This window comes from Streptosporangium sp. NPDC053982 (assembly GCF_055585205.1).
The window spans coordinates 1-56,415 of sequence record NZ_JBVJKQ010000027.1 but is presented as its reverse complement, the minus strand read 5'-3'; the positions used below and the strand labels follow the sequence as shown (position 1 = coordinate 56,415).

50 protein-coding genes (1 of these 50 only partly in view) are annotated in these 56,415 nt (G+C 72.0%); 23 read left to right on the top strand and 27 right to left on the bottom strand.

Annotated features, from left to right (window positions below):
* A protein-coding gene (locus ACZ6W9_RS35475) for a hypothetical protein (protein WP_362935875.1) crosses the window boundary here: on the bottom strand, positions 1-58 show its start. Its footprint begins 326 nt before the window's first position; only the first 58 of its 384 coding nucleotides appear in the window; it begins with the start codon at positions 56-58; its stop codon lies off the left edge, out of view.
* A 629-nt stretch (positions 59-687) separates the two neighbouring features.
* Between ACZ6W9_RS35475 and ACZ6W9_RS35470 the strand changes: the two genes are divergently transcribed.
* The 3 genes from ACZ6W9_RS35470 (at position 688) to ACZ6W9_RS35460 (ending at position 2,961) form a co-directional block, all read left to right on the top strand.
* Positions 688-1,401 carry an ANTAR domain-containing protein gene (locus ACZ6W9_RS35470; protein ID WP_389970296.1) on the top strand — a complete coding sequence of 238 codons (714 nt, stop codon included), beginning with the start codon at positions 688-690 and terminating at the stop codon, positions 1,399-1,401.
* Between the two features lie 55 nt (positions 1,402-1,456).
* Positions 1,457-2,551, top strand: coding sequence for a quinone-dependent dihydroorotate dehydrogenase (locus ACZ6W9_RS35465; RefSeq protein WP_470121679.1), 1,095 nt, complete (start codon positions 1,457-1,459; stop codon positions 2,549-2,551).
* Positions 2,552-2,757: 206 nt separating this feature from the next.
* Positions 2,758-2,961, top strand: a complete 204-nt coding sequence (locus ACZ6W9_RS35460; RefSeq protein ID WP_389970291.1) for a heavy-metal-associated domain-containing protein — start codon at positions 2,758-2,760, stop codon at positions 2,959-2,961.
* Here ACZ6W9_RS35460 and ACZ6W9_RS35455 read toward each other — a convergent pair.
* The 6 genes from ACZ6W9_RS35455 to ACZ6W9_RS35430 all read right to left on the bottom strand — a co-directional run bounded on the left by ACZ6W9_RS35455 (position 2,943) and on the right by ACZ6W9_RS35430 (position 8,977).
* Entirely contained in the window at positions 2,943-4,601 is a 1,659-nt protein-coding gene (locus tag ACZ6W9_RS35455; RefSeq protein WP_389970288.1) for a beta-N-acetylhexosaminidase, read from the bottom strand. The genes ACZ6W9_RS35460 and ACZ6W9_RS35455 overlap by 19 nt on opposite strands.
* Positions 4,602-4,658: 57 nt before the next feature.
* Complete coding sequence (locus ACZ6W9_RS35450) at positions 4,659-5,537, bottom strand: N-acetylmuramoyl-L-alanine amidase (protein ID WP_470121688.1); 879 nt, start codon at positions 5,535-5,537, stop codon at positions 4,659-4,661.
* Positions 5,538-5,599: 62 nt separating this feature from the next.
* Positions 5,600-5,848, bottom strand: a complete 249-nt coding sequence (locus ACZ6W9_RS35445; protein WP_179822413.1) for a hypothetical protein — start codon at positions 5,846-5,848, stop codon at positions 5,600-5,602.
* Positions 5,849-5,973: 125 nt separating this feature from the next.
* On the bottom strand, positions 5,974-6,921 hold the full coding sequence (locus ACZ6W9_RS35440) for a LacI family DNA-binding transcriptional regulator (protein ID WP_389970284.1): 948 nt from the start codon (positions 6,919-6,921) through the stop codon (positions 5,974-5,976).
* A gap of 675 nt (positions 6,922-7,596) precedes the next feature.
* Entirely contained in the window at positions 7,597-7,800 is a 204-nt protein-coding gene (gene bldC / locus ACZ6W9_RS35435) for a developmental transcriptional regulator BldC (protein ID WP_013133571.1), read from the bottom strand.
* Positions 7,801-8,119: 319 nt separating this feature from the next.
* Positions 8,120-8,977: a DUF8083 family protein gene (locus ACZ6W9_RS35430; protein ID WP_389970281.1), complete on the bottom strand. Its 858-nt coding sequence runs from the start codon at positions 8,975-8,977 to the stop codon at positions 8,120-8,122.
* 208 nt (positions 8,978-9,185) lie between these two features.
* Here ACZ6W9_RS35430 and ACZ6W9_RS35425 point away from each other — a divergent pair, with 208 nt between their 5' ends.
* Positions 9,186-10,289, top strand: a complete 1,104-nt coding sequence (locus ACZ6W9_RS35425; protein WP_362935899.1) for a Leu/Phe/Val dehydrogenase — start codon at positions 9,186-9,188, stop codon at positions 10,287-10,289.
* A gap of 150 nt (positions 10,290-10,439) precedes the next feature.
* On the top strand, positions 10,440-10,667 hold the full coding sequence (locus ACZ6W9_RS35420) for a DUF3073 domain-containing protein (protein ID WP_362935902.1): 228 nt from the start codon (positions 10,440-10,442) through the stop codon (positions 10,665-10,667).
* 134 nt (positions 10,668-10,801) lie between these two features.
* On the opposite strand, the gene purM is transcribed toward ACZ6W9_RS35420, so the two are convergent.
* Both purM and purF read right to left on the bottom strand, forming a co-directional pair.
* Positions 10,802-11,827, bottom strand: a complete 1,026-nt coding sequence (gene purM / locus ACZ6W9_RS35415) for a phosphoribosylformylglycinamidine cyclo-ligase (protein WP_389970278.1) — start codon at positions 11,825-11,827, stop codon at positions 10,802-10,804.
* Positions 11,824-13,260, bottom strand: a complete 1,437-nt coding sequence (gene purF, locus ACZ6W9_RS35410) for an amidophosphoribosyltransferase (RefSeq protein WP_389970275.1) — start codon at positions 13,258-13,260, stop codon at positions 11,824-11,826. Before purF ends, purM begins: the two co-directional genes overlap by 4 nt.
* A gap of 958 nt (positions 13,261-14,218) precedes the next feature.
* Here purF and ACZ6W9_RS35405 point away from each other — a divergent pair.
* Positions 14,219-14,830: a DUF4190 domain-containing protein gene (locus tag ACZ6W9_RS35405; protein WP_470121674.1), complete on the top strand. Its 612-nt coding sequence runs from the start codon at positions 14,219-14,221 to the stop codon at positions 14,828-14,830.
* Positions 14,831-15,037: 207 nt separating this feature from the next.
* Here ACZ6W9_RS35405 and ACZ6W9_RS35400 read toward each other — a convergent pair whose 3' ends face one another.
* From ACZ6W9_RS35400 to ACZ6W9_RS35390, 3 genes are all read right to left on the bottom strand, one after another.
* A complete protein-coding gene (locus ACZ6W9_RS35400) occupies positions 15,038-15,484 on the bottom strand; it encodes a sterol carrier family protein (RefSeq protein WP_362935914.1) in 447 nt (148 codons plus the stop codon).
* Positions 15,485-15,644: 160 nt separating this feature from the next.
* Positions 15,645-16,331, bottom strand: coding sequence for a response regulator transcription factor (locus ACZ6W9_RS35395; protein WP_362935917.1), 687 nt, complete (start codon positions 16,329-16,331; stop codon positions 15,645-15,647).
* 154 nt (positions 16,332-16,485) lie between these two features.
* The gene (locus ACZ6W9_RS35390) at positions 16,486-17,529 is read right to left on the bottom strand and encodes a sensor histidine kinase (RefSeq protein ID WP_470121672.1); all 1,044 of its coding nucleotides are present in this window, start codon (positions 17,527-17,529) and stop codon (positions 16,486-16,488) included.
* 208 nt (positions 17,530-17,737) lie between these two features.
* On the opposite strand from ACZ6W9_RS35390, the gene ACZ6W9_RS35385 reads away from it, so the two are divergent.
* From ACZ6W9_RS35385 to ACZ6W9_RS35375, 3 genes are all read left to right on the top strand, one after another.
* Complete coding sequence (locus ACZ6W9_RS35385) at positions 17,738-18,466, top strand: ABC transporter ATP-binding protein (RefSeq protein WP_362935923.1); 729 nt, start codon at positions 17,738-17,740, stop codon at positions 18,464-18,466.
* Entirely contained in the window at positions 18,463-19,224 is a 762-nt protein-coding gene (locus ACZ6W9_RS35380; protein WP_389970260.1) for an ABC transporter permease, read from the top strand. Before ACZ6W9_RS35385 ends, ACZ6W9_RS35380 begins: the two co-directional genes overlap by 4 nt.
* A gap of 110 nt (positions 19,225-19,334) precedes the next feature.
* Complete coding sequence (locus ACZ6W9_RS35375) at positions 19,335-20,132, top strand: ABC transporter permease (protein ID WP_389970257.1); 798 nt, start codon at positions 19,335-19,337, stop codon at positions 20,130-20,132.
* Positions 20,133-20,336: 204 nt separating this feature from the next.
* Here the strand turns inward: ACZ6W9_RS35375 and ACZ6W9_RS35370 are convergent, their stop codons facing one another.
* A complete protein-coding gene (locus ACZ6W9_RS35370) occupies positions 20,337-20,984 on the bottom strand; it encodes a hypothetical protein (protein WP_389970255.1) in 648 nt (215 codons plus the stop codon).
* 568 nt (positions 20,985-21,552) lie between these two features.
* Positions 21,553-23,151, bottom strand: a complete 1,599-nt coding sequence (locus ACZ6W9_RS35365) for a DHA2 family efflux MFS transporter permease subunit (RefSeq protein WP_470121669.1) — start codon at positions 23,149-23,151, stop codon at positions 21,553-21,555.
* An 82-nt stretch (positions 23,152-23,233) separates the two neighbouring features.
* Here ACZ6W9_RS35365 and ACZ6W9_RS35360 point away from each other — a divergent pair, with 82 nt between their 5' ends.
* Positions 23,234-23,893 carry a TetR/AcrR family transcriptional regulator gene (locus ACZ6W9_RS35360; protein WP_389970359.1) on the top strand — a complete coding sequence of 220 codons (660 nt, stop codon included), beginning with the start codon at positions 23,234-23,236 and terminating at the stop codon, positions 23,891-23,893.
* On the opposite strand, the gene ACZ6W9_RS35355 is transcribed toward ACZ6W9_RS35360, so the two are convergent.
* The gene (locus ACZ6W9_RS35355; RefSeq protein ID WP_389970249.1) at positions 23,824-25,500 is read right to left on the bottom strand and encodes an MFS transporter; all 1,677 of its coding nucleotides are present in this window, start codon (positions 25,498-25,500) and stop codon (positions 23,824-23,826) included. The two genes, ACZ6W9_RS35360 and ACZ6W9_RS35355, sit on opposite strands and share 70 nt — an antisense overlap.
* Positions 25,501-25,687: 187 nt before the next feature.
* On the opposite strand from ACZ6W9_RS35355, the gene ACZ6W9_RS35350 reads away from it, so the two are divergent.
* Together ACZ6W9_RS35350 and lpdA are read left to right on the top strand one after the other, a co-directional pair.
* Positions 25,688-26,773 (top strand): hypothetical protein, encoded by a 1,086-nt coding sequence (locus tag ACZ6W9_RS35350; RefSeq protein ID WP_470121667.1) that lies wholly within the window; start codon positions 25,688-25,690, stop codon positions 26,771-26,773.
* A gap of 364 nt (positions 26,774-27,137) precedes the next feature.
* On the top strand, positions 27,138-28,538 hold the full coding sequence (gene lpdA, locus ACZ6W9_RS35345; protein ID WP_362935944.1) for a dihydrolipoyl dehydrogenase: 1,401 nt from the start codon (positions 27,138-27,140) through the stop codon (positions 28,536-28,538).
* A 207-nt stretch (positions 28,539-28,745) separates the two neighbouring features.
* Here the strand turns inward: lpdA and purL are convergent, their stop codons facing one another.
* From purL to purS, 4 genes are all read right to left on the bottom strand, one after another.
* Positions 28,746-30,932, bottom strand: a complete 2,187-nt coding sequence (purL, locus tag ACZ6W9_RS35340; RefSeq protein ID WP_470121686.1) for a phosphoribosylformylglycinamidine synthase subunit PurL — start codon at positions 30,930-30,932, stop codon at positions 28,746-28,748.
* A 92-nt stretch (positions 30,933-31,024) separates the two neighbouring features.
* Positions 31,025-31,708 (bottom strand): phosphoribosylformylglycinamidine synthase subunit PurQ, encoded by a 684-nt coding sequence (purQ, locus tag ACZ6W9_RS35335; protein WP_362935947.1) that lies wholly within the window; start codon positions 31,706-31,708, stop codon positions 31,025-31,027.
* A gap of 218 nt (positions 31,709-31,926) precedes the next feature.
* Positions 31,927-32,367, bottom strand: coding sequence for an ATP-binding protein (locus ACZ6W9_RS35330; RefSeq protein ID WP_470121664.1), 441 nt, complete (start codon positions 32,365-32,367; stop codon positions 31,927-31,929).
* A 270-nt stretch (positions 32,368-32,637) separates the two neighbouring features.
* Entirely contained in the window at positions 32,638-32,892 is a 255-nt protein-coding gene (purS, locus tag ACZ6W9_RS35325; protein ID WP_362935953.1) for a phosphoribosylformylglycinamidine synthase subunit PurS, read from the bottom strand.
* 320 nt (positions 32,893-33,212) lie between these two features.
* Here purS and pdhA point away from each other — a divergent pair, with 320 nt between their 5' ends.
* Genes pdhA through ACZ6W9_RS35310 form a run of 3 tightly spaced genes read left to right on the top strand, consistent with a single transcriptional unit; the run spans position 33,213 to position 36,826 of the window.
* The gene (gene pdhA, locus ACZ6W9_RS35320) at positions 33,213-34,316 is read left to right on the top strand and encodes a pyruvate dehydrogenase (acetyl-transferring) E1 component subunit alpha (RefSeq protein ID WP_389970238.1); all 1,104 of its coding nucleotides are present in this window, start codon (positions 33,213-33,215) and stop codon (positions 34,314-34,316) included.
* The gene (locus ACZ6W9_RS35315) at positions 34,313-35,296 is read left to right on the top strand and encodes an alpha-ketoacid dehydrogenase subunit beta (RefSeq protein WP_389970235.1); all 984 of its coding nucleotides are present in this window, start codon (positions 34,313-34,315) and stop codon (positions 35,294-35,296) included. Before pdhA ends, ACZ6W9_RS35315 begins: the two co-directional genes overlap by 4 nt.
* Positions 35,297-35,308: 12 nt before the next feature.
* Positions 35,309-36,826 carry a dihydrolipoamide acetyltransferase family protein gene (locus tag ACZ6W9_RS35310; RefSeq protein WP_470121661.1) on the top strand — a complete coding sequence of 506 codons (1,518 nt, stop codon included), beginning with the start codon at positions 35,309-35,311 and terminating at the stop codon, positions 36,824-36,826.
* Between the two features lie 248 nt (positions 36,827-37,074).
* Here the strand turns inward: ACZ6W9_RS35310 and ACZ6W9_RS35305 are convergent, their stop codons facing one another.
* A complete protein-coding gene (locus ACZ6W9_RS35305; RefSeq protein ID WP_362935966.1) occupies positions 37,075-37,350 on the bottom strand; it encodes a hypothetical protein in 276 nt (91 codons plus the stop codon).
* A 281-nt stretch (positions 37,351-37,631) separates the two neighbouring features.
* Here ACZ6W9_RS35305 and ACZ6W9_RS35300 point away from each other — a divergent pair, with 281 nt between their 5' ends.
* Entirely contained in the window at positions 37,632-37,925 is a 294-nt protein-coding gene (locus tag ACZ6W9_RS35300; protein ID WP_389970230.1) for a Dabb family protein, read from the top strand.
* A 64-nt stretch (positions 37,926-37,989) separates the two neighbouring features.
* On the opposite strand, the gene ACZ6W9_RS35295 is transcribed toward ACZ6W9_RS35300, so the two are convergent.
* Positions 37,990-38,214 (bottom strand): DUF6458 family protein, encoded by a 225-nt coding sequence (locus ACZ6W9_RS35295; RefSeq protein ID WP_179822481.1) that lies wholly within the window; start codon positions 38,212-38,214, stop codon positions 37,990-37,992.
* Positions 38,215-38,632: 418 nt separating this feature from the next.
* Complete coding sequence (locus ACZ6W9_RS35290; protein ID WP_470121658.1) at positions 38,633-40,456, bottom strand: acyl-CoA dehydrogenase; 1,824 nt, start codon at positions 40,454-40,456, stop codon at positions 38,633-38,635.
* A gap of 140 nt (positions 40,457-40,596) precedes the next feature.
* Here ACZ6W9_RS35290 and ACZ6W9_RS35285 point away from each other — a divergent pair, with 140 nt between their 5' ends.
* The 4 genes from ACZ6W9_RS35285 to ACZ6W9_RS35270 all read left to right on the top strand — a co-directional run bounded on the left by ACZ6W9_RS35285 (position 40,597) and on the right by ACZ6W9_RS35270 (position 44,114).
* Positions 40,597-41,979, top strand: coding sequence for an Nramp family divalent metal transporter (locus tag ACZ6W9_RS35285; protein WP_470121656.1), 1,383 nt, complete (start codon positions 40,597-40,599; stop codon positions 41,977-41,979).
* Between the two features lie 99 nt (positions 41,980-42,078).
* Positions 42,079-42,963 (top strand): class I SAM-dependent methyltransferase, encoded by an 885-nt coding sequence (locus ACZ6W9_RS35280; RefSeq protein ID WP_389970224.1) that lies wholly within the window; start codon positions 42,079-42,081, stop codon positions 42,961-42,963.
* Between the two features lie 58 nt (positions 42,964-43,021).
* Positions 43,022-43,390, top strand: a complete 369-nt coding sequence (locus ACZ6W9_RS35275; protein ID WP_389970222.1) for a VOC family protein — start codon at positions 43,022-43,024, stop codon at positions 43,388-43,390.
* Positions 43,391-43,625: 235 nt separating this feature from the next.
* Complete coding sequence (locus tag ACZ6W9_RS35270; protein ID WP_389970218.1) at positions 43,626-44,114, top strand: SRPBCC family protein; 489 nt, start codon at positions 43,626-43,628, stop codon at positions 44,112-44,114.
* A 15-nt stretch (positions 44,115-44,129) separates the two neighbouring features.
* Here the strand turns inward: ACZ6W9_RS35270 and ACZ6W9_RS35265 are convergent, their stop codons facing one another.
* Entirely contained in the window at positions 44,130-44,603 is a 474-nt protein-coding gene (locus ACZ6W9_RS35265; RefSeq protein ID WP_470121653.1) for a hypothetical protein, read from the bottom strand.
* 206 nt (positions 44,604-44,809) lie between these two features.
* On the opposite strand from ACZ6W9_RS35265, the gene ACZ6W9_RS35260 reads away from it, so the two are divergent.
* The gene (locus ACZ6W9_RS35260) at positions 44,810-45,259 is read left to right on the top strand and encodes a GNAT family N-acetyltransferase (protein WP_470121651.1); all 450 of its coding nucleotides are present in this window, start codon (positions 44,810-44,812) and stop codon (positions 45,257-45,259) included.
* A gap of 49 nt (positions 45,260-45,308) precedes the next feature.
* Positions 45,309-46,127: an alpha/beta hydrolase gene (locus ACZ6W9_RS35255; RefSeq protein ID WP_470121649.1), complete on the top strand. Its 819-nt coding sequence runs from the start codon at positions 45,309-45,311 to the stop codon at positions 46,125-46,127.
* Here the strand turns inward: ACZ6W9_RS35255 and ACZ6W9_RS35250 are convergent.
* Complete coding sequence (locus ACZ6W9_RS35250; protein ID WP_470121647.1) at positions 46,108-48,138, bottom strand: molybdopterin-containing oxidoreductase family protein; 2,031 nt, start codon at positions 48,136-48,138, stop codon at positions 46,108-46,110. The genes ACZ6W9_RS35255 and ACZ6W9_RS35250 overlap by 20 nt on opposite strands.
* 64 nt (positions 48,139-48,202) lie before the next feature.
* Positions 48,203-49,756 (bottom strand): M28 family metallopeptidase, encoded by a 1,554-nt coding sequence (locus tag ACZ6W9_RS35245; protein WP_389970203.1) that lies wholly within the window; start codon positions 49,754-49,756, stop codon positions 48,203-48,205.
* Between the two features lie 486 nt (positions 49,757-50,242).
* Here ACZ6W9_RS35245 and ACZ6W9_RS35240 point away from each other — a divergent pair, with 486 nt between their 5' ends.
* Complete coding sequence (locus ACZ6W9_RS35240; RefSeq protein ID WP_389970201.1) at positions 50,243-52,669, top strand: lysylphosphatidylglycerol synthase transmembrane domain-containing protein; 2,427 nt, start codon at positions 50,243-50,245, stop codon at positions 52,667-52,669.
* A gap of 182 nt (positions 52,670-52,851) precedes the next feature.
* Here ACZ6W9_RS35240 and mgrA read toward each other — a convergent pair whose 3' ends face one another.
* Both mgrA and ACZ6W9_RS35230 read right to left on the bottom strand, forming a co-directional pair.
* On the bottom strand, positions 52,852-53,880 hold the full coding sequence (gene mgrA / locus ACZ6W9_RS35235; RefSeq protein WP_389970198.1) for an L-glyceraldehyde 3-phosphate reductase: 1,029 nt from the start codon (positions 53,878-53,880) through the stop codon (positions 52,852-52,854).
* The gene (locus tag ACZ6W9_RS35230) at positions 53,877-55,937 is read right to left on the bottom strand and encodes a S9 family peptidase (protein WP_389970195.1); all 2,061 of its coding nucleotides are present in this window, start codon (positions 55,935-55,937) and stop codon (positions 53,877-53,879) included. The genes mgrA and ACZ6W9_RS35230 overlap by 4 nt, the downstream gene beginning before the upstream one ends.
* Between the last annotated feature and the right edge of the window lie 478 nt (positions 55,938-56,415).

The window sequence follows — 56,415 nt, the reverse complement described above, 5'->3', positions numbered from 1 at the left end:
TGACACGGGCCAGGGTGCGCCGGCGGTGGACTGCTACGGAACGCGACAGAGTGCTCATATGCCTCACTCTGCCGCCTTCCACTTGCCGATCACTTAAAACCCTGTTGACGGCGATTGCGGAACGTGCCAAGCGGTGCCGGGAGACGTGCCGGATCGTGCCCTGGGACGCGGCGGGTCGGCCGCGCCGGGCGCCGGACGGTGGCCCGCCTTGGGCGATTGGCCCAAGGCACCCGACGGCACTAGTCTTTGCCGCAGATCATTCCGCCTTGCGTCCGCGGAGCTGCCTCGGCTCGGAGGAAGCTTTTCCCATGGCTCAAGGTGATGGACCATCCCGGCCCGTCGGCTACGACCCGGACCCCCGGCGCGGAGTTCCCCGCGCCGGCGCGCGCGGGCGGCACGTCGACCGGCCGCCGGGAACCCGGCGGCCGGGCCACCCGTGACCGAACCCCCGCACCCGGGTCGCCCCGGTCGCCGGCTCCGGACTCGAACCCGTACCCGGACTCGGACCGCCCCGGCTCCCGAGACCGGACCGGCGGTGAACGGCGGCCCGTGAGATCCCGGGCAGGAGAGCGTCCCATTGGACTCGGGGTGACCGCCCCAAAGATAATAACCGTTATTTCTCCTATTTCTGGGCAGTTATAACGCTCACGTCAAGTAGGTAGGCCGACGCTGAAAGGCGCCACACATATGACCCATGTCGATCCGGACTCACTGGTCGCGAGTCTCAGACGCCTCCAGACGGCCTCGTCCGCCCAGGGGAAGGGCATCATCCACCAGCTGGAGCGGGCCGTGGACGTTGTGGACACCCTCTTCGGCTACTCGGGCGCCGGCCTGATGTTCGCCGAGGAGGGCGGCAAACTGCGCTACCTGGTCGCCACCGACGACCGGGGACGCAGCCTCGAAGGCGCGCAGCTTCACCTCGGCCAGGGCCCGTGCGTGTCCGCCTACGCGGAGGACACCGCGGTCACCTCGACCGACGTCCGTTCGGACCGGCGCTGGCCGAAGCTCGCCGACCTGCTCCACCCGGAGGTGCGGGCGGTCGCCGGGGTCCCGGTGCGGCTCGGCGGCGACCCCGTGGGCACCCTGAACGTCTACCAGGCCGAGCCGTACGAGTGGGACGAATCGGATGTCCAGGCCCTCTACGCCTACGCCGACGTGATCGAGCAGCTTCTCAGCGCCGCGATGGCCGCCGAGGAGAAGAGCGCCCTGGCCGAGCAGCTCCAGTACGCCCTGGACTACCGGGTCGTCATCGAGCGGGCCATCGGCTACCTGATGGGGAAGCACGACCTCACCGCGGCCCAGGCGTTCACCGGCCTGCGCAAGCGGGCCAGGGACAGCCGCCGCCGGGTGGCCGACCTCGCGGCCGAGGTACTGGGCGAGGAGGCGGGCGAGCCGAGGTGAACGGGCGGCCCGCGGCGAGCCGTACCGCTCGCCGGGGGCACTAATCTGATCGGTGATGTATCGATTCGTGTTCACGCAGGTCCTCAGCCGCTTCGACCCGGAGGATGTGCACCATCTGACGGTCCGCGCGCTCCACCTCCTGTCGGCGACGCCCGTGGCCAAGCGGCTCGTCCACCGGCGGCTCGCCCCCCGTGACCCCGCCCTGCGCGTACGGGCGTTCGGCGTGCACTTCCCCGGGCCGTTCGGGCTGGCGGCGGGCTTCGACAAGGACGCCGGGTGCGTGGAGGCCATGTCCGCGCTCGGCTTCGGTCACGTCGAGGTGGGCACGATCACCGCGCACGCCCAGCCGGGCAACGCCAGGCCCCGCCTGTTCCGCGTCCCCCGGGCCCGGGGCATCGTCAACCGGATGGGCTTCAACAACGCCGGGGCGGACGCGGCGGCCCGGGCGCTGAGCCGGCCCCGGGGGGTCCCGGCCGTCGTGGGCGTCAACATCGGCAAGACCAAGGTCGTCCCCGAGGCCGAGGCCGTCCAGGACTACGTCGCCGGCGCCCGGAAGCTCGCCCCGCCGGCCGACTACCTCGTCGTCAACGTCAGCTCCCCGAACACCCCCGGCCTGCGCAGCCTCCAGGCCGTCGAGCTCCTGCGTCCGCTGCTCGCGGCGGTCAAGGAGGTTGCCGACGCCACCCCCCGCCGCACCCCGCTGCTGGTCAAGATCGCTCCGGACCTGACCGACGACGAGATCGACGCGATCGCCGACCTCGCCCTCGACCTCGGCCTCGACGGCATCATCGCCACCAACACCACGATCCGCCGCGACCTGGACGCCGGGCGGAACGGCCGGGCCGACGAGCACTGGGACGAGACCGGCGGGCTGTCCGGCCGCCCGTTGAAGGACCGCTCGCTCGCGGTCCTGCGCAGGCTGCGTGCCCGGGTCGGCGACCGCCTGACGCTCGTCTCGGTGGGCGGCGTGGAGGACGCCGACGACGTCTGGGAGCGCCTGCTCGCCGGGGCCACCCTCGTCCAGGGCTACAGCGCGCTGATCTACGAGGGGCCGCTGTGGGCCCACCGGATCAACCGCGAGCTGTCCCGCCGGCTGCGCCGCCGCGGCGTCACCGACCTGCGCGAGATCATCGGCCTCACGGCGGACTGAGGCCGTACGGGGCGGACCGGGAGCCATGCCGGACCGAGGGCCCACGGCGGACCGGGGGCCCATACCGGGTCGAGGCCGTACGGCGGGCTGAGGCGTACGGCGGATCAGGGTCGTATCGCGCGAATCGGGTATCGCGCCACCTGGACCGCGGCGCGCCGGTCCGGGCGGATACCCTCACCGGAGGAAAACGAGGGTTGGAGGCGCCGATGAGCGTGATCACGTATACCGTCACCGGGATGACCTGCGGACACTGCGTCAGCTCGGTCAAGGAGGAGGTCGGCGCGGTCCCCGGGGTCACCGGGGTCGAGGTCGACCTGGGAAGCGGCCGGGTCGAGGTCTCCGGCGACTCCCCCGACGACGCGGCGATCCGCGCCGCGATCAAGGAAGCCGGCTACGAGGTCGCCGGCTGACCCATGCTGGGCCGGGTGGAGTCGGCGAGGTGGGTCATCTCCTCCAGCCGCCGCATGACCTCCTCCACCTTGACGGCCCGCGGCCGGTGACGGCGGTGGCCCGCGCCGCCCAGCTGCCAGGGGCGCGGCCCGGACGGCGGACGATACTCGACGCCCAGCGCGTCCAGACGCTCCAGGTGGCCGGTGAGCCGTCCGGGGAGGTCGGCGCCGGCCGCGCCGGACCAGGTGACCTCGGCCAGCGCGCAGCCGCGGGGCCAGGCGCGGTAGTCCACCGCCCGCCCGTCGGGCAGCCGCTCGCTCCACAGCTGGAACTGCGCCCCCAGCACGTGCCCGCGCTGCCCGGCCGTCCACGAGGCGGGCGCGGGGTCGAAGGCCGCCACGTCCGCCACGGTGATCGCGTCACCGATGGCGATCGGCTCGTCCTCCGAGGCGGACTCGGCGTAGTCGAAGTACAGCGGGAAGACCGGCGTCTGCACCACGTCGTGGCCCGCCTCGGCGGCGCGCCGGGCCACCCCCGTCCCGCGCCAGGGCATCACGATCGTGTCGGGCCGCAGCGCGCCGCTGACGAACGCCTCGTCCCAGACGACCGCCCGGCTGCCCCGGCCCGCCAGGTCGTCGGCCAGCCGCCGCAGGAACCAGGCGTGCAGGTCGCTCGGCCGGGCGAGCCCCAGCTCCTCGCGGAACGCGGTGATGGCCGGGGAGGCGGCCCAGTCGTCGAGCACGCACTCGTCGCCGCCGATGTGCACGTAGGGCGTCTCGCCCAGCGCGCCGAGCAGCTCGTCGAACACGGCGGTCAGGAACTCGATCGTCTCCGGCAATGGGGACAGGATCGCGGGGGAGATGCCCCAGCGGTCCAGCACGGCGAAGGGCTCGGGCTCCCCGCCGTCGGCGGCCCGCGCGCCGAGCGAGGGGTAGGCGGCGAGGATCGCCGAGGCGTGGCCGGGCACGTCGATCTCCGGCACGACCGTCACGGCCCTGGCCCTGGCGTAGGCGGCGATCTCCGCGAGGTCGGCGAGCGTGTAGTGACCGCCGTGCGGCACCTCGTCGAAGGCGTCCTCCTCGCCGCGGAGGCTGGTGATCGTGCGGGGCCGGTGCGAGCCGATCTCGTGCAGCCGGGGCGCGACGCGGCTCTCGGTCCGCCAGCCCTGGTCGTCGGCCAGGTGCAGGTGGAGCCGGTTCAGCTTGTGCGCCGCCATGAGGTCGACCATCCGCAGCACCTCGCGCTTGGGCAGGAAGTGCCGCGCCACGTCCAGGTGGACCCCGCGCCAGGAGAACGCGGGCGCGTCCTCGACCCGGCCGCACGGCACCGTCCAGGAGCCGCGGGCCGTCGCGGCGCGGAACGCCTCGGCGCCGAGCGCCTGCCGCAGGGTCTGGCCCGCGTAGAACGCGCCGGCCGGGCCGCCGGCCGCGACCCGGACGCCCTCGGGCGTCACCTCCAGCGTGTAGGCCTCCTCGCCCAGCGCCGGGTCCTCCGTCATCGTGACCGGTCCGTGCCCGGCGGGACGCAGGTCCAGTGCGGGCAGCGCCCGCCGCAGGGCGTCCACCGGCCCGGCGGGGCCCGTGACGCCCGCCCCGGCGGGGAGGTCGAAGGACCCGCCGGCCGGATCGAAGCGGACAGGACGCGGCAGAAGGTCAGTCATGCCTTCAGATCATGCCAACTCCGGCCGGACCACGCACCCCCGGGATCGCGCCGCGCGTCACCTCAGGTAGGTCTGCAGCCCGGCGGCCAGCGCGGCGGCGGCCCGCTGCCGGAACTCGGGGCTCTTCAGCTTGGCGGCGTCACCGGCGTTGCGCATGTTGCCGGTCTCGATGAAGACCTTCGGGACCGTGGAGAGGTTCAGCCCGCCCAGGTCGCTGCGGAAGCTCAGCGCCTTGGAGCCGATGTAGGTGGAGTACGGGACGCCGGTGCCCGAGCGGTAGGCGTTCCTGATGTCGAGGCCGAGCCGCCGGGAGTCGGCCACCACCGGGTCGACCGGTCCGCCGATCTTCTTCGGGATGATCACGTGGAAGCCGTGGTCGGCCGGGCCCGCGCCGTCGGCGTGGATGGAGATCGCCGCGTCGGCCTTCGCCTTGTTGCCGATCGCGGCCCGCTCGGTGATGCAGGGGCCCACGCCGTCGTTGCCGTGCCGGGTGAGCTTCACCGTCGCGCCCCGGCTTTCGAGGATCTTCGCCAGCCGCCGGGAGACGTCCCAGGTGAAGGCGGCCTCGCTGTAGCCGCTGTCGGTGGCGGTGCCGGTGGTGTCGCACGCCTTGCGCTGGGTCAGGACGTCGACCTGCTTGTTGATCTTCGCTGGGTACTTGTAGTTCATCCCGTTGTGGCCCGGGTCGATGACCACGGTCTTGCCGCTCAGCGGCTTCGCCGGGGTGCTCCCGGCCGCCGGCGGGGTGGTCCGCGCAGCGGTCGCCGGGGTCGTCTCCGTCGCGGGGCCGCTCGGGGCCGCCGCCGGATTCGCCGCGCGGGGCGCGGGCTCCGCGTCGCGCGCCGGGCCCGCGGCGGCGGCGCCGCCACCGCACGCGGCGGCGCTCAGGCCGCAGGCGACGAGAACCGTCGCCAGTGCTTTGCTGGTCACGCTCATCCCCCTCGAAGGAGTCGTCAACCACCCAACTTACGTGGCTCGGAGCGTGACCGGCGCCACCGTCACCAGACGTGGTCGCCCATCTCCTGCTTGGTGAGGAGCGAGGCGAGCTCCCGGGCGTCCTCGGCGTCCAGCCCGAGGACCACGCGCGGGCGCCCCCACGGGTGGTCGATCGAATGGGCCACATAACTCGCCACGGACTCGGCGCCGACGTCCCCGGCGCGGCCTCGGGCGGCCCTCCAGTGTGCCCACGCCCGCTCCAGCTCGGCGGCCGCGCGCTGGGCGCATGAAACCAGTTCTGGATCACGCATCGTCAACCCCCTCCTGTCATCCAGGAGTGAACACCGGTGGCTTGCCGCCACTTCGGGGGTTGACCAGGTCTTGACGGGAATCTGGGGCCCGCCTGGGCGCGGTGCGGCGCATCCAGGCGGGCGCCTCAGTCCGGAGCCGGGCCGGTGGTGCGCCGTACGACCAGCTGCGGTGTCACCTGGCGCAGCCGCGAGGCCTTGCCGGGGTCGCCGATCCGGTCGCTGAGCAGTGCCGCGGCCGAACGGCCCATGTTCCGGCGCGGCTGCTCGACGGTGGTCAGCGAGATCGGCGCGGTCCCCGCGAGGTGGGTGTTGTCGTACCCGACCACCGACAGGTCCTCGGGCACCCGCAGGCCGAGCTCGGCCGCCGCGGTGAGCACGCCCATGGCGACCGTGTCGTTGGCGGCGAAGATCGCGGTCGGCCGGGGGGTGCGGGTGAGCAGGACGCGCGCCGCCGCGGCGCCGCCCTCCTCGGTGCAGTCGCCCTGCTCGACCATGATGTACGGCGCGAGCGCGCGGCGGCGCATCGCGACCAGGTATCCCTCGCAGCGGAACCACCCCGAGGAGAACCGGGAGCTCTCGATGTGGGCGATCCGGCGGTGGCCGAGCTCCACCAGGTGGTCGATCGCCAGGCGGGCGCCGAGTTGGTCGTCGTCGACGACGATGTCCACGCCGCCGAGGTCGGTCTCCCGCTCGCCCACCACGACCGTGGGCGTGTAGGAGGTGGCCTCGATCAGCGTCTCGCTGGTGGGCGCGATGCCGAGCAGCACCAGACCGTCCACCCGCAGCTCCAGGAACGCTCCCACGGCCTCGTCCTCGAAGGCGGGGTCCCACTGGCTGTTGCCGATGAGCAGCCGGAGCCCGTCGCCGTGCAGGCTCTCCTGCAGGCCGTCCAGGAACTCGGCGTAGAACGGGTTGTGCAGGTCGGCGACGAGCGCGCCGACCAGATGGGTGCGGCCCTCGACGAGGCTGCGGGCGACCGCGTTGGGCCGGTAGCCGAGCTCCCTGGCCGCCTGCAGTACGGCCTGCCTGCGATGCTCGCTGACGTGCGGCGACCCCCGTAGGACGAGTGACACCAGCGATTTGGAGACACCGGCGCGTTCGGCGACGTTACGGATCGTCGGTCGCGGGCGGGGTCCGTAGCCGTCGGGCGCGACGGGCTCGGTGAGCCCTCGGGCTCGGGTGGCGGTGGCGTTGATCGGCGGACCTGACATGGCTCTCCCCCGTGATGGTGGATGGGCACCTGTCACTCAAAACGATCGAGAACCCGATGGGGTACGGCCTGTGTTCAGGAAGTCCGATCATGCGATGGCCGCGGTCGTCCGGCCCAGCGGGCGGGCCCCGGGCGGAGCGCCGCGCGGAGGGAGCCTCCGACCAGGCAGGACATCGCCGATGAGGATCGACGAGGGTGTCGTCCGCGCGGCGTGGCGCGCGGGGAAAACGGCTGCGGGCCGCCGGACGGATCCGGGAGGGCCCCCTCAGCCGGTTACGGAGCGGATACGGAACGATTCACCGGACAGACCGGACGGGGCGCGACACGCACGGACGGTACGGCCGTCGCACGACACGCACGACACGCACGACACGCACGGAGCATGACACACGCGACGCACGCGGACGGTACGGCCGGTGCCGTGCCGGGGCGGCGCCGGGCGGGCGGCGCCGCTCCCCACACAACCGGTGTGGTCTGCGCGCCCACGACGTGAGCGCGCGGTTGGTCCCCCTAGTTTCTGAAGCGATCGATCCCCGTCTTACTCGGAACGCTGTTGCGGAATCCCCGCGAGCAGCGCCCGGACCTCGGTCTCCCGGTAGCGGCGGTGACCACCCAGGGTGCGGATGGATGTCAACTTGCCCGCCTTCGCCCACCGTGTGACGGTCTTGGGATCGACGCGGAACATGGTTGCGACCTCCGCCGGGGTGAGCAGCGGCTCTGCCTCGGGTGTACGAGCTGACATTTGTGCGGCCTCTCCTCCATGTGGACCGGCGACAGCGATCCTGCGACTTGACGCTTGTCACGGATGTCCGCTTATGGCCCCTTGCGTGCGGCTGTTCGGACCATATGCGGCATCACCCGATGTGACCATACAGCCACGTAGAGCGATTGGCGAGCCTTTGCGGGGCTCATCTCTCTTGTGCACCTGTTGTTGTCACGCTCGGTGATTCTAGCGACACGTTTCGTGGTATCGCAGTGAAAACGGCAAACTACTCAGTTCGTAGATGTGTCACCGGTCATCGACTGAACTACTTATGCAGGTCAGAGGGATGATTTGCGACTCAGTTTGCTGATTCGAGAAGTTGTATTGATCTCCAGCGGAGAATCACCCGCCGGTACATGGCGAAGGCCAACTCTTCCTCGCCGGTTTCCAGACCCGTCAGGGCCGCCGAGATCTCCGCGACCGAGTGGTCGGCCTGCAGCGTGTCGTCGTCCATGAGGTGGACGATGCCGCCGTAGTCGAGCTCCACCAGCGAGTGGGGGTGGAACTCCTCCAGCCAGCGCGCCACCTCCTCGACCTCGGAGACCAGCGTGGCGTCGCCCACGTGCCTGCGGACGATCTGCAGGGCGCGGGCGCTGCGGCGCCTGGCGTGGGCCATGGACGTCACGTAGATCAGGTTGCGCGTGGTGGTCGCGCCGCTCCCGGGCCGGCCGTCGTCCAGGACGAGCCACCGCTCGTTGTGGTCGAAGGGGACGAACCACGCCGTGGGAACGTGCCACGTCGAGGTCCGGATGTTGGTGCGCAGCGCGGCCGAGCCGCCGCGCCGCTTGAACCTGTCGAAGTCGTCGGCCGTCTGCTGGGAGACGGTGAGCGGCACGAACCGCTCCGCGAGGCGGGGGGGCGTCGCCCCCCGGAACCGGGAGAAGGCCAGCCACGACCTCAGCCGGCTCTGCCAGGGGCAGACGTACAGCACGTCCTCCACGCGCCTGAGATAGGCGTTGGGGCTCTCGTGGGGAGGAGCGGGGGCCGGGGGCACGCCGAGCAGGCGCCGTACCGCCTCGCCGTGCTCGGCGCGCAGGGCGACCGCGCGGCGGGGCCGGTCGGAGGCCTCGGCGTAGGCGGTCCAGGACGCGCGTTCCCGTGGGGCGAACGCGGCCAGCGGTTCGTAGACGCGGAGGTAGGCGGCATAGGGCAGCACGACCGTAATCGTGTCATGAAGGACCGCTCCCTGTCCGGTGCCGACGCCGGGCCCGCCGGACGGGCCCGGCGTCGGCCCGCCGCCGTCCGGGCGTCCCACCTGGTGGAAAGGCGGGGTTTCCTCCTCCGCCGTCCCTGAAGTTGTGGTTACCCTGAGACTGATTTCCGCCGCGACGGAGCGGCGGACCTGACGACCGGGAGTCACCACAGTGACCGACGTCTTCGGGCTGTCCCACCAGGACACCAGCCCCTCGAACGGCCAGACCAAGCACGAGCAGGTGGTTTTCTGCTCCGACGAGCGCAGCGGTCTGTACGCGATCATCGCGATCTACAACACGGCCCTCGGGCCGGCGCTCGGCGGCACCAGGTTCTACCCCTACGAGAGCGAGCAGGCGGCGCTGGCCGACGTGCTCAACCTCTCGCGGGCCATGGCCTACAAGAACGCCCTGGCCGGACTCGACCTCGGCGGAGGCAAGGCCGTCATCATCGGAGACCCGTCGGCGGACAAGAGCGAGGCGCTGCTGCGCGCCTACGGCCGGTTCGTGCAGTCGCTGGGGGGCCGTTACTACACCGCCTGTGACGTCGGCACCTACAGCGAGGACATGGACGTCGTGGCCCGCGAGTGCTCCTTCGTGACCGGCCGCACGCCGGCGCAGGGCGGCGCGGGCGACTCCTCGATCCTGACCGCCTTCGGCGTGTTCCAGGGCATGCGCGCCGCGGCCGAGCACACCTACGGCTCGCCGAGCCTGCGCGGCAGGCGCGTCGGCGTCGAGGGCGTGGGCAAGGTCGGCCACCGCCTGGTCGAGCACCTCCTCGCGGACGGCGCCGAGGTCGTGATCTGCGACGTCAGCGAGCAGGCCGTCGAGCGGGTCAGGTCGCGGCACCCCGAGGTGGACGTCGTCGCCGACAAGGCCGAGCTCACCGGGGCCGACGTCGACGTCTACGCGCCGTGCGCGCTGGGCGGGGCGCTGGACGACGAGACGGTCGCCCGCCTGCGGGCCGGGATCGTCTGCGGCGGGGCCAACAACCAGCTCGCCCACCCCGGGGTGGAGAAGGAGCTCGCCGAGCGCGGCATCCTCTACGCGCCCGACTACCTGGTCAACTCCGGCGGGGTCATCCAGGTCGCCGATGAGATCGGCGGTTTCGACATGGACCGTGCGAAGGCAAAGGCCACCCAGATCTACGACACGACTCTCAAGATCTTCGCCATGGCCGCTGAGGACGGGGTCCCCCCGGCGGTCGCAGCCGATAGGCTTGCCGAACGCAGAATGTCGGAAGTCGGGCGAATTAGGGGCATTTGGCTGGGCCACTAGCGCCTCGCGCCCATACGGCGTACCGAGCCGGGCGTAAAACAGGTACGGTTGTAGTCGAACGAGAGCTGACGCCTCAAGTCAGGTGGCGTCAGTGCGTGGTGCGTTAGCGACGAGGGGTCGGGCACGACCCCACACGAGGGGGTCGAGCCAATGGGGCGCGGCCGAGCAAAGGCCAAGCAGGTCAAGGTTGCTCGCCAGCTGAAGTACAACAGCGGTGGCACTGATCTTGAGCGTCTTCGCAACGAGCTCGGGGTCAGGGACGACTCCAACCACGGTGACGACGCCGACGACGCCTACGACGAGCTGGCGGATCGCTATGCCGATTACGCCGACGACTTAGACGACGACCGCGACGGCGGCTCGTCCGGTCGCCGTTAGGCAGAACTTCAGACCGAGTATGAGCGGGACACCCGGTGGCCTCGGGCCACCGGGTGTTTTCTCCGTCTTCTGACCGAAGAGCGCCCCGGATCCCCGGGGCGCTCTTCGTCGTGTCTGGCGGTGGCCCGTCGTATCTAGCGGTAGCGGGCCAGGCCGGAGCCGGGGACGACCTCGCCGAGCACCCAGGCGGGGAGGTTCCGCTCCGCGAGCAGGGCGAGGGCGGCGTCGACGGCGTCCGGCGCGACGATCGCCGCCATGCCCACGCCCAGGTTGAAGGTGCGGTCCATGTCGGCCCGCGCCACCCCGCCGTGCCCGGCGAGCACCTCGAAGATCGCCGGAGGGGTCCAGGAGGACCGGTCGAGCAGGGCGTCCAGGGTCGGCGGCAGGGACCGCGACAGGTTGCCCTCCAGGCCGCCGCCGGTGATGTGGGCGTAGGCGTGGACGTCGACGGAGCGGGCCAGCTCCAGGCAGTCGAGGGAGTAGATCCTGGTCGGCTCCAGCAGCTCCTCGCCCAGCGTCCGGCCCAGCTCGGGGATCTCCGCCGAAAGGGAGAGACCGGCCAGCTTGATGATGTGCCTGACCAGCGAGTAGCCGTTGGAGTGCACGCCCGAGGAGGCCAGGGCCAGCACCACGTCGCCCTCGCGGACACGGGCCGAACCCAGCATCGCGTCGGCCTCCACCACGCCGGTGGCGGCGCCCGCGAGGTCGTACTCGTCGGCGCCCATGGCCCCGGGATGCTCGGCCGTCTCGCCGCCGATCAGCGCGCAGCCCGCGAGGCGGCAGCCCTCGGCGACGCCGCCCACGATCTCGGCGATCCGCTCGGGGACGACCTTCCCGCAGGCGACGTAGTCCGTCATGAACAAGGGCTCGGCGCCGCACACCACCAGGTCGTCCACGACCATGCCGACCAGGTCGATGCCGATCGTGTCGTGCTTGCCGAGCGCCTGCGCCAGCATCACCTTGGTGCCGACGCCGTCGGTGGAGGTGGTCAGCAGCGGCCGCCGGTAGGACAGCAGCGCGGAGGCGTCGAACAGGCCGGCGAAACCGCTCGGGTCGTCGACCACCTCGGGCCGCCGGGACCGCGCGACCTTCGACTTCATCAGCTCGACGGCGCGCTCGCCGGCGTCGATGTCGACGCCGGCCGCGGCGTAGCTGGTCACAGCTTGGCCTCCAGGACGTACTTGCCCACGTTGTCGCGGTCGATGGGAATCGGGTACACGCCGTCGAAGCAGGCCCGGCAGAGCCGCTCGGCGGGAAGCGTGGTGGCCCGGGTGAGGCCCTCCATCGAGATGTAGCCGAGGGAGTCGGCCCCGAGGGAGGCGCGGATCTCCTCCACGCTGAGCGAGCCGGCGATCAGCTCGGCCCGGGTGGCGAAGTCGATGCCGTAGAAGCAGGGCCAGGAGACCGGCGGGGAGGAGATCCGGACGTGGACCTCGCGCGCGCCCGCCTCACGCAGCATCTTGACGATCGCCCGCTGGGTGTTGCCGCGCACGATCGAGTCGTCCACGACGACCAGGCGCCTGCCCGCCACGACCTCCTTCAGCGGGTTCAGCTTGAGCCGGATGCCGAGCTGGCGGATCGTCTGGGACGGCTGGATGAAGGTCCGGCCGACGTAGGAGTTCTTGACCAGGCCCTGGCCGTACGGGATGCCGCTCTCCTCGGCGTAGCCGACCGCGGCCGGGGTGCCGGACTCGGGGGTCGGGATGACCAGGTCGGCCTCGACCGGGTGCTCGCGGGCCAGCACCCGCCCGACCTCGACGCGGGTGGACTGCACGCTGCGCCCGGCGATCGTGGTGTCGGGGCGGGCGAGGTAGACGTACTCGAACAGGCAGCCCTTGGGGTCGGCCGCGGCGAATATGCGCGAGCGCACGCCGCGCTCGTCGATGGTGAGAAGTTCGCCCGGCTCGACCTCGCGGACGAACGTGGCGCCCACGATGTCCAGCGCCGCGGTCTCGGAGGCGACCACCCAGCCGCGTTCCAGGCGGCCGAGCACGAGCGGGCGGATGCCCTGCGGGTCGCGGGCGGCGTAGAGGGTCTTCTCGTCCATGAAGACGAGGGAGTAGGCGCCCCTCACCTGGGGGAGGAGCTCGGACGCGGCCTCCTCGATGGGCTGGCTGCGGTCCTGCGCCAGCAGCGCCGCGAGCACCTCGGTGTCGGTGGTCGCCCTGGTAGAGCCGGGGGCGAGGCGCCGCGACAGCTCTGGGGTGTTGATCAGGTTGCCGTTGTGGGCGAGCGCGAGCCCGCCGTCCTCGGTGGAGCTCAGCGTCGGCTGGGCGTTCTCCCAGACGCTCGACCCGGTCGTCGAGTAGCGGCAGTGGCCGACGGCGATGTGGCCGCGCAGCGTGCCGAGCACCGACTCGTCGAAGACCTGGGCCACCAGGCCCATGTCCTTGTAGACGAGGATGCGGCTGCCCTCGCTGACCGCTATGCCCGCGGACTCCTGCCCGCGGTGCTGCAACGCGTACAGCCCGTAGTAGGTGAGTTTGGAAACTTCCTCTCCCGGCGCCCAGACACCGAAGACGCCACAGGCGTCCTTCGGCGGACGGTCTTGGGGATCAAGGTCATGGCTCAGCCGGCCGTCGCCCTTCAGCACATGCCTCAGTCTAGGTCGGCCGAATCGCTGCTCGTGCTCCGGGGGGCGCCCGGCCTTGGCCGAACTATGATCTGCCGTTTGCCGTGTCGGACTGTTTCGGGGCACAGGCCGGGGGGAGTGTGAGGTATCCGGCATATCTAGCGTCGGGAGAAGAGACGTGACAACACCTGAGGATCCGCACCGGCCCGACCCCCGGCGGGAGCCGGAGGAGGAGGGCCCGGAGGAGACCCGGCCGCGTTCTCCGGAACCGGACGTCCCCGACGAGGACACCGGGTGGCCGCCGGTCTCCACCCCCTCGGAGCCCACGCTGCCGGGTCACCCGGACGTGCCCGCCGCCCCGGAGGTCCCCGAGCCGATCCGCTCGGAGCCGGAGGGCGCCGCCGCACCGGGTGGGCCGCCTGACGTCCCGCCCGAGCGGCCGGAGCCCGAGCGGCCCGGGAGCGAGCGGCCGGAGCCCGGACGACCGGAGACCGAGCGGCCGGAGCCTGGACGACCGGAGACCGGACGACCCGAGACCGAACGGCCCGAGCCCGAAGGGCCGGAGACCGAGCGGCCGGAGACTCCCTATGTGGTGCCGGGTTCCACCCCGTCCGCCTACCCCGGGTGGGAGAGCGCGCCCGAGGGGACGGCCCACGAGCCGTTCGGCGAGCCGGGCGCACCGCCGGTCGCCGCGCAGCCCTCCCGCTTCGAACCCCCGTCGGGCGGGGAGGAAAGACCGGGCGGGGAGGAACGACCGGGCGGAGCGGAACGACCGGGTGAGGCGGGACGGCCGGGTGAGTGGGATGAGCCGGAGCGGCCGGGTGGGCGTGCCGAAGCGGGTGGAACAGGAGGACCGGGCGGAGTGAACGAGCCGAGCAGAGCCGGTGAACCGGGTGAGAGCGCAGGGCAGGGCGGAGCAGGCGGAGCAGGGCAGGGCGGAGCAGGCGGACAGGGCGGAGCGGGTGAACCCGGCCGGGCCGTGCCACCGCCAGCGGACGAGGAGCCGGGCCGGAGCGCCGCACCCCCGCCGGGCGGCGGGCCGTACGAAGGCGCTCCGCCGCACGAGGGGACTCCGCCCTACCAGGGGACTCCCCCCTACCAGGGGGCCCCGCCGTACGAGGGGACCCCGCCGTACCAAGGGGCTTCCGGCTATCCGGAGAGAGGCGCGGGGGAGACATCGGTCTATCCGGCCGCGGGCGGCGGCGAGCCGTACGGGACGGGCGGCGCCTACCCGGGATCGACGCCCTACCCGGCGTATCCCGGAGGTCAGTGGGCGCCGGAGAAGCCGAAGACGGGGCTCGGCACCGCCGCGCTCGTGCTCGGCATCGTGAGCCTCTTCCTGCTCCTGGTGTGCGGCCTGGGCGTGCTGACGGCCGTGGTCGGACTGGTGATCGGCATCGTCGCGGTGGCGAAGAACTCCGGCCGAGGCCGCGCCTGGGCGGGCATCATCCTGAGCGCGCTGACCCTGATCATCGCTGTGATCCTCCTGAGCTGGCTCTACAGCAAGGTCGGTGACTGCGCGAACCTGCCACCGGAACTCCAGCGGCAGTGCATCGAGGACCGGCTCGGCATCCAGGTGAGCACGCCGTGACCACCGGACGGCGGCCATGAGGCGACCGTGGCCGCCGTGAGGCGACCGTGACGGCCGTGAGATGGCTGTGACGGCCATGAGGTGATCGTGACACCTGTGACAGCCGTGACACCTGTGACAGCCGTGACACCTGTGACAGCCGTGACATGGCCGTGGCGGTCGTGAGGTGGCCGCGACGCCGTGACCGCCGTGGTCGCCGTGGACCCGTCAGGACACCGGGAGATGCGCCGACAGGTCGGCCCTGGCCCCGCTCGCGGAGACCTTCCCGGCGGCCATGGCCTCGGCCCATGTCGCCCGTCCGGTGGCGAGCTCCAGCCAGGTCCGCGCGTCGGTCTCGATCACGTTCGGCGGGGTGCCGCGGGTGTGCCGGGGTCCTTCCACGCACTGCACGGCGGCGTACGGCGGGACCCGCACCTCGACGGTCCGCCCGGGAGCCTCCGCCGCCAGCCGGTCCAGCAGGTGCCGTACGGCCAGCCGCGCGATCTCCCGCTCGGGCCGCAGACCGCGGTCGTAGGCCCGCAGCACCACCGGCACGCACGCGGCCAGCAGCGCCGCGGGGCTCTCCGGCCCGTCGTAGGGCGGCTCGTCGAGCGCGGAGAGCTGGGCGTCCAGCGCGGCGCGTACCTTGGCGGGATCGGGCTTGTGAGGTGGCACGCCCCCATCATGCCCGGCCCCGGGAGCGGCGCGGCCGGTGGGACACAGGCCGTCATGCCCGTCCCCGGGACGGTGACCGGTGGGACACAGGCCACCGTCCCGGGGACGGGAGCGGTGCGGCAGAGGAGTCGCCTCGGCCTCACGCCCGTCCGCGGAGGGGTCAGGCTCCGGCGCGGGGGGTCACGAGCCCGTGGTCGTAGGCGGCGATGACGAGGTGGACCCGGTCCCGCGCGCCGAGCTTGGCGAGCAGGTGGGAGATGTGGGTCTTCACGGTCTTGACGGAGATCGTGAGGTGGTCCGCGATCTCTCCGTTGGAGAGCCCGGCGCCGATGAGCGCGAGTATCTCGACCTCCCTGGCGGTGAGCGCGCCGACCGGCGCCTGCTCGCGGACGGCCGGCGTCCTCAGGTAGTGCTCGACGAGCCTGGTGAGGATCGAGGGGGCGAAGAGCGCCTCGCCGGAGTGGGCGCGCCGGATCGCGGCGATGAGCTCGCCGGGCTGGATGTCCTTGAGGAGGAACCCGGACGCCCCGGCGCGGAGGGCCTCGTGGACGTACTCGTCGAGTTCGAACATGCTGAGCACGAGGACCCGGGTCGCCGTCAGAAGCGGGTCGGCGCATATCCGGCGGGTGGCCTGAATGCCGTCGAGCACGGGCATCCGCACGTCCATCAGCACGACGTCGGGGCGGGCGGCCCGGACGGCGGTGAGCGCGCCGACGCCGTCGTCGGCCTGGCCCACGACCGTGAGGCCGGGGTCATGGTCGATGACCATGGCGAGGCTGCGCCGGAGGAGCGGCTGGTCGTCGACGAGCACGACCCGGATCGGGGGGTCACCGCCGTCCGCGGTCATGCCGCCTCCTCGCCAGGGATCACGTCGCCTCTCCTCCCGCGGTCACGCCGCCTTCGTTCGCGGTCATGCCCCTCTTCGCCCGGCATCACGCCGTCTCTCCGTCCGTGGTCATGCCGCCTTCTCGCCCGGCATCACGCCGTCTCTCCGTTCGCGGTCATGCCGTCTCTCCGTCCGGGATGCGGGCGGTGACGTGGAAACCGTGCCCGGCGTGCTCCGTGCCGAGGACGCCGCCGAGCGCGGACACCCGCTCGTTCAACCCGAGCAGGCCGTGACCGGCGCCGGGCCTGGCCGTCCAGTGGCCCATGGGTCCGTCGTCGTCGACGGTGACGACGACGGTGCCCGCGTCGCGGCGGAGACGCACCCGGACATCGGTGGGGCCGGCGTGCCGCGCGGCGTTGTCGAGGGCCTCACGGATCACCTTGCACACCGCCAGCTGGACGCCCGGCGACACCTCCCCGACCGGTTCGAGGTCGAGCCGGACGCGCAGCCCGGCGAGCCGCGCGGCCCGGACGATCCCGGGGACCCGGCTCAGGTCCTCCACGGGGTCGAGGGTCTCGGGCCCGTCGGTCCGGCGGAGTACGGCGAGCATGCGGCGCAGCTCGGTGGTGGCGTTCCGGCTCGCCTCCTCGATGTCAGCCAGAGCCTCCCGCGCCTCGCGGGCGGCGACGCCACAGGCGGTCTCACAAGCGGTGCCACAGGCGGTCTCACAAGCGGTCTCACAAGCGGTGCCACAGACGGTCTCACAAGCGGTGCCACAGACGGAGCCACAGGCGGTCTCACAGGCGGTGCCACGGGCCGCGTCGCGGGTGGCGTCACGGACCGCACCACGGGCCGAGTGACGGGTGGTGTCACCGGCATCGATGACGTGCCGGGCCGCGGCGGCGCGGACGGTGACGAACCCGAGGCCGTGGGAGACGATGTCGTGCAGGTCGCGGGCGACGCGCAGCCGTTCGACCAGCACCGCCTCGGACGCCGCCCACTCCGTGAGCCGGGCCTCGTGGGCGGCGCGCTCGGCGCGGCCCCGGCGGACGGCCCACACCGCGACGCCGAACGCCGTCACCGTGATCACCAGGGGCATGACGACCGCGAGGGGCCCTCTCGCCCCGACCGCGAGGAGGGCCACGGCCAGTACGGCGAAAGCCGTCCCGGCGAGATATCGCACGCGTGACCGCCACACCGGCCGTCCCGGAGTGTTCATCGCCACGATCCTACGGTTCGCCCGCCCCGGCGGCATCGGACCGGGGTCTGACGTTCCGTGGGCCGAGCCCGTCCCGGCGGGCCCGCTCCGGGACCGATGCGCCCACCCGGGTGGGGGCCGTTGGCTGGGTTCCGTGGATCCCCGCCGTGTCGGGGGTCCACGGAACGGAGCCCAGGGACGGCGACGATCCGGCGACGACGGGAGACACATGATCACGATCGACCAGGTCAGCAAACGACGGGGGAGCAAGCGGGTCCTCACCGAGGTCGGTTTCGAGGCCCGCCCCGGACGGGTGACCGGGTTCCTCGGCCCGAACGGGGCCGGGAAGTCGTCCACCCTGCGCATCCTCCTCGGCCTGGACCGCCCCGACGCCGGGGTCGCCCTCGTGGCGGGGCGGCCGTTCGCCCGGTTGCGCCGGCCCCTGACGACGGTGGGCGCGGTGCTCGACGGCAGCGGCGCGCACCGCTCCCGCACCGGCCGCGGGCACCTGCGCTGGATCGCCGCCTCCAACGGGCTGCCCCGTGCCCGGGTGGACGAGGTCCTCGACCTCGTCGGTCTCACCGAGGCCGCCGGGCGGCGTGTGGGCGGCTACTCGCTCGGGATGGGCCGGCGCCTCGCCCTCGCGGCGGCCCTGCTGGGCGATCCGCCGGTGCTGGTGCTCGACGAGCCGGTCAACGGGCTCGACCCCGAGGGCATCCGCGCGCTCCGCGGGCTCCTCCGGGACCGCGCCGCGGCCGGCGGGACCGTGCTGCTGTCCAGCCACCTCATCGGTGAACTGGCCGAGACCGTCGACGACGTCGTGGTCATCGACCGCGGACGTGTCGTGGGGCTGGGCACCCTCGCCGAGGTCACCGGCGCCCACCGCAGCCTTGAGGACGCGTTCTTCGCCCTCACCTCGGGCGCGGATCTCCGAGCCGGGTACGGGGGCCGGCCGTGAGAGCGTTCCACGCGGAACTCCGCAAGCTCTCCGGGATCCCGTCGGCGTGGGTGGCGGTCGTGGTCGGCCTGGTCGTTCCCTTCGCCATCGCGGCCCTCAACGCCGGGGCACGGAACTCCGGCCGGGCCGCGGGGGGCTCCGACCCGGCCGGCGTCGACGCCGGGTTCCAGGAACTGGCCTTCGGCGTCATCGGCGTGATCATCCTCGGGGTCGTCGCGGCGAGCAGCGAGTACTTCGCCGAGGGAGGGGACTCGGCGGGCAGCCGGCAGATCACGGCGAGCCTGACCGCGGTGCCGTCCCGCGTCGGGTTCCTCGCCGCGAAGGCGGGTGCTCTGGCGTTGTCCGCCGCCGTCCTCGCCGTCGTCTCCACGGCGGCCACGCTCGCCGTCAGCCGGGCCGCGTCCGGAGGACCCGCGGCGCCGCTCGTCCTCGCGGACGCGCCGCGTGCCCTCGGCGTGGTCGCCTACTGGGTGCTGACCGCGCTGCTCGCCCACGGCCTCGCCCTCCTCACCCGCGGCGGCGTGGTGCCCCTCGTCGTGCTCATCCTGAACACCTCCGTCGTCAGCGTCACCTACCTGCTGACCCGGGTCACACCTCTGGCGAACTACCTGCCCGACATGGCCGGGGCACGGATGTTCATCCGGACGTTCCGGTCGTCCGTGGAGATCACGCCCCTCGTCGGCGGCGCCGTCATGGCCGCCTGGACCCTCGCGCTGCTCGGTGTCGCCGCCGCCGTCTTCCTCCGGAGGGACGCGTGACCGCCGCCGCCCGGTTTCCGGGGCCGGGCCCGTCCGGCGCTGCCGGCCCTTCCGGCAGGTCCGGCTCGACCCATCCTTCGGGCGGATCCGGTGGATCAGGTGGATCCGAGATGTCCGGCAGGCCCGACCCATCGGGCGTGTGCGGGATGTCCGGGGTGTCCGGCCTGCGCGCCGCGGCCCGCACGTTCCACGCGGAGGTCCTGAAGCTCCTCACCCTCCCGGCGCTGTACCTGACGGCCGCGGTCACCTGGGCGGCCACCCCGCTCCTCGCGGTCGCGTACGTCTCGGCCGCCGCCCGGGGAGGAGGCGGGTCCGGCACGGGGCAGGACGCGGGTCTGGCCCCGGTCGGATACGCGCAGGCCGGGTTCGTCGTCCTCGGCGTCCTCGCCGCCGCCTCCGAGTACCGGGGCGGGCAGATCAGGACGACGTTGACGTGCGTCCCCCGCCGGGTCGAGGCGCAGCTCGCGAAGGCGGCGGCCCTGGCCGTGACGGCCCTTCCCGTCGCCGTGGCGACCGCCGCGTCCGGCGTCCTCGCCGCCCACGCCGCGCATGCTCCGCCGTACGGCGCCGCCGTGCCGGTGGACGTGCCGGGAGCGGTCCGGGCCGTGGCGGGGGCGGCCGTCTACCTCGTCCTCACCGTGCTGCTCTCCTCCGCCGTCGCGACGTTGACGCGCGGGACGATTCCTGCCGTCACGGTGCTCCTCGGGCACTACTTCGTCGTCGGCCCCTATCTGGACGGCCGGACCGCACTCGCCGCGTACCTGCCCGGCACCGCCGGTCTGTGGCCCGGCGGCGGCGCGGACGTCGGCGGGGTGCCAGGCACAGGGGGGAGGTGGGTCGTCGTCACCGGGTGGACCGTCGCCGCGCTCTGCGTCGCGATCGTCTCGTTCCGGCGCCGGGACGCGTAGGGTCCCGGCGCACGGCCGTAACGCCGGACTCCGCACCGTCATATGACCGCACCGCCGTACAGTCGCGCCCTCGGATCCGGCCGCATCTCCGTACCGTTGTACGGGCGCGCCGCCGGGTCCCGTCCGCGCGGTGCGGCCCGCCCGGCTGACGGCCTCCGGGTTCACCGCTCCGGGAGGCGCCGCGCGTCCGGGAGGCGCCGGGCGTCAGGAGAGATGGCGGCCCGCCGGAGGTTCCGGGTCGGCGGCGCACCGGACGAGCCGGAGGCACGGATCGAAGAACTGCCAGATGCTGAACCTGCGGACGATCAGGGGCGCCGAGTCCCGGCCGACCACCCGGATGTGCCTGATGCGGGTCCTGAGGTTCATCGTGACCTTCACGCACCTCAGGCAGACCTCGTGGAAGCCCGGCAGGGCGTAGTAGGAGATCTGGGCGGCGCGGTGTCCCAGGCCCCTGTTCGACAGGCCCAGTCCGACCTCCCGGTAGATCCGGCGCGACCCTTTCAGGTTGAAGGCGGTCGAGCCGATGAGCGCGTGGTTCGCCGTCTTGGGACAGTGCACGAATATCCGGACGCTGCTTGCCTGACGGGGGTCGAAGGGCAGGACCCGGAGCGACGGGACCTTCTTCAACGGCCCGGGGATGTGGTTGCGTCCCCCGGTGAACGGTGTGGACACCGTCTGGTCGATCCGTGCCCTGACGTAGGCCGTGCTCGTGGCGCTGGCCGTGGCCGTGGCCGTGGCGGTGGCGGTGGCGCTCGCACTGGTACTCGGACTAGGGCTGGCACTGGCGCTCGGACTGGTACTGGCACTGGCGTCGGGACCGGCGCTCGGGGTGGCGCTCGCGCTTGAGCTCATGCCCGGATCGGCGCTCACACCCGCGCCCGTGCCGACGCGAGGGGTTTCACTCCTCCGGGCACCGGGGCCGGTGGCCGGACGCCCGCCCGCGCCGGGACCGGCGCCGGGGTTCGCGAGTGCTCTCGAACGGTTCGTGAGCGTTCCCGGGCGGTTCGCGAGTGCTCCCGGGCGGTTCGCGAGCGCTCCGGGGCTGGGGGCGGGAACAGCCGCGGAGCCGGGCGCGAGTGCGCCGGCGACCGGGGCGGTGCCGGGCCAGGTCACGACGGCCGGGACCGCCAGGAAGGCGGCGGCCACCCCGGTGCCGACGACGAGACGCATGCGATCCTCCTGCCCGGACGGGTGCCCGTGCCGGTGGAGTGCTTCCGCCGGGCACGGCACGGGTGACGGTGGAGGGTGCTTCGCCGGGGCCACGCTCCGCGGGTCTCCGCCATGGCGTGGATCCACGGCCCGGGCCCCGGGCGATCCGGGCGAGAGCGCCCGGATCATCGCCCTGACCAGGCTGTTCGTCTTAATTATGTGTGCCCTGTCGCGAAAAAAGGGGAGGCACGCTGATCCGGCGTGCCGCGCCCTACCCGATCGGCGCCCCGGCGTTCGCGGTCCCGGCGGGCTCGGCCCCGGGCCCGACTTCGGTCCCGGGTCCGACTCCGGCGGTCTCGGCTCCGGACACCGCTCCGGCTACGGCCAAGGTTCCGGCGGGCTCGGCCCCGGGCACGGCTCCGGTCGCCGTCTCCGCTTCGGTCCGGGATCCGGTGGCTTCCGCGGGCTCGGCCCCGGGGACGGAGGGCCGGGCCGTCCGCAGGGCGAACAGGCTGATCGGCACGCCGGCCAGCACGATCGCCGCCGACACCACCAGCGCGTACCCGTAGGCGTCCAGGAAGGCCGCCGCCGGGGTGGCGCCGTCCGCGAGAAGCGAGCCCTGCCGGGTGCTGAGGATCGCGCCGAGGACCGTGACGCCGAGCAGCCCGAACACCTGCCGGAAGACGTTCAGCGCCCCCGAGGCGACCCCGGCGCGGCCGGCGGGCAGCGCGCCCAGGATGGCGGTGGTCAGCGGCACCAGCAGTCCGGCGCCGAGCCCGTAGAGCACGAACCACGGCAGCAGGTCGGCGAACGAGCCGCCCTCCCCGACGAAGGAGATCCCGAAGACCGCCACGGCCATCAGCAGCATCCCCGCGGCCACGGTGCGCGCGGTCCCGAGCCGTACGGTGACCCGGGGCGCGACCGCCGCGACCACCGACATGACCAGCGCCATCGGCACGAACGACGCCCCGGCCTCGGTGGGCGAGAACCCCAGCGCGTTCTGCAGGTACAGCGCGGTGAAGAAGTAGATCCCGAACACCGCGAACGACCACAGCCCCGTCACCAGGGTGCCGCCGCTGAACACCCGTGACCGGAACAGGGACAGGTCGATCATCGGTTCGGGCGTCCGGAGCTCGACCGTGACGAAGACCAGCGCCGATGCCAGCGCGAGGCCGAACGCGCCGAGGATCTCCGGCGAGGTCCAGCCGCTCTTCCCGCCCTCGATGAGGGCGTACGTCAGGGAGACCATCGCCAGGCTCGACGTGACGATACCGGGCAGGTCGAGGCGGCGCCGTACCGGATCCCGGGGGGTGGCCGTGATGGCCCACAGGCCGAGCCCGAAGGCCGCGATCCCGATCGGGACGTTGATCAGGAAGATCCACCCCCAGTGCCACCGCTCGCTGATCAGCCCGCCGGTCAGCGGCCCCAGGGCCATGGCCAGCGCGCCGACCGCGCTCCACAGGCCGACCGCGTTCGCGCGTTCTTTGGGATCGGGGAAGACCGTGGTCAGCAGGGCGAGGGCGGTGGGCGCCAGGAGGGCTGCGCCGACACCCTGGAACACCCGGGTGGCGGTCAGCACGCCGCCGTCAGTGGCCAGGCCGGCGGCGAGGGAGGACAGGGTGAAGGCGGTGAGGCCGATCAGGAAGACCCGCCGCCGCCCGAACAGGTCGGCCAGCCGTCCGCCGGCCAGCATCAGCCCGGCCGAGACGAGGACGTACACGCTCACGACCCATTCCAGGCCCGAGACGTCCAGTGAGAGGTCCCGCTGGATCGTCGGCAACGCGACGTTGACCACGTTGTTGTCCAGATAGGTCATGAAGGTGGCGAGGGAGATCGCCCCCAGCGCCCACCACCTGCGATCTTGCGACATGTCAGCTCCTCTACGCCGTACTTGTACGATGTACATGTACAGCGCACAATGGAACCTGTACCGCGTATAGTTGTCAAGCGTGATGGGAAAACTGACGCGTGAGGCGGTCGTCGAGCGGGCGCTGGAGATCGGTGACGCCGAAGGGCTTCAGGCGGTCACCATCCGGCGGCTCGCCCAGGAGCTGGGCGTCACGCCGATGGCGCTGTACTGGCACTTCAAGAACAAGGAACAACTGGTGATCGGCATGGCCGACCATCTGGTCGAGGGTTTCGAGATCACCCACGACGGCTCCCGCGCGTGGCAGGAGCAGCTCCGCGAACTCGTCGGCCGCCTGATCCGGGTGCTGCGGCGTCACCCCTGCGCGGAGGACGTGCTGAAGGAGGTCGACAAGATGGACGTGCCGGCCTTCCTGCGGGTGTGGGACACCGCCCTCGGCCTGGCCCTGCGCGCCAGGTTCGGCCCCCAGGAGAGCTGCCTGATCACCCGGTACATCCTCCAGGGGGCCATCGCCCTCGCCGGAGGCTCGACGGAGCACTTCCCGGGCAGGCCGGACGAGGAGCGCGAGGAACGCGTACGCCTCAAGCGCGTCCGCTTCCAGTCGCTTCCGCCGGACGCCTACCCGACCATCGTGCGGATGGCCGAACCCCTCTCCGAGGGAGGCGACGCCGAGCTCTACGACGCGTTCGGCGTGGACCTGCTGCTGTCCGGCATCGAGTCGATGGCGGCCCGGCTCGGCGACTGAGCGCCGTACGTCCCGGATATGCCGTACGCCCCGGACGATCCGGACGGTCCGCCGCCGTTCCCGCCGCGCCGCCGCGGCCGGGCGAGCGCCGCGCACACGGCCCCGCACAGCGCGACGCCCAGCAGTACGGCGTAGGTGTTGCGGAAGCCGGTCATCAACTGCTCCACGGCGGCGGGAGAGACACGGGAGAGCGTGCCCGCGTACACCCGGCCGCGCAGCTCGGCGCTGACCGGCCCGGTCAGCACGCTCAGCGTGAGCGCCACGCTGAGCACGATCCCGACGTTCATGATCATGAGCCGGAAACCGTTCACCAGACCGAGGTTGCCGGCCGGCAGCGCGGCCATGACCTGGGTGGTGTTGCCGGTGAGGAACGTTCCGCTGCCGCACCCGCACAGGAACAGTCCCACCCCCACGACCCAGTACGGCGTGCCCGGCGCGGCGGACGGCATCAGTACGGCGAGCCCGGCGGCGCTCAGCAGCGCCCCTCCGACGGACAGCGCGTGCGGGGAGATCCGGCGGCCCAGGGCGCCGGCGAGCGGCGAGGCGACGGCCATGCCGACCGGGACCGGCAGGACGGACAGGGCGGCGGTGATCGGCCCGGCGTCCCTGGCGGCCCGGAAGTAGAGGGCGGCCAGCAGGATGAGCGACGCGCGGGCCAGCGCGTTGCAGAACGAGGCGGCGTTGGCGAAGGCCAGCATGCGCTCACCGAACAGCCGGACGTCGAGCACCGGCCGCGCGGCCCGGCGCTCCACCGCCACCAGCACCGGCACCAGGACCACCGCGACGACGGCGCCGGCGAGCGCGACGGGGCTGGACGGGCCGCGCGACCCCGCCTCCGACAGCGCGACGAGCGCGGCCGACAGCATGGCGAAGACGACCAGGTTCCCGGCCGCGTCCACCGGCTCGCGGGGGCCGGGGGCGACCCGGCGCAGCACGAACGCGCCCCAGACGAGGGCGAGCAGACCGGCGGGGACGTTCATCCAGAAGATCCACCGCCAGCCCGCCGTCTCGGCGACCAGGCCGCCCAGCGTGGGGCCGGCGAGCTGGGCGACGGAGAGGGTTCCGATGTAGACGCCCATGCCCTGGCTGAGCCGGTCGGGCGGGAAGGCGGCGGTGATGATCACCGTTCCGTTGGCCAGGATCATCGACGCCCCGATCGCCTGTACGGCCCGCATGGCGATCAGGAACCACACCCCCGGGGAGAGCCCGGCCAGCAGCGACCCCGCGGTGAAGAGCGCGAAACCCGCCAGGTAGACCTCCCTGCGCCCGAGCAGGTCGGCCACCCGGCCGAAGAACACCAGGCTGGCGGTGTTGACCAGCATGAAGGCCAGCAGGATCCACCCCGCGGCGAACGCGTCGGCATGGAAGTGCCCGACCACCTCGGGGAGCGCCACGTTGAGCGTGTTCCCCGCCACGCCGATCAGCACCAGGCCGAGACCGGTCACGGAGCAGACCAGCCACGCGTGGCGGAGCCGGGCGGCGTACTCGGGCGAGCCCGGCGTGTCCCGCGGGTCCGGCCGGTCCGGCGCGTTCCGCAGGTTCGGTGTGTCCGGCGGGTCCGAGGCTGCCCGGTCGCCGGGACGCGGGTCCTGGGGGGCGGAGACCATGCCGCCAGTCTGACGTACGGCGTGCCGGCGGCCCGGCCCCGGCGGCCAGACCGGACCGTAGCCGGTGGAGGACATACGGTGATGCCGAACTGTGATGTTTGCCACGTCATCTTTTGGAACGGTTCAAACGTGTATCAAGCGTATCCATAGATCACGCCAGTCCCTGGCGTCGCAGAAAGGAAGCCCAGTGGCTATTAAGTTGCCGGGCAGGCGCGCGATCACCGTCACGGCCGTCGGAATGCTGGCCGGAACGATGCTGACGGTCGGTGGCGGCAGCGCCGTCGCATCCTCGGCGGGCGAGGAGATCCACGCGTGCGTGAACAAGAAGACGCGCTACGCGCGCATCGTCAACGCCTCGGCCAGGTGCCGGACCACCGAGGTCCGGGTGACCTGGGGCGGGGAGGGCGGCGGCTCCCAGACCGTGAGCACCGCCGGCCCTCAGGGTCCCCAGGGTCCGCAGGGCAGGCCCGGTCCCGCCGGTCCGCAGGGTCCCCAGGGGCCGCGCGGCCTCCAGGGCAAGCAGGGTCCGCAGGGCGTGCCCGGTAAGGACGGTGCTCCCGGGGCGAAGGGTGAGCAGGGCGAGCGCGGCCTGCCCGGCAAGGACGGCAAGGACGGCCAGGACGGCGCTCCGGGCAAGGACGGTGCTCCCGGCAAGGACGGCGCCCCCGGCAAGCAGGGCGAGCGCGGCCTCCAGGGTCCCCGCGGCCTCCAGGGTCCCCGCGGCCTCCAGGGTGAGCGCGGTCTTCCGGGCAAGGACGGCCTCCCGGGTAAGGACGGTGCTCCCGGGGCGAAGGGCGAGCAGGGCGAGCAGGGCGAGCGCGGCCTGCCCGGCAAGGACGGTAAGGACGGCGCTCCGGGCAAGGACGGCACCCCCGGCAAGGACGGTCAGGACGGCGGCCTGGCGGCGGTCACGACCCGCCAGCAGAGCCAGCTCTTCAAGAGCGACGGATCCGTCTCGGTGAACTGCCAGGCCGGCGAGCTGGCCACCGGCGGCGGTTACTCCATCACCGGTGACGACAACTTCTCGATCGTGGCGTCGATGCCCAGCGGCAACGGCTGGTCGGCGAAGGTGAACAAGACCGGCCTCTTCCTCTCCGGGAACGGCTCCCAGGAGTCCGCCAAGAGCAGCTCTCCCGACTCCACCGGCTCCGCCAGGAGCTCCTCCACCCCCAACCCCACCCCGGGGGCCGGCGGCAAGGCGCAGGGCCTCGCCGCGCAGACCTTCACCTCCGCCACGGTCACCGTCTACGTGGTCTGCGCCAAGAAGGGCTGACACCCCGTACAGGATCGATGCCCGTGAACGGGCGACGCTCCGGGCGTGAGCGTCTCGCGCGCCGTATGTGACGACCGGCCGGGTCTCCTTTCGGAGGGGAGAGGCGACCCGGCTGGTCCCGTGCCCACCGTGCCCACCTTCGGCCGTCGAAGGCCCGTGGACGGGCTGTGGACGGGCTGTGGACGGACGACATGCCATCCGGCCGGTCGTCCGGGCAGGCGGGACGGCAGGCGGGACGGGCCGGCGGTTCCGGTGCTCGGAGGCGAGGACGCCCGCCGGTTCCGGAGCCCGCGGGCATGCCGTTCCGCCGGTCTGTCCGACCACCCGGCGTTATCCGGTCGGAGCGTTGACTATTGTCCGGTTCATGAGCTCTCACTATGACGTCGTCGTTCTCGGTGCCGGCCCCGGCGGATACGTGGCCGCCGTCCGGGCCGCCCAGCTGGGCCTCCGCACCGCGATCGTCGAGGAGCGGTACTGGGGCGGTGTCTGCCTCAACGTGGGGTGCATCCCCTCCAAGGCCCTGCTGCGCAACGCCGAACTGGCCCACCTGTTCACCCACGAGGCCAAGACGTTCGGCATCCAGGTCGACGGCCAGGTCACCTTCGACTACGGCGCCGCCTTCCAGCGCAGCCGCAAGGTGGCCGACGGACGCGTCAAGGGCGTCCACTACCTGATGAAGAAGAACGGCATCACCGAGTACGACGGGCGCGGCACCTTCACCGACGCCAACACGATCGAGGTGGCCAAGAGCGACGGCGGCACCGAGACGGTGACGTTCGACCACTGCATCATCGCCGCCGGCGCGACCACGAGGCTGCTGCCGGGCACCTCGGTGAGCGACCGGGTCGTGACCTACGAGGAGCAGATCCTCACCGAGAAGCTCCCCGAGAGCATCATCATCGCCGGAGCGGGCGCGATCGGCGTCGAGTTCGCCTACGTGATGCGCAACTACGGCGTCAAGGTGACGATCGTGGAGTTCCTCGACCGCATCGTCCCGCTGGAGGACGAGGAGGTTTCGGCGGAGCTGGCCAAGCGCTACAAGCGGCTCGGCATCGAGGTGCTGACCTCGACGCGGGTGGAGTCCATCGACGAATCGGGCGACAAGGTGCGCGTGACGGTCTCGCGGGACGGCTCGCAGCAGGTCCTGGAGGCCGACAAGGTCATGCAGGCGATCGGCTTCCAGCCGCGCGTCGAGGGCTACGGGCTGGAGCGGACCGGGGTCGCGCTGACCGAGCGCGGGGCCATCGAGATCGACGGCCGGTGCCGTACGAACGTGCCGCACATCTTCGCCATCGGCGACGTGACCGCCAAGCTGATGCTCGCGCACACGGCCGAGGCCATGGGCGTCATCGCGGCGGAGACCATCGGCGACGCCGAGACGATGGAGCTCGACTACGTCATGATCCCGCGGGCGACGTACTGCCAGCCCCAGGTCGCCAGCTTCGGCTACACCGAGACGCAGGCCCGGGAGCTGGGCTACGACGTCAAGGTCGCGAAGTTCCCCTTCACCGCCAACGGCAAGGCCCACGGACTGGGCGACGCCACCGGGTTCGTCAAGCTCATCAGCGACGCCCGGTACGGCGAGCTGATCGGCGCCCACATGATCGGCCCGGACGTCACCGAGTTGCTGCCCGAGCTGACCCTGGCCCAGCAGTGGGACCTCACGGTCCACGAGGTGGCCCGCAACGTCCACGCCCACCCCACGCTCAGCGAGGCGGTCAAGGAGGCGGTCCACGGGCTCGCCGGCCACATGATCAACATGTGAGGCATCCGGGGGAGGCCGCCGGAGACGGCAGGGGAGGCGCGGGCCCGGCCCGCGCCTCCCCTTCGCTTTCTCCGGAGGACCGTTTTCCTCCGGAGGGCCGCCTGCTTCCGGAAGGCCGGCTCATTCCTGAGAGCCGCCTTCTTCCGGGAGGGGCCGGCCCTCAGGAAACGGCCGGCCCCTCCCGGAAGACCGGCCCCTTTGAAGAGATCAGCCGAAGATGCCCGGCAGGGTGGCCTCGTGGGTCTCCCGCAGCTCGGCGACCGGGATGGCCGGAACGCCCTCGACGGCCAGCGAGGAGCCGCCGGTGACGCCCAGGTTCAGGCAGGGCACCTCGTGGGCGGCGCACAGCTCGGCGAAGGCGTCGAAGGACTCGGGCCGCACCGTCACCAGCGCGCGCGCCGGCGACTCGCTGAACAGGTCGGTGAACGCGTCGTCACCCGGCAGCGAGACCGAGCAGCCGATGCCGTGGGCGAGGACGGCCTCGGCCAGCGCGACGGCCAGCCCGCCGTCGGACAGGTCGTGCGACCCGGTCAGCAGGCCCCGGGTGGCGGCGTCGGTCAGGACGCGGGCGAGGGCGCGCTCGGCCTCCAGGTTCGCCTGGGGCGGCAGGCCGCCGAGGTGGCCGTGGAGGACGTGGGCCCACTCCGAGCCGCCGAACTCCGGAAGGGTGTCACCCAGCAGGACGACCCGGTCGCCCTCGCCGGTGAAGCCGTTCCTGACCCGCAGGGCCACGTCGTCGATCACGCCCAGCACGCCGACGACCGGGGTCGGGTGGATCGCGGTGGTGCCCGTCTGGTTGTAGAACGACACGTTCCCGCCGGTCACCGGCACGCCGAGGGTCTTGCAGGCGTCGGCCAGGCCGCGGGTGGCCTCGGCGAACTGCCACATGACCTCCGGGTCCTCCGGGGAGCCGAAGTTCAGGCAGTCGGTCACCGCGAGCGGCCGCGCGCCGGTCACGGCGACGTTGCGGTACGCCTCCGACAGGGCGAGCTGGGCCCCGGCGTAGGGGTCGAGGCGGGCGTAGCGGCCGTTGCCGTCGGTGGCCAGCGCGATGCCCCGGACCGTCTCCTCGGCGCCCGGCATGACCTCGCTGATCCGCAGCACGCCCGCGTCGGCGGGCTGGGCCAGCACGGTGTTGCCCCGGACGTAGCGGTCGTACTGGGAGGTCACCCACTCCTTCGACGCGAGGTTCGGCGAGCCGAGCAGCGTGAGCAGCGTCGCCCGCAGGTCGTCGGGGCGCGGCAGGCGGGCCGGGTCGTCGGCGTTCAGCGCGGCCTGGCCGGCGGGCTCGTGGAACGGCCGCTCGTAGACCGGGCCCTCGTCGGCGGCGGTGCCCGGCGGGATGTCCACGATGGTCTCGCCGTACCAGGTCATCACCAGTCGGCCGCCGTCGGTGACCTCGCCGATGACGGTGGCGGGGATGTCCCACTTGGCGCAGATCGCCATGAAGGCGTCGATGTCGTCGGGGGTGACGACCGCCATCATGCGCTCCTGCGACTCGCTCATCAGGATCTCCTCGGGCCGCAGCGACGGGTCGCGCAGCGGGACGAGGTCGAGCCGGACGTCCATGCCGCCGGTGCCCTTGGCCGCGAGCTCGGTGGTGGCGCAGGAGACGCCGGCCGCGCCGAGGTCCTGGATGCCGACGACCACGTCGGCCTGGTACAGCTCCAGGCAGCACTCGATCAGCAGCTTCTCCATGAACGGGTCGCCGACCTGGACGCTGGGCCGCTTGGCCTGCGACTCGTCCTCGAAGGTCGCGCTGGCCAGCACGGACGCGCCGCCGATGCCGTCGGGGCCGGTCAGCGCGCCGAACAGCACGACCTTGTTGCCCGGCCCGGGGGCGGTGGCCAGCTTGATCTGGTCCTTGCGGAGCAGGCCCACGCACAGGGCGTTGACCAGCGGGTTGCCGATGTAGCAGGGGTCGAAGACGACCTCGCCGCCGATGTTGGGCAGGCCCAGGCAGTTGCCGTAGTGGCTGATGCCCTCCACCACGCCGGGCAGCACCCGCCGGGTGTCGGGGGCGTCGGCCGCGCCGAACCGCAGGGCGTCCATCACCGCGATCGGCCGGGCGCCCATCGACATGATGTCGCGGACGATGCCGCCGACGCCGGTCGCCGCGCCCTGGTGCGGCTCGACGTACGACGGGTGGTTGTGCGACTCGATCTTGAAGGTGGCGGCCCAGCCGTCGCCGATGTCCACCACGCCGGCGTTCTCGCCCATGCCGACGAGCAGCGCGTCGGAGGCGGGGGCCTTGGCGCCGAACTGGCGCAGGTGCACCTTGGAGGACTTGTAGGAGCAGTGCTCGCTCCACATGACGCTGTAGATGGCCAGCTCCGAGCTCGTCGGGCGGCGGCCGAGGATCTGCCGGACCCGCTCGTACTCGTCGGTCTTCATGCCCAGCTCGGCGTACGGCTGGCGCTCGTCGGGGGTGTCCTCGGCCCGCTTGACGGTGTCGAGGGTCACGCCGTGCTCGCCGGGTCGCTCGCTCACAGGTTCACCAGCCTCTTCAGGATCGAGGAGAAGAATCCGCGGCCGTCCGTGCTCGGGGCGCCGGTGAGGTCCTCGACCGCGTGCTCGGGGTGGGGCATGAGACCGACGATGTTGCCCGCCTCGTTGCGGATGCCCGCGATGTCGTTCATGGAGCCGTTGGGGTTGCCCCCGGCGTAGCGGAAGACGACCTGGCCACCGGCCTCCAGCGCCGCCAGGGTCGCCGCGTCGGCGACGTAGCGGCCCTCGCCGTGCTTGATCGGCAGCACGATCTCCTGGCCCTCGGTGAAGTCGGAGGTCCAGGGGGTGCCGGTGCTCTCGACGCGGACGCGCTGGTCCCGGCAGATGTAGTGGAGTCCGGCGTTGCGCATCAGCGCGCCGGGCAGCAGGTGGGCCTCGCAGAGGATCTGGAAGCCGTTGCAGGTGCCGAGGACCGGGAGCCCGGCCCTCGCGGCGGGGATCAGCTCCTCCATCAGCGGCGCGAACCGGGAGATGGCCCCGCACCGGAGGTAGTCGCCGTAGGAGAACCCGCCGGGCAGGAAGACCGCGTCCACCCCCTTGAGGTCGGGGTCCGCGTGCCAGAGCGGCACGGCCTCGCCACCGGCGTGCCGTACGGCACGGGCCGCGTCCTGATCGTCAAGAGTCCCGGGAAAAGTGACGACGCCCACGCGGGCAGCACTCATGACAGCGTTCCCCTCCACAAACGAGCGCCGCGCCGGCCGTCTCACCCAGCGGACGGCGGTCTGCGGCGGTGCGCCCAGGCTATCCGCTCGCCGGAGATGAGGACGCACGGGATCCGTCCGATCGCACAACCCGCCGCATCCCACGGAGGCGCACCTTGGAGGATCGCACAAACCGTCCCTGTCAGGTCACACCCGGAAAGGCCCGGCCGTACGGCGGGTCAGACGGCGGCGAGCGCCCGCTGACGGGGGATGACCGGCTCGTCGTCCCAGGCCAGGTGCTTGCACAGGTGCACGGTGGTCCCCTGGCCGGGGGTGATGCCGAAGGAGATCTCGTCCACCACGGCCTGCATGATCAGGATGCCCCGGCCGTGCTCGGCGTCCGTCGGGGGATACTGCTCGGGCACCCTCGGCAGCCCGTGGCCGCGGTCGATGATGCGGACGTCGCAGCGGCCGTGCCCGATCGAGACCTCGACCAGATAGCGGTTGGCGGGCCCGCCGTGACGGACCGCGTTGGCGCACGCCTCGGTCACCGCGAGGAGGATGTCGGAGACGCAGCTCTCGGCGACGCCGAGCGAACGCAGGGCGTCGCCCAGCGCCCGCCGGACCATGGGAATACCCATGGCCTCCCTCGGCAGTGCCAATGAGAACTCGATATCCACCGGATTCCTCCCGGGGCCAGACGTCACCCTGTCAAGGCTTCCCCACAGATTCCGGGCTAACCGCAAAATAACCCTGATCTTATTTAGCGTTGGTCAAGCCGTGGGATTACGGCCATCCATCACGGAACCCTCCCGGCGGAATGCCGCGTGAACCGCGCCGTGGTGACACGGCGCGGTCCGGCGGGCGGAACACGCCGCCCGGCGGCGTCATCCCCGGCTCCCGCCACGGCCCGCGACCCGCGGAACCGCCTCGCGGACCGGCAGGGGGCCCTACGACTCGGCCGGCTCCACGGTGACGGTGTAGTCCTCGATCACGGTGTTGGCCAGCAGGGTCTCGGCCATCTTCCGGACGTCGGCGAGTGCGGCGTCGTCGGCGGGGCCGTCGAGTTCGACCTCGAACCGCTTGCCCTGCCGTACCGAGGCGACGCCGGAGAAGCCCAGCCGCGGCAGCGCGCGGGCGATCGCCTGACCCTGCGCGTCGAGAATCTCGGGCTTGAGCATGACGTCGACGATGACGCGCGCCACGGTGTTCCTCCTGCTGGGAGCGGGGACGGATCGGGGCCTCAAGCGTAGCCGCCCGCGGCGGCGACTCGTCGCCGGGCCGGGCGTCCCGGCGTGCGGGCGTGGGCCGGGGCCGGGCGTCCCCGGGCGGGCGTAAGCGGGGCGCCTGTCGGGAACGGGGAGCTTATGGATGCCGGGACAGGTCTTGCGCGCAGGTATGTGACCTCTGCCACGATGTCCACAAACGCATACGAACCACCATCATTCGGTTCGCATGCTTCCCTGACCGGCCGGGCAGAGGCGGAGAACCCGTCCCGACGGCCCCGAGCACACAGGAGAGGCGCGTGACAACCGAGGCCCCTCGTGGTGCGGAAGCACCCCCGGAACTCGTCCAGCTGCTGACCCCCGAAGGCGAACGGGTCGAGCATCCCGACTACGACATCGATCTGACCCCCGAGGAGGTCCGCGGCCTGTACCGGGACCTGGTCCTGGTGCGCCGCGTCGACCTGGAGGCGGTCGCCCTGCAACGCCAGGGGGAGCTGGGGATCTGGGCCTCGCTGCTCGGCCAGGAGGCGGCGCAGATCGGCTCGGGCAGGGCGCTCGCCGAGTCGGACATGGTCTTCCCGACCTACCGCGAGCACGGCGTGGCCTGGTGCCGGGGCGTCGACCCGGTCAACCTCCTCGGACTGTTCCGCGGGGTCAACCACGGCGGCTGGGACCCCGCCGAGCACAACTTCCACCTCTACACCATCGTGATCGGCAGCCAGACCCTGCACGCCGTCGGCTACGCCATGGGCGTCCAGCGCGACGGCGCCGTCGGGGAGAACGGCGCCGCCACGATCGCCTACTTCGGCGACGGCGCCACCTCCCAGGGGGACGTGAACGAGTCGTTCATCTGGGCGTCGGTGTTCAACGCGCCGATCGTGTTCTTCTGCCAGAACAACCAGTGGGCCATCTCCGAGCCGCTGGAGAAGCAGTCGCGGATCCCGCTGTACCGGCGGGCCAGCGGCTTCGGCTTCCCCGGCGTCCGGGTCGACGGCAACGACGTCTTCGCCTGCCTGGCGGTCACCCGCAAGGCGCTGGCCGACGCCAGGTCCGGGCAGGGCCCGATGATGATCGAGGCGTTCACCTACCGGATGGGCGCCCACACCACCTCCGACGACCCGACCCGCTACCGCCTGGCCGACGAGCTGGAGGCGTGGAAGCTCAAGGACCCGATCGAGCGGGTCCGCGCCTACATGTTCAAGAACCGGATCGCCGACCAGGACTTCTTCGACGCGATCGACGCCGAGGCCGACGAGCTGGGTCGTGACGTGCGCAAACGCTGTCTCGAACTGCCCGATCCTGAGCCCCTGGCCATCTTCGACCACGTCTACGCCGAGCCCCACCGGCTGATGGACGAGGAGCGCGCTCAGTTCGCCGCCTACCTGGAGGGGTTCGAGGGATGACGACTCTCACGCTGGCGAAGGCGCTCAACGAGGGCATGCGCAAGGCCATGGAGGACGACCCCAAGGTCCTCGTCATGGGCGAGGACGTGGGCAAGCTCGGCGGGGTGTTCCGGGTCACCGACGGGCTGCAGAAGGACTTCGGCGAGCAGCGGGTCATCGACACCCCCCTGGCCGAGTCCGGCATCATCGGCACCGCGATCGGCCTGGCGCTGCGCGGCTACCGCCCGGTCTGCGAGATCCAGTTCGACGGCTTCGTCTTCCCCGCGGCCGACCAGATCATCACCCAGCTCGCCAAGATGCCGCTGCGCTCGCTGGGCAAGCTGAAGCTGCCCGTCGTCGTGCGCATCCCCTGCGGCGGCGGCATCGGCGCGGTGGAGCACCACAGCGAGTCCCCCGAGGCGTACTTCACCCACACCGCCGGCCTGCGGGTCGTGGCCTGCTCCAACCCCGCCGACGGCTACACGATGATCCAGCAGGCGATCCGGTGCGAGGACCCCGTCATCTTCTTCGAGCCCAAGCGGCGCTACTGGGAGAAGGCCGACGTCGACACCTCCGCCCCCGCCGACGGCTGGACGCCGTTCGACCAGGCCCGCGTCGTACGGCCCGGCGCCGACGCCACCCTGCTGGCGTACGGACCCATGGTGCGGACCTGCCTGGAGGCCGCGGCGGCGGCCGAGGAGGACGGCCGCTCCGTGGAGGTCGTCGACCTGCGCTCGCTCAACCCGCTGGACATCGACCGGGTCGCCGAGTCGGTCGTCAGGACCGGGCGCTGCGCGGTGGTGCACGAGGCGCCGGTCTTCAACGGGTTCGGCGCGGAGATCGCCGCCCGGCTCACCGAGCGGTGCTTCTACAACCTGGAGGCCCCGGTGCTGCGCGTCGGCGGGCCGTCCACGCCGTACCCGCCCTCCCGGCTGGAGGACCACTACCTGCCCGACCTGGACCGGGTCCTCGACGCCGTCGACCGCCTGTTCGCGTTCTGAGGGGGGACGAGGATGAAGGAGTTCAAGCTCCCCGACGTGGGCGAGGGTCTGACCGAGGCGGAGATCGTCCGCTGGCACGTCAAGCCCGGCGACCCGGTCAAGGTCAACCAGATCATCGTGGAGATCGAGACGGCCAAGGCCGTCGTCGAGCTGCCCTGCCCGTTCGAGGGCGTGGTGGCCGCCCTGATGGCCGACGAGGGCGAGACCGTCGACGTCGGCAGGCCGATCATCTCGGTGGACGACGGCTCCGGCCCCGCCGCGGCCCCGGCCGCCGGTACGGCCGCCCGCGCGGAGGCCCTGGCCGAGGACATGGTGCCCGAGCCCGCCGCGGCGGACGAGCCGCCCGAGGGGAAGCGCCAGCCCGTCCTGGTCGGCTACGGCGTCAAGCCCGGTGCGGCCCGCCGCCGTCCCCGGAAGTCCTCGGCGGCCCCTCCGGCGGTCTCGTCCGCGGGGGCCTCCGCCGCCCCTCCGGCGGCTCCGGAAGCGGCTGCGGCGGCTCCGGAGGCGGTCCCGCCGGCGTGGGGAGGCGTTCCGGCGGCCCCGGCCGTTCCCGCCGTCCCGGTGCGGCCGGCCCCGGTACGGCCGGCGCCGGAGCCCGGCCTCCAGGAGACGCCGGCCGCGGGCCCGGCGGCGCGGCGGGCCGCCGTGCTCGCCAAGCCCCCGGTGCGCAAGCTGGCCAGGGACCTCGGGGTCGACCTGGCGGCCGTGTCCCCGACCGGTCCGCACGGCACGATCACCCGCGAGGACGTCCACGCCGTGGCCGACGCGGCGTCCGGAGCCGGCCGTACGGCCCCGCAGGCGGCCGAGCGGGCGGTCCCGGCCGCGCGCGGCGGTGAGGAGCGGATCCCGATCAAGGGGGTGCGCCGGGCGACCGCGCAGGCCATGACGGCCTCGGCGTTCACCGCGCCGCACGTCACCGAGTTCCTCCAGGTGGACGTCACCGGCACGATGGAGGCCGTGGCCCGGCTGCGGGCGCTGCCCGACTTCGCCGAGGTGAAGGTCTCGCCGCTGCTGCTGGTGGCCAAGGCGGTGCTCGTCGCCGCGCGGCGGTACCCGATGATCAACTCGACGTGGGACGAGGTCGCCCAGGAGATCGTGGTCAAGCACTACGTGAACCTCGGCATCGCCGCGGCCACCCCGCGCGGCCTGCTCGTTCCCAACGTCAAGAACGCGCACGAGCTATCGCTGCCGGACCTCGCCCGGGCCATCGGCTCCCTCGCCGAGACGGCCAGGGCCGGCCGTACCCAGCCCGCCGACATGTCCGGGGGCACGATCACGATCACGAACGTGGGCGTGTTCGGTGTGGACGCGGGCACCCCGATCCTCAACCCGGGCGAGTCGGCGATCCTGGCGTTCGGCCAGGTCAGGGACCTGCCCTGGGTGGTGGACGGGCAGGTCGTGCCCCGCAGGGTCTGCACGCTCGCGCTCTCCTTCGACCACCGGGTCATCGACGGTGAGCTCGGCTCGCTCTTCCTGCGCGACATCGGGGCCATGCTGGAGGACCCGCTCCGCATGCTCGCCTGGAGCTGACCCCGTAGAACGAGCAGAAGGCGGCCGGTTTCTTTGAACAGGCCGGTTTCCGCGAAACGCGGGCCCGTCCCCGGGAAAAGGGGACGGGCCCGCGGCGGGGCTCCGATCCTGGGAAATACCACCCCGTGAAACAGCGTCCCGAAACCTTTTGGCCTGTTTCTTGGGGTGGTTTTTCCATATGGGCCGGAAAGGCGGGCGCGCCCTTCCGGCCGTGCGGTTCTCAGGCGCCCGTCAGGCGCCGCGGGTTTTTACCACCAGTCGTCCCAGCCCCAGCCGCCGCCACCGCCGCAGCCGCCGCCGCAGCCGCCGCACCTGCGCCACCCGCAGCCGCAGCGACGGCAACCGCAACCACGGCGGCAGCAGCCGCATCCGGTGACGAAGTTGGAGGCGGTGACCCCCTGGACGGCCGGGGTCGAGGTGGTGGTCGAGGACGACGCCTGCGCCGGCCCGGCGACGAGGGCTCCCGCGATGAGCCCGGCGCCCATCAGGCCCGTGACGAACGAGGCGGCCGTTCTGCTTTTCATGCGGTCCTCCGATTCCACGAGAAGACGTGACCCGTCCTCCTGGATTGCTGGACAGTTCACAGCGTGCCGGAGGCGGAGCGATCAAGTCACCGCAAATCACCTATAGGTTGGCAAAGGCGCACAGATGTGTATAAATAACAAATAAATAGCAGATATCCAGGCATTTCAGACAGATAGTACGGCGGGGTCGAACGCCGGGGTGGAACGGTTGCGGCGGGGTGCCGGAGGGCCGCGGAGGGCCCGGCCGTACGCTGACGGGGCATCCGAGCGAAGGGAAGCCCATGTTCCGTCACGTCGTGCTGTTCACCTGGTCCGAGACGGCCACCGAGGAGCAGAAGGCCGCGGTCGCGACCGAGCTGCGCCGGCTCCCGGGGATCATTCCGGAGATCCGCTCCTACGCCGTCGGGGCCGACGCGGGCGTGAACCCGGGCAACCACGATTTCGCGGTCGTCGCCGACTTCGACAGCTCCGAGGACTACCTGGTCTACCGCGATCACCCGGCCCACCAGGCGGTGATCGCCGAGCACGTCAAGCCGATCCTGGCCTCACGGGCGGCCGTGCAGTACGTCGGCTGACCTCGGCCGGAGGTACGGCGGGCCCCGGGAGCGCCGTCTAGCCGGTCGTGTCGTCAGGCCGCCGTCACAGCTCCGGCGGGTGGTTCTCCCGGTGCATCAGGCGGCCCTCCGACGTCGCCCCGCGCCGGGGCGCCAGCACCACGCTCAGCACCACTCCGACGGCGCCGACGATCATGAAGATGACCCCGATGACGTCGATGTGCACGTTGTCGCCGAGGACGTCGGGTTCGATGGCGAACCGGAGGATGGCGCCGATCGTGAGGAAGAAGATGCTGACCCCGACACCCATCGGACCCTCCGGACACACGTAGTGAGCAGGCAAAGAGAGCGTCTGCGATCTCTCATACCCCTTCCCGCGCGATCCCACCACCGGCGCGGTACGGGCCCGTCCGGAAGACCCGGGAGCGGAGGACCGGAAAGGGCTCGGGGCGGCGGGCGGGGCGAAGCGCCGGGTGGCCGGAGGCGGCGGTGAGCCGAGGGGCGGGACACGGCGGGGAGGCCGGGAACCCGGGAGGCGGCGGGGAGGCCGGGAGCCGGGAGGCGGCGGGTAGGCCGGGAATCCGGAACCGGCGGGAACCCGGAACCGGCGGGAACGCGGACGGGGGGCGGTCCCGCGGGCGGGACCGCCCCCCGTCACCGCCTGCCGCGGGAGCGGGGCGTCTTCGGGAAGGGCCGGGATCGGCGGGCCGGAAGGCCGGGCCGGCGGATCAGAAGGCCTCTTCGGGCAGCTCCATCAGGTCCTGGTTCGTCGCGGCGAGCACCCGGCGCTCGGCGGCGAGGCGGGGCAGGACGGTCTGGGCGAAGAACGAGGCCGCCGCGACCTTCCCGGCGTAGAACGCCTTGTCCCGGTCGGACTCGCCGAGCGCGGAGAGGGCCACCTCGGCCTGGCGCAGCAGCAGCCAGCCGATCACCACGTCGCCCAGGGCGAGCAGGAACCGGGTGGTGTTGAGGCCGACCTTGTAGACCTCCTGCGGCGTCTCCAGCGAGGCGATGGTCCAGCCGGCCATCATGTCGGCCATGGCCTTGACCTCGTCCGCGGCCTCGCCGAGGAGCTTGCGCCCCTCCTTGAGGCGGCCGTTGCCGGCGTCGGAGGCGGCGAACGCCTTGATGTCGCCGTACAGCGTGCCGAGGGCGACGCCCTGGTTGCGCATGACCTTGCGGAAGAACAGGTCCATGCCCTGGATCGCGGTGGTGCCCTCGTAGAGGGAGTCGATCTTGGCGTCCCGGATGTACTGCTCGATCGGGTAGTCCTGGAGGTAGCCGGAGCCGCCCAGGGTCTGCAGCGAGCGGGCGAGCAGCTCGTAGGAGCGCTCGGAGCCGACGCCCTTGACCAGCGGGAGCAGCAGGTCGTTCATGGCCTCGGCGTGCTCGTCGCGACGGCCCTCGAACGCGGCGATCTGCACGTCGTCCTGGTAGGTCGCGGTCAGCAGGACCAGTGCGCGCATGCCCTCGGCGTACGACTTCTGGAGCATGAGCTCGCGGCGGACGTCCGGGTGGTGGGCGATGGTGACGCGCGGAGCGGTCTTGTCGGCCATCTGGGTGAGGTCGGCACCCTGCACCCGCTGCCTGGCGTACTCCAGGGCGTTCAGGTAGCCGGTGGAGAGAGTGGCGATCGCCTTGGTGCCGACCATCATGCGGGCGTGCTCGATGATCATGAACATCTGCTTGATGCCCTCGTGCACGTCGCCGACCAGCGTGCCGATGGCCGGGTGCTTCTCGCCGAAGGTGAGCTCGCAGGTCGTGGAGACCTTCAGGCCCATCTTCTTCTCGACGTTGGTGACGTAGACGCCGTTGCGCTCGCCCGGCTCCCCGGTCGCGAGGTCCACGTGGTACTTCGGGACCAGGAACATCGACAGGCCCTTGGTGCCGACGCCGTGCCCCTCGGGACGGGCCAGCACGAGGTGGAAGATGTTGTCGGCCATGTCGTGCTCGGCGCTGGTGATGAAGCGCTTGACACCCTCGATGTGCCAGGTGCCGTCGGGCTGCTGAACGGCCTTGGCGCGGCCGGCGCCCACGTCGGAGCCGGCGTCGGGCTCGGTGAGGACCATCGTGGCGCCCCACTGGTGCTCGATGGCCAGCTCGGCGAAGCGCTTCTGGTCCTCGGTGCCGATCGTGTGCAGCACGTGGGCGAAGGCGGGGCCGCTGGAGTACATCCAGATTGCCGGGTTGGCGCCGAGCACCAGCTCGGCGATCGCCCAGTTGACGCTGCTGGGCAGGCCGGGGCCGTTCAGCTCGGCGGGCAGGCCGAGGTTGGTCCACCCGGCGTCACGGTAGGCGGCGAAGGACCTCTTGAAACCCTCCGGCATGGTGACGGTGCCGGAGGCCGGGTCGAACACCGGCGGCCGGCGGTCGCCCTCCTCGAAGGAGTCGGCCAGCACACCGGTGGCGAGGCGGTTCACCTCGTCCAGGACGCTGCGCACGACGTCCTCGTCGATGTCGGCGAACAGGCCGCCGCCCAGGATGTCCCGGCGCCCGAACACCTCGAAGAGATTGAACTCCAGGTCACGGATGTTGCTCTTGTAGTGGCCCATGGGGTCGGCTCCTTCACACGGGTGAACCGGGACGCTTGCATACTCGCCAGTAACCTTACCGACAATGCTACCCGCGAGTAACCCCTAAAAAACGGCAACGATGGGACGTTTGTCACACCTCCTCGGGGAAGCCTTCTCCCATGGGGCTTCCTGGGTTCCGCCATGCCGACCTGCCGGACGCGCAACCGCTGCGCAAAGTGCTCGGGCCGGGGGTGATCGCCGCGGGAGTGGGCCTGGCCTCGGGGGAGTTCGTCATCTGGCCCTACATCTCCGCCAACGTCGGCCTCGTCTTCCTGTGGGCCGCGGTCGTGGGCGTGGTCGCCCAGTACTTCCTCAACATGGAGATCGAGCGCTACACCCTGGCCACCGGGGAGACCGCGCTCACCGGGTTCAGCCGGCTCGGCCGCCACTGGGGCCTGGTGTTCGCCCTCATGGCGGTGCTGGCCAACATCTGGCCCGGCTGGGCCACCAGCTCGGCCACCGTCCTCACCTACGCCGTGGGCCGCGGCGACGTCACGATCATCGCGGTGGTGGAGCTGCTGGTGATCGCGGCGGCGCTGACCCTCTCCCCGGTCGTCTACCGGACCCTGGAGGCCACCCAGTTCATCAAGGTCGGCGCGGTCCTCCTCTTCCTGGTCATCGCGCTGTTCCTGGCCATCACCGGCGACGCCTACCGCGGGCTGGGCGAGGCGGTCACCCACGTCGGCCAGGTCCCGGGCCAGCTCGGCGCGGCCCTCGTGCTCGGCGCGATGGCCTTCGCCGGCGCCGGAGGCGGGCAGAACCTGGTGCAGAGCAACTGGATCAGGGACAAGAACATGGGGATGGGCGAGCGCATCCCGCGCCTGGTCTCCCCGGTGACCGGTGAGGACCAGGCCGCCCCCGCCACCGGCTACACCTTCGAGCCGGACGAGGGCAACCTCGGCCGCTGGCGCGCGTGGTGGCGGGTGGCCAACACCGAGCAGCTCGTCTCGTTCGTGGCCATCACCATCGTCACGATCTTCCTGATGTCGATGCTGGCCTACTCCACGGTCTTCGGCGCCCAGACCGCGAACGACATCACCTTCCTCAAGACCGAGGGTGAGGTGCTCGGCCAGCGGCTGTCGTGGTTCGGCGTCTTCTTCTGGGCGGTGGGCGCGCTGTCGCTGTTCGCGGCCAGCATGGGCATCTGCGACTACGTCGCCCGGATGGTCGCCGACGTGGTCAAGACGGTCTACCTGCCCGAGAGCACCCGCTGGACCGAGAGCCGCGTCTACAGCCTCGTCGTCTGGTTCATCGTGCTGTTCGGCATCGCGATGCTCACCGTCGGCTTCGACCAGCCGATCACACTGCTGGTCATCTCGGCCAGCGTCGGCGGGATCATGATGTTCCTGTACTCGGCGCTGCTGGCCCTGCTGAACCGCAAACTGCTCCCCGGGCCCATCAGGATCCGCGGGTACCGGCTGGTCATCGTGCTGCTGACCTTCGCCTTCTTCGGCTACTTCTCCGTCCTGACGCTGATCGACCAGTTCGGCAAGCTTTTCTGACGCCGGTCCCGGGCCCTCCGGAGCCGCGGTCCGGGACACGCCCGGACGTGCCGCTCGCGGTCACGGGACGCCGCGGACGCGCCGCCGTACGCTCGGGACATGACGAAGTCGTACGGCGGGGCGGGCGGACGAGGGCCGGTGGATGACGCGCCGGTGGACGGGCGGCCGGTCAACGGCCTGGCGGCCGACGAGCGGGCGGTGGACGAGGGGTGGCGCGCGGACCTCGCGCGGTGGGACATCCCCGAGCACATCCTCAGGCGGGCCCCGGGGAGTCCCTGGGGGCACTCCCCGGCGCGGTTCGCCCAGCGCACCGAGCACGCGCTCGCCGCCCCCGAGGGCCCGTCCCTGGACAGGGTCGCCGAGGCCCTGCCCGCCGGGGGGAGTGTGCTCGACGTGGGCGCCGGCACCGGGGCGGCCTCGCTGCCGCTGGCCGGCCGCCTGGGGGAGCTGGTCGCGGTGGACGTCTCCGCGGAGATGCTGGCCGAACTGACGCCCCGGGCCGAACGGCTCGGCGTCCCGGTCCGCACGGTGCCGGGCCGCTGGCCCGACGTGGCGGACCGCACCCCGGTGGCCGACGTCGCGATCGCCGCCCACGTCGTCTACAACGTCCCCGACCTGGCCGCGTTCCTGTCCGAGCTGACCCGTCACGCCCGGCGCCGGGTCGTCCTGGAGCTCACCGAGCGCCACCCGATGAGCTGGCTCGCCCCGCTGTGGCGGCACTTCCACGGCCTTCCCCGTCCCGCCCGGCCGACCGTCCACGACCTGGTGGCCGTCGCCGGGGCGCTCGGCCACGAGGTCGGCCACGAGTCCCGCGCGGCTCCGCTGCCCCGCTACGCGTCGCTGGACGAGCTCGCCGAAAGCGCCTGCCGCCGGCTCTGCCTCGCCCCGAACCGGGCGGGGGAGGTGGCCGAGGCCGCGGTCGCCCTGGGGATGTGGCCGCTCCCGCGCGATCGGTGGTTCACGGTGTGGTGGGAGACGGCCTGAGAGCCGCACCGCGTAACCTGTTTGACGGCTTAGGTGGTGTCGCGGTTAGGTGGCGGGCATGATTGAGATCCCCTACGTGACCTTCGACTGCGCCGAGCCGTACGAGCTTGCGACCTTCTGGAGCCAGGCCACCGGGCGGCCGATCCACCCCGACGACGACGCCTCCGACGACGAGGTCCTCGTGCCGGGCACGCCCGGCCTGCTGTTCATCAGGGTCCCCGAGGGCAAGACGGTCAAGAACCGGGTCCACCTGGACGTCACCGGGTCCGGCGGCACGACCCGGGAGGAGGAGGTGGAGCGCCTGCTGAAACTCGGCGCCACGGTCCACGACGACCGGCGCGCCGCCGATGGCAGGGGCTGGGTGACCATGCTCGACCCCGAGGGCAACGAGTTCTGCGTCTGCCGCGCCGAGTACGAGAAGTCCTGACGCGCCGGTCCCCGCGCGCGGCGCGTGACGGTCCGGGAAGGCGCGCTGGTCCCGGGAAGGCGTGACGGTCCCGGGAAGGCGTGACGGTTCCGGGAAGGCGTGACGGTCCCGGGAGGCGCGCTGGTCCCGGGGGGCGTCGCGATCCCGTGGGGGGCCGGAGCTCTTGAGGAGGCGCCGGTCCCGGCACGGCGGCGGGGTCTTGCCGGAATGATGTTCGCTCCGGAATGCTGCGGTCATGAGCCCCCCGAGCGCGTCCGCGAGCATCAGCGTCTCGGCGCCGCCCGAGACGGTCTACGAGCTCGTCACCGGTGTCACGGACATGAGCGGCTGGAACGTCGAGTGCGAGAGCGCCGAGTGGGTCGGCCCGATCCGCGGGCCGCGACCCGGCGCGAGGTTCCGCGGGCACAACAGGAACGGCCGGCGGCGGTGGTCCACGCTCTGCACGGTCACCGTCGCCGATCCCCACCGGGTCTTCGCCTACGGCGTCCGCGCGGGCGGCCTGCTGGACGTGGCGATCTGGCGCTTCGAGATCACCCCCTCCGAGACCGGCTGCCACGTGGAGCAGAGCACCTGGGACACCCGCGGTCCCGTCATGCGGCTGCTGGGCGGGCTCGTCTCAGGGGTCCGCGACCGGGCCGCCCACAACCGGGCCAACATGCTGCGGACCCTGGAACGCCTGAAGGCGGCGGCGGAGGCGGCCGCGCCGCCGTCCACGGGCGGCTGAACGCCCCGCCCGCGCTCAGCCGCCGTACGGCAGGGAGCGCTGGTCGCGGCCACGCCCCCGGAAGAACAGGGTCAGGAACGCGGTGATGAGGTACACCGCGACGCCGCCCTGGAGCGCGTCGAGCGCCGCGCCGAACACGCCCTCGCCGTCCACGACGAGCTGGACCGGATACATGAGCGCGGCGGCCCCGAGCGCCGGGTAGAGCGAGAAGCGCCAGGGGTGGCGCAGGGCCCAGAGGCGGGCCTGCCGGGTCACCCGGTCCCCCTTCTCGGGCCTGGAGACCGCGCCGATCGACGCGACCAGGCTGAACAGGCCGATGCCGAGCACCAGCGCCCAGGCGAGGTCGGCGGATCCCGGCAGCACCCAGCCGAGGCCGAAGTTGACGGCCGCGACGGTGCCGCCGGTCACCGCGGCGGCCTTCCAGGGTGCGCCGTGCAGGGCGGCTCCGGCGAGTGAGATCTCGTCACGTCGAGTCAGTTCGTTGCTCATGCACTCAGGGTGCCTTCCGTGGCCCCCTGCCCGCATCGGGGAGAGACCCTGATTTCGACCCTGACCCCGCACCCTGCGACTCCGCACCCCCCTCATCCTGCGATTCCGCGCCTCCGCACGCTGCGGCTCCGCACTCCCGCGTCCTGCGGCCCCGCGCCCACGCCCCCTGCGGCCCCGCCGTACCCCGCCCCGGTAGGTTGGCCGTCATGCCCGTGGAACTCCGCCTCGCCCGCCCCGGCGACCTGCCGGCCATCGTGACCCTGATCGCCGACGACGCCATCGCGGCCGCCCGTACCGGTGAGCTCGGCGACGAGCACCGCGCCGCCTTCGACGCCATCGAGGCCGATCCCGGCAACGAGCTCGTCGTCGCCGAACTGGACGGCGAGGTGGTGGGCACGATGCAGCTGACCTACATCCCCGGCATCTCCCGGCGCGGCGCCCTGCGGCTGCAGATCGAGGCGGTCCGCGTCGCCGCCCCGCTGCGCGGCCGGGGACTGGGCCGCCGGATGATGGAGTGGGCCGTCGAGCGGGGCCGCGCCCGCGGCTGCGCGCTGGTCCAGCTCACCACCGACAAGGCCCGCAAGGACGCCCACCGGTTCTACGACTCGCTCGGCTTCGTCGCCTCCCATGAGGGATACAAGCTCACCCTGGGCTGATCGTTATCCTCGTCCCCACCGCTACACACGAGCCGACGGGATGGGCGATATGAGACGACACGTGTTGGGGCTGGGAGCCCTGGCCATGCTGCTGACGGCCTGCGGCGGGAACACCGGAGACCCGGTGGCGACCCCGGCCGGCACCGCGAGCGCCGCCGCGAGCGCCACCGGTGACGCGGCCGCGAGCCCCACGGGGAGCACCGCGAGCCCCACCCCGGCCGGCCTGCCGAGCCCGCAGCCCAGCCCCACCGGGGAGAACATCGCCGGCTGCGTCACCGCGGACATGGGCAAGATCTTCAAGTACACCCGCGACGGCACCGTCACCAAGGGTGTGATCATGGGCAAGGGGAAGGTCGGCGCGGTCGTCTCCTACGAGCGCCGCGGCACCGTGTGCGACTGGCTGCCGCTGGCCGAGCGGCTGGTCGCCGAGGGCCGCCGCGTCCTGCTGTTCGACCGCAACGACGTGGTGAACCCCGAGAAGGACACCGTGGAGATGGCCCGGCGGCTGCACGACGCGGGCGTCGAGAAGGTGTTCCTGGTCGGCGGCTCCATGGGCGGGCGGCAGTCCGTGCTCGCGGCCGGGATGCTGAAGTTCCCGGTGGCCGGGGTCATCAGCGTCTCCGGCGGCACCACCCTGCCCGAGGACGTCACCGCCCTCAAGGCGCCCTTCCTCCAGGTCACCGCCGACGAGGACTCGACCGCCCCGCTCGACCAGGTACAGGCCGTCTACGAGGAGGCGAAGAAGTCGGCCGACCGCCAGCTCCTCGTGCTGAACGGCCGGGAGCACGCCAGCGCCCTGTTCACCGCCGCGCAGGGCGACAAGGCGCTCCAGGCGATCACGGCGTTCGTCACGAAGCACTCGCGCTGATCTCGACCAGGTTGTCGTGGTAGACGGCGCCACGGCCCAGGTCGGCGTCGCGCGCCTCCACCGCGGCGTTCACCGTCGAGCCACCGGCGCTCAGCTTGCGCCAGTGGCCTTTGGTGGAGGCCACCACGCCGGGCCGTACCCGGTCGCTGATCTCCACCACGGCCTCGAACCCGCCGACGTCGTTGAACACCCGGGCCCGCTGGCCGTCGGCGAGCCCCCGGGGCCCGGCGTCGGCCGGGTTGACCAGGACCCGCGGGCCCCGGGAGCGCCGCAGCAGCTCGGGGTTGTTGCCGAAGGTGCTGTTCAGGAACATGTGCGCGGCCGGGGTGACCAGCGTCAGCGGGTACGGCCCGCCGTCGGCCGAGGCCGTGCGAGGGGGGACGTAGGCGGGTCCGGAGCCGAACCGGAGCCTCCCCGAGGGGGTGGGGAAGCCGTCGGCGAACGGCGTGAACGGCTGCGGCACGTTCAGCCGGACCCACCCCTCCTTGCGCAGCCGGTCCACCGTGATCCCGGCCAGCGACGGATGGCCGGAGGACAGGAGCTGCTCGGCCAGCTCCAGGTCGGAGTCGTACAGCGACGGCTCGGTCAGCCCCATGTGCCGGGCCAGCCGCCGGAACGTCTCCATGGTCGACAGGCACTCGCCGGGCGGCGGGACCGCGGGCTCGTTCCACATCAGGTACATGTGCCCGTAGCCGGCGTGCAGGTCGGTGTGCTCGATCTGCATGGTCGCGGGCAGCACGATGTCGGCGTAGTCGACGGTGTCGGTGGGGAAGTGCTCCATCACGACCGTGAACAGGTCCTCGCGCAGCAGCCGCTCGCGGATGCGGTTCTGGTCGGAGGTGGAGGCCATCGGGTTGGCGCCGTACACCCACAGGCACTTCACCGACTCGTCCAGCTCGTCGGCCAGCCGGGTCATCGTCCGCCGCCGCACCGGCCGGGCGAGCAGGTCGTCGCGGGTGTCGATGTTCAGGTGGACGTATCCGCTGGTGGAGTAGGCGACTCCGCCGCCGGGACGACGCCAGTCGCCGGTCACCGCCGGGATGGCGGCGATCGTGCGCAGCGCGGCGCCGCCGCCGGCGTGCCGCTGGATGCCCATCGTGGCCCGGATGCCGGTGGGCCGGGTGTGCGCCAGCCGCAGCCCCAGGGCGCGGATGTCCGCCTCGGGCAGCCCGGTGATCTCCGCGACCGTCTCCGGCGGGTGGCGGAGGATCTCCTCCCGGAAGCCCTCCCAGCCCTCGGTGTGCCGGTCGAGGTAGTCGCGGTCCTCCGCGCCCTCGGAGAGGACCACGTTCAGCAGCCCCAGCGCCAGCGCCGCGTCGGTGCCGGGCCGGATCGGCAGGTACTCGTCTGCCTGGTCGGCCGTACGGGTGCGGATCGGGTCGATCGCGACGACGTGCGCCCCGTCCGCGCGGGCGTCCTGGATGAACTTCCACAGGTGGTGGCCGCTGGTCAGCGTGTTGGTGCCCCACAGCAGGATCAGCTTCGACAGCGCGAAGGTCTCGGGGTCCATCCCGCCGGGCGTGCCGTTGATCTCGGTCAGGCCGGCGTTTCCGGCGGCCGAGCAGATGTTCGCGACGTGCCGGGAGGCGCCCAGCACGTTCCAGAACCGGCGCCCGGCCTCACCCTCGACGCCCTGGACGTAGCCGAGCGTCCCGGTGCCCTGGTACGGCCAGATCGCCTCACCGCCGTGCTCGTCGACGATCCCGCGCAGCCGTACGGAGATCTCCTCCAGGGCCTCGTCCCAGGTGATCCGCTCGAACTCGCCCGACCCCTTGGGGCCGGTGCGGCGCAGCGGATAAAGAAGGCGCTCGGGCGACTTCACCTGCTCCAGGTAGCGGTTGACCTTCACGCAGAGCGCGCCCCGGGTGTAGGGCTGGTCGGGGTTGCCCCGCAGCCCGACGGCCTCACCGTCCCGCACCGTCACGACCCACGAGCACGTGTCGGGGCAGTCCAGCGGACAGGCCCCCAGAACGCGCAGTTCGCCTGATTCACCTATTTCACCCAGCGGCATGGCTTCGACTTTAGCCGCGGGCGCCGAAGGGGGGTACGGCCGGCGCGGCCGTACCCCCCGTGGGTCACTGCGAGACGCCGCCGTGGTCGTGGTCGGCTCCGAGGCCGCCGCCCCCGGTGCCCGCCTGCGTGGCGCCGGGCGTGCCGCCGCCGGGCAGGTCACGGCTGTAGGCGTAGACGAACGCCGCCGTCGCCACCGCGCCGGTGTTGATCGCCAGCGCCTTGTCGTTGACGTTGGCGATGGTGTCGCACGCCTGGTGGTAGCACTTGTCGTAGGCGACCCCGGCCTCACCGCCGAACTTGGCCGCCTCCTCAGGGCTCTTCACGCCCTCCGCGCCGGTGAACAGGCCGCCGGACGGGATGCCCACCGCGATGAAGGGCCCGTAGTCGGACCGGCCGGTGAAGTCGGTGCCGACGTACGGCTGGCCGATCGCCCTGTAGTACGTCTCGAAGAGCTTCTCGATCTCGCCCGACCCCGCCGGGCCCGCCGGGGCGCCCGTCTTGTCGGAGTCGTCGCCGTCGTAGATCCCCAGCGTGTAGTTCGGCGAGGCGATCATGTCGAAGTTCAGGTACAGCTTGATCCGGGCCTTCTCGGCCGCGGAGAGGCTGTCCACGTAGTGCTCGGAGCCGAGCAGGCCGAGCTCCTCGGCGCCCCAGAAGGCGAAGCGGAGCCGGTTGCGGGTGGGCAGGTGACCCGCCCGCAGCGCGGTCTCCAGGATGGCCGCGCTGCCCGAGCCGTTGTCGTTGATGCCCGGCCCCTCGGGGACGCTGTCGAGGTGGGCGCCCAGCATGACGACCTTGCCCGGGTCGCCCTTGCGGCTCTCGGCGATGACGTTGCGGGTCTTGCGGTGCAGGTCGCTCTCGGCGCTCACCGCGAGCCGCACCGTCGTCCCGGTCGCGGCCAGCTCGTTGCCGACCGCGAAGGTGGTGCCGACGACGGGGATGTGCGTGGTGGGCTCGTTGAGGGTGCCGTTCAGCAGGGTCGTGCGGTCGTTGGGGCCTTCGCCCGGCTGCCCCTCGTTGAAGATGATCACTCCGGCGGCCCCGGCCGCCTGGGCGTTCTCGGCCTTGACCTGGAAGTTGCAGGTGCCGCGCTGCATCAGGGCGATGTTGCCCGGGGTGAAGCCCGCGAAGTCGCTCGCCTCACAGCCCGAGGACGAGCCGTTGGGAGCCGGGCTCGGCGGCAGCACCAGGTCCACGCCCTGCACCGCGGCCGTGACGCTTCCCGAGCCGGAGTAGGTCATGACCCTGAAGTCGGTGCCGCGCGCGTAGTTCTTCGCCGCGGGGGAGACCCGGTCCAGGACGGACGGGGTGAGCTCGCGGAAGAACGGGAACTCGAACTCCTGGAGGGTCACGTCGTACCCGGCGGCACGCAGCTTGCCGGCGACATAGGACACCGACGCCTCGTGACCGGGGGTGCCCGACGCCCGGGTGCGGCCGTTGGCGTCGGCGATCTGCTGGAACTTCACCAGATGCTGCTTGACGGACGGGACCTTGACCGAACGGCTGAGCCCTTCCGGGTTCGGATCGGCGCTCGCCGGGACGGCGGAGACGACGGGCAGGGCCAGGGCCGCGGTGGTGACCGCGGCTACCAGACCCCTCGACGCGCGTACGCGCATGCGGACTCCTTTGAGAACAACGGTGGTGCCGAAAATCCCCCGTGATCGCGATGGGACAGAACGTAACCCGGACAATCTTGATCTTTAAAGACCGCTCCGACATTCGTTATCGAGCGGAGTCGAATCAGCGTTCGGGGCGTTCCCCATCCCTACTTGACCGGCCGCCCCCGGTGGCGTAGGCGCGCGGGGCACCGAGGGCGGGGCCCGCCCGCCGTGATCCCACTGGTCCTGCTGATCCCGCTGATCCCGCTGGTCCCGCTGACCCCGCCGGCCACCCGCCGCCCGCCGCCCGAAGCCCCGTGACCGGGGGCGGGACTTCTTTTCCGGTTCCACGCAGCAGAATGGAGGCCACCCGCAGGACGGCCGGAAGCCCGTCCGGCACGGTGTTCACGACTCCGGTCACCGACGCGAAAGGAAGATCGGTGACGTATCCGTAATGAAGATCGATGACGCAGCAGCAATGGAGAACGTGCAGAATCGCGAGTGGTGACCGAAATCAGAGAGCACGGAGAAGTGCCGTCCGCCGACGGTGAGAGCCCCCCGGCGAACGGCGATCCCGTCGTGCTCGTCGACGAGCCGCTGCTCCCGCAGCGCATCCGGCGCCCCTCCGACCTGCTGCGCTTCCTCGCCACGGTCGTCGTGCTGGCGGCCGTGGTCCTCCTCGCGCTCGTGGCGCAGAAGACGCTCAACGGCCTCGAGGGCGACGTGGCCGACAGCACCAACCACCTGCCGTTCCTCCTCGGCGGCGTGGTGGGCGTGCTGAGCGGGGCCGCCATGCTCGGCGTCCCCGGCGCGTACGCGATCGAGCGGGTGCTCCACCGCGACGGCCTGCGGATCGCCGAAGGCGTCTTCGCGGCCATCGCCGGCATGATCCTCTCCTTCGCCCTCGGCGAGTGGATCATCAAGTTCGGCTCCGCCGAGCTGCGGTTCCTGTTCACCAGCGGACGCGGCGACGTCGAGCCGCTCAACACGCTGGTCACCTCGGTCATCGCCTACGTCACCGCGGTGCGCATCTCCCGCCGCCCCACCTGGCGCGCGGCCCTGTGGAGCGCGGTCACGCTCAACACCATCGCCCTCTTCGCCGGCAGCGCCGCCACCCTCCTCGGCGTCGCCGTGTCCATCCTGGTCGGCCTGGCCGTCGGCTACGCCACCCTGTACGGCCTGGGCAGCCCCAACACCCGCCCGCCGGGCGGCGCGATCGTCGCCACACTCCGCAAGCTGGGCTTCCAGCCCGTCAAGGCCCGGCGGATGGACGACGACCACCAGAGCAGCAGACGCTACGCCGTCGACCTCAAGGACGGCACCCGCCTCGACGTCACCGTCCTCGACCGTGACCGCCAGGTCGCCGGGCTGCTCTACCGGCTCTGGCGGCGGATCAGGCTCAACAGCGAGACCCGCCGCCGCGCCATCCGCTCGCTCCGCGCCGAACTGGAGCGCGAGGCCCTGATGGCGTACGCCGCCCAGGCCGCCGGGGCCAGCACGCCCCGGCTCGTCGGCACCAGCGAGATCGGCACCGAAGCGGCGCTGCTCGCCTACGAGCACGTCCCCACCCGCCCCCTCGACGACATCCCCGACGAGGAGATCGACGACAACCTGCTCGCCCAGGTCTGGGAGCAGGTCCTGCTCCTGCAGGTCCAGCGGCTCGCCCACCGGAGGCTGACCGGCGACAGCATCCACGTCGACGACGACGGCCGCGTCATCCTCATGGACGCCCGCAGCGGGGAGATCGCCGCCGGTGACCTGCTGCTCCGCCTCGACGTCGCCCAGCTCCTGACCTACCTCAGCCTGCGCGTCGGCGCCGAGCGCGCGGTCGACGCCGCCGCCACCGTCGCCGGGCCCGGCGTGCTGGCCGGCGCGCTGCCGCTGTTGCAGCCCATCGCGCTCACCCGCGAGACCCGGGCGGCGCTCAACCGGAACAAGGGACTGCTGCCGGCCATCCGGGAGCGGATCGTCGAGCTCGCCCCCAAGGTGGAGGGCGAGGAGGTCCGCCTGGAGCGCTTCCGCCCGCGGACCCTCGTCACGATCATCGCCAGCACCGTCGCCGCGTACTTCCTGGTCGGCTCGCTCAGCCAGATCAACCTGAACGTCCTCAGTTCCGCCAAGTGGGGCTGGACCGTCGTCGCCCTCGCCGCCGCGATGCTGAGCTACGTCGCCGCCGCCCTGATGCTCAAGGGCTTCGTGCCGGAGAAGCTGCCGCTGGGCCGTACGGTGCTCGTCCAGTTCGCCGGGTCCTTCGTCAAGCTCGTCGCGCCCGCCGCCGTCAGCGGCGTCGCCATCAACACCCGCTACCTGCAGAAACGCGGCATCCCCCCGGGGCAGGCGGTGGCCAGCGTAGGCGCCTCCCAGGTCATCGGCCTGGCCTTCCACGTCGGCCTGCTGCTGCTGTTCGCCTACGTCACCGGCTCCCGGACCGCCGAGTCGTTCACGCCCTCGCGGACCCTGGTGTTCGCGCTGCTGGCCGTCGCCGGGGCGGCGCTGATCGCGCTGGGAGTCCCGCGGGTGCGCCGGCTGGTCACCACCCGGGTCCGCAGCCTGTTCTCGGGCGTCGTCCCACGCCTGCTCGACGTCCTGCAGACGCCCAGCAAGCTCCTCGAGGGCTTCGCCGGCACGCTCCTGCTGACCATCTTCTTCGTGACCTGCCTCGACGCCTCCATCCGGGCGTTCGGCGGCTCCCTCGACTTCACCGCCGTGGCGATCGTCTTCCTCGCGGGCAACGCCATCGGCTCCGCCGCCCCCACCCCCGGCGGCCTCGGCGCCGTCGAGGTCTCCCTCGCGGCCGGCCTGACCCTCGCCGGCCTGCCCAAGGAGGTCGCCACGTCGGCCGTACTGCTGTTCCGGCTGTTCACCTTCTGGCTGCCGGTCCTGCCGGGGTGGGCCTCGTTCGCCTACCTCCAGCGGCACGAGGCGCTGTAGGACGCTCCCGCCCGTCGTCCGGCGGATGCAGGGCGGGCGCGGATGAGCGTCTCCCGGGCGGCTCCGCCGGTCCCGTTTCTCCCGGACGGCTCCGGCGGATCCCGCCCGGGGACCCGGGACCGGTCAGGCCCCGGGTCCCCGGGACGGGCCCCGCCGGGAGACGCCCGTCCGCGTCGTCACCGTCAGGACTCGCTCGACCGGGCCCAGATGTTGATGCCCGCCTCGACCGCGTCCTTGTCGACGGCCGCGAGCTCGTCGTCGGTGAACGACAGGTTCCGCACCGCACCGAGGCTGTCCTCGAGCTGCCGGACGCTGCTCGCGCCGATCAGCACGGACGTCACGCGGCTGTCGCGCAGCGCCCAGGAGAGCGCCATCTGGGCGAGCGTCTGGCCCCGCCCCTCCGCGATCTCGTTGAGCCGGCGGACGTGCCGCATCGTCTCCTCGGTCAGCATCTCGGGGGTGAGGAACCTCCCCAGCGAGGCCCGCGACCCCTCGGGGATCCCGTCGAGATAGCGGCTGGTCAGCATGCCCTGGGCCAGCGGCGAGAACGCGATGCAGCCCATGCCCTCCTGCTCCAGGGTGTCGAGCAGGCCGCCCTCGATCCACCGGTTGAGCATCGAGTAGGACGGCTGGTGGATGAGCAGCGGCGTGCCCATCTCCCGCATGATCCGCGCCGCCTCGGCGGTGTGCTCCGGAGAGTAGGAGGAGATGCCCGCGTACAGCGCCCGGCCCGACCGGACCGCGTGGTCCAGCGCGCCCATCGTCTCCTCCAGCGGAGTGTCCGGGTCGAACCGGTGGCTGTAGAAGATGTCGACGTAGTCCAGCCCCATCCGCTTCAGCGACTGGTCCAGGCTGGAGAGCAGGTACTTGCGCGATCCCCACTCGCCGTAGGGGCCGGGCCACATGTCGTACCCGGCCTTCGTCGAGATGACCAGCTCGTCGCGGTACGGAGCGAAGTCGTCCCGCATGTGCCGGCCGAAGTTGGTCTCCGCCGAGCCGTACGGCGGGCCGTAGTTGTTGGCCAGGTCGAAGTGGGTCACCCCCAGGTCGAACGCCCGGCGCAGGATGGCCCGCTGGGTCTCGAAGGGCTTGTCGTCGCCGAAGTTGTGCCAGAGCCCCAGCGAGACGGCGGGCAGCCTCAGCCCGCTCCTGCCGACCCTGTTGTACGGCTGCCGCCCGTCGTAGCGGTCATCCGCCGCGATGTATGTCACTTGGTCACCTTGGCTGTGTCGAGGATCCAGGAGAGGACGAGGGCCTCCTCGCGCCAGGCGTCGTACCTGCCGCTGCGCCCGCCGTGGCCGGCGCCCATCTCCGTCTTGAGCAGGAACGGCCCGCCCCGCGCGATGTCGCGGAGCTTCGCGACCCACTTGGCGGGCTCGTGGTAGAAGACCCGGGTGTCGTTGAGACTGGTGATCGCGAAGATCGGCGGGTAGACCCGGTCGTCCACGTTCTCGTAGGGCGTGTACGACTTCATGTACTCGTACACGCCGGCGTCGTGCAGCGGATCGCCCCACTCGTCCCACTCGATCACCGTCAGTGGCAGGGACGGGTCGAGGATCGTGTTGAGCGCGTCCACGAACGGCACCTGGGCGACGACGCCGGCGAAGCTCTCCGGCGAGAGGTTGGCCACGGCCCCCATCAGCAGCCCCCCGGCCGAACCGCCGCGGGCGACGATCGAACTCGACCACCCCTCGGCCTTCAGATGCTCGGCGGCGGCGACGAAGTCGGTGAAGGTGTTCTTCTTCTGCTGGAACTTGCCGTCCTCGTACCAGCGGCGGCCCATCTCGCCGCCGCCCCGGATGTGCGCGATGGCGAAGGCGAAGCCCCGGTCGAGCAGGCTGAGCCTGGGGATGGAGAACGACGGGTCGATCGACACCTCGTAGCTGCCGTAGCCGTACAGGAGGGTGGGCGCGGGCCGCTCGGTGCCCTTCCTGACCACGATCGAGATGGGGACGCGGGTGCCGTCGGAGGCCGTCGCCCACTCGCGGAACTGCTCGTAGTCGTCCGGGTCGTAACCGCCGAGCACCGGCTTGCGCTTCAGCAGGATCAGCTCGCGCGTCCGCAGGTCGTAGTCGTAGACCGACGCCGGGGTGACCATGCTGGTGTAGCCGAGGCGCAGCCGCTCGGTGACGAACTCCGGGTTGCCCGCGGGTCCGACCTCGTAGATCGGCTCGGGGAAGGAGATTTCGTACGGCTCGCCGTCCCCGGGGAGGACGCGGATGCCGGTGAGGCCGTCCCGGCGGAAGTGAACGACGGAGTGGCTCTGGAACGCGTCGACGTTCAGCAGCCGGGTGTCGGTCCGGTGCTCGATCAGCGGGGTCCAGGCGGCGGGATCGTCGAGCGGCGCGGTGGCCAGCTCGAAGTTCTCCGCGTTCCGGTTGTGCAGGACCAGGAAGCGGTCGCCGGCGTGCTCGACGCCGTACTCGACGCCCGTCTCGCGGGGCCGCACGACGCGGAACTCGCCGGTGGGGTCGTCCGCCTCCAGGATCCTGACCTCGCTGGTGATCTTGCTTTCGGCCGCCAGCATCAGGTAGCGCTCGCTGCGGCTGAGGCCGATGCCCAGCCAGAACCGCTCGTCGGTCTCCTCGTGGACCAGCACGTCGTCCTCGGCCGAGGTGCCGATCGTGTGCCTGTGGACCCGGTACGGCCGCCAGCTCTCGTCCACCGTCGTGTAGAAGAAGGCGGTGCCGTCCGCCGACCAGGCGCCGCCGTAGAAGATGCCGGGGATCTCGTCGGGGAGGATCTCGCCGGTGACGAGGTTCTTCACCCTCAGGGTGAAGCGCTCGTCGCCGGTGAAGTTCACCGCGTAGGCCAGCATGGTGCCGTCGGGGCTGACCGCGCTGGTGCCGACGGCGAAGAAGTCGCTGTCCCCGGCCAGCTCGTTGCCGTCGAGGAGGACCTCCTCGCCGGGGAGCGGCTCGCCGGCCTTCAACTCGGGCGGTGTCTCCCCGGTGGCCGCCACACGGCACTGGATGCCGTACTGCTTGCCCTCCTCGGTCCGGGAGTAGTACCACCAGCCGTTCTTCCTGCCGGGGACCGAGAGGTCGGTCTCCAGCGTCCGGCCCTTGATCTCCTGGAAGATCGTCTCCTGCAGGGGCTTGAGATGAGCGGTCGCCTGCTCCGTGTAGGCGTTCTCCGCTTCGAGGTAAGCGATGGTGTCGGGATCGTCCTTGACCGTCAGCCACGCGTACTCGTCGACCACGGTGTCTCCGTGGTGCACGCGCTCGCTGGGAACCTTCTTCGCCTTGGGCGGCATCTGACTGCTCACCCCGCCGAGTCTATGTTTCCCGCCGGACCTCTCCCGGGGGCCGGGGCGGGTCGGGTCGACCTGGGCAGGGTCGCGGTGGCTCGGGTCGCGGGGAGGCTGGTCGCGGCGGGACGGATCGGGTCGGGGAGGGGCGGGTCGCGATGGGACGGATCGGGTCGGGGAGGGGCGGGGAGAGGTTCTGCGATTACGGCTCAAGCGGTCCGCGAGGGCTGCTAATCTTTCGTGGTCGGCAGGGGCCGGCAAACCACTCCAATCACTCCGGTGACTTCGACGTGGCTTGTTCCGTGTTCCCCGATATCCCCTTGAAACGCACCGCCGCGGAGATCGGTTCGCAGAGCCACTCAGAGGCTGGTAAGTTTAAGGGGTTGCCTCCGAAAGAGGCGGCCCGAATTCCCTTCGGGACGGTTGGATCAAAGCAAATCGCTCCGAAAGAGCGGTTTGACACGAAAAAGCCGGTCTGAAAGAATAAAGGCACAAC

Excerpts from the sequence above, each read along its gene's own strand:
- ACZ6W9_RS35460 (WP_389970291.1), top strand. The coding sequence starts at position 2,758 with ATGAGCGTGATCACGTATACCGTCACCGGGATGACCTGCGGACACTGC.
- ACZ6W9_RS35365 (WP_470121669.1), bottom strand. The coding sequence starts at position 23,151 with ATGTCGCAAGATCGCAGGTGGTGGGCGCTGGGGGCGATCTCCCTCGCC.
- ACZ6W9_RS35390 (WP_470121672.1), bottom strand. The coding sequence starts at position 17,529 with ATGAACACTCCGGGACGGCCGGTGTGGCGGTCACGCGTGCGATATCTC.
- ACZ6W9_RS35395 (WP_362935917.1), bottom strand. The coding sequence starts at position 16,331 with ATGACCGCGGACGGCGGTGACCCCCCGATCCGGGTCGTGCTCGTCGAC.
- ACZ6W9_RS35270 (WP_389970218.1), top strand. The coding sequence starts at position 43,626 with ATGAGCCCCCCGAGCGCGTCCGCGAGCATCAGCGTCTCGGCGCCGCCC.
- ACZ6W9_RS35310 (WP_470121661.1), top strand. The coding sequence starts at position 35,309 with ATGAAGGAGTTCAAGCTCCCCGACGTGGGCGAGGGTCTGACCGAGGCG.
- ACZ6W9_RS35355 (WP_389970249.1), bottom strand. The coding sequence starts at position 25,500 with ATGGTCTCCGCCCCCCAGGACCCGCGTCCCGGCGACCGGGCAGCCTCG.
- ACZ6W9_RS35250 (WP_470121647.1), bottom strand. The coding sequence starts at position 48,138 with ATGCCGCTGGGTGAAATAGGTGAATCAGGCGAACTGCGCGTTCTGGGG.
- ACZ6W9_RS35280 (WP_389970224.1), top strand. The coding sequence starts at position 42,079 with ATGACGAAGTCGTACGGCGGGGCGGGCGGACGAGGGCCGGTGGATGAC.
- ACZ6W9_RS35470 (WP_389970296.1), top strand. The coding sequence starts at position 688 with ATGACCCATGTCGATCCGGACTCACTGGTCGCGAGTCTCAGACGCCTC.
- ACZ6W9_RS35360 (WP_389970359.1), top strand. The coding sequence starts at position 23,234 with ATGGGAAAACTGACGCGTGAGGCGGTCGTCGAGCGGGCGCTGGAGATC.
- ACZ6W9_RS35275 (WP_389970222.1), top strand. The coding sequence starts at position 43,022 with ATGATTGAGATCCCCTACGTGACCTTCGACTGCGCCGAGCCGTACGAG.
- ACZ6W9_RS35385 (WP_362935923.1), top strand. The coding sequence starts at position 17,738 with ATGATCACGATCGACCAGGTCAGCAAACGACGGGGGAGCAAGCGGGTC.
- ACZ6W9_RS35300 (WP_389970230.1), top strand. The coding sequence starts at position 37,632 with ATGTTCCGTCACGTCGTGCTGTTCACCTGGTCCGAGACGGCCACCGAG.
- ACZ6W9_RS35290 (WP_470121658.1), bottom strand. The coding sequence starts at position 40,456 with ATGGGCCACTACAAGAGCAACATCCGTGACCTGGAGTTCAATCTCTTC.
- ACZ6W9_RS35305 (WP_362935966.1), bottom strand. The coding sequence starts at position 37,350 with ATGAAAAGCAGAACGGCCGCCTCGTTCGTCACGGGCCTGATGGGCGCC.
- ACZ6W9_RS35260 (WP_470121651.1), top strand. The coding sequence starts at position 44,810 with ATGCCCGTGGAACTCCGCCTCGCCCGCCCCGGCGACCTGCCGGCCATC.
- ACZ6W9_RS35285 (WP_470121656.1), top strand. The coding sequence starts at position 40,597 with ATGGGGCTTCCTGGGTTCCGCCATGCCGACCTGCCGGACGCGCAACCG.
- purQ (WP_362935947.1), bottom strand. The coding sequence starts at position 31,708 with ATGAGTGCTGCCCGCGTGGGCGTCGTCACTTTTCCCGGGACTCTTGAC.
- ACZ6W9_RS35295 (WP_179822481.1), bottom strand. The coding sequence starts at position 38,214 with ATGGGTGTCGGGGTCAGCATCTTCTTCCTCACGATCGGCGCCATCCTC.
- lpdA (WP_362935944.1), top strand. The coding sequence starts at position 27,138 with ATGAGCTCTCACTATGACGTCGTCGTTCTCGGTGCCGGCCCCGGCGGA.
- ACZ6W9_RS35255 (WP_470121649.1), top strand. The coding sequence starts at position 45,309 with ATGAGACGACACGTGTTGGGGCTGGGAGCCCTGGCCATGCTGCTGACG.
- ACZ6W9_RS35265 (WP_470121653.1), bottom strand. The coding sequence starts at position 44,603 with ATGAGCAACGAACTGACTCGACGTGACGAGATCTCACTCGCCGGAGCC.
- ACZ6W9_RS35315 (WP_389970235.1), top strand. The coding sequence starts at position 34,313 with ATGACGACTCTCACGCTGGCGAAGGCGCTCAACGAGGGCATGCGCAAG.
- bldC (WP_013133571.1), bottom strand. The coding sequence starts at position 7,800 with ATGTCAGCTCGTACACCCGAGGCAGAGCCGCTGCTCACCCCGGCGGAG.
- ACZ6W9_RS35445 (WP_179822413.1), bottom strand. The coding sequence starts at position 5,848 with ATGCGTGATCCAGAACTGGTTTCATGCGCCCAGCGCGCGGCCGCCGAG.
- ACZ6W9_RS35450 (WP_470121688.1), bottom strand. The coding sequence starts at position 5,537 with ATGAGCGTGACCAGCAAAGCACTGGCGACGGTTCTCGTCGCCTGCGGC.
- ACZ6W9_RS35375 (WP_389970257.1), top strand. The coding sequence starts at position 19,335 with ATGTCCGGCAGGCCCGACCCATCGGGCGTGTGCGGGATGTCCGGGGTG.
- ACZ6W9_RS35245 (WP_389970203.1), bottom strand. The coding sequence starts at position 49,756 with ATGCGCGTACGCGCGTCGAGGGGTCTGGTAGCCGCGGTCACCACCGCG.
- purL (WP_470121686.1), bottom strand. The coding sequence starts at position 30,932 with ATGAAGACCGACGAGTACGAGCGGGTCCGGCAGATCCTCGGCCGCCGC.
- ACZ6W9_RS35370 (WP_389970255.1), bottom strand. The coding sequence starts at position 20,984 with ATGAGCTCAAGCGCGAGCGCCACCCCGAGCGCCGGTCCCGACGCCAGT.
- ACZ6W9_RS35455 (WP_389970288.1), bottom strand. The coding sequence starts at position 4,601 with ATGACTGACCTTCTGCCGCGTCCTGTCCGCTTCGATCCGGCCGGCGGG.
- ACZ6W9_RS35420 (WP_362935902.1), top strand. The coding sequence starts at position 10,440 with ATGGGGCGCGGCCGAGCAAAGGCCAAGCAGGTCAAGGTTGCTCGCCAG.
- ACZ6W9_RS35465 (WP_470121679.1), top strand. The coding sequence starts at position 1,457 with ATGTATCGATTCGTGTTCACGCAGGTCCTCAGCCGCTTCGACCCGGAG.